Annotated in this window: 54 protein-coding genes (1 of these 54 only partly in view); 16 read left to right on the top strand and 38 right to left on the bottom strand. The window is 71.1% G+C overall.

Annotation, left to right across the window (positions count from 1 at the left end):
- The 3 genes in view from ACYQ1K_RS06270 to dnaE are tightly spaced (at most 60 nt apart) and all read right to left on the bottom strand, a layout consistent with a single transcriptional unit that may run on beyond the window.
- Window positions 1-1,346: the 5' portion of a DUF3352 domain-containing protein gene (locus ACYQ1K_RS06270; RefSeq protein WP_459981969.1), read on the bottom strand. It extends 301 nt beyond the left edge of the window; only the first 1,346 of its 1,647 coding nucleotides appear in the window; its start codon is at window positions 1,344-1,346; the stop codon falls past the left edge of the window.
- A gap of 60 nt (window positions 1,347-1,406) precedes the next feature.
- A complete protein-coding gene (locus tag ACYQ1K_RS06265; protein ID WP_459981968.1) occupies window positions 1,407-1,946 on the bottom strand; it encodes a hypothetical protein in 540 nt (179 codons plus the stop codon).
- Window positions 1,931-5,494, bottom strand: coding sequence for a DNA polymerase III subunit alpha (gene dnaE, locus ACYQ1K_RS06260; RefSeq protein WP_459981967.1), 3,564 nt, complete (start codon window positions 5,492-5,494; stop codon window positions 1,931-1,933). Before dnaE ends, ACYQ1K_RS06265 begins: the two co-directional genes overlap by 16 nt.
- 187 nt (window positions 5,495-5,681) lie before the next feature.
- Between dnaE and mmuM the strand changes: the two genes are divergently transcribed.
- Window positions 5,682-6,590, top strand: a complete 909-nt coding sequence (gene mmuM / locus ACYQ1K_RS06255) for a homocysteine S-methyltransferase (protein ID WP_459981966.1) — start codon at window positions 5,682-5,684, stop codon at window positions 6,588-6,590.
- 109 nt (window positions 6,591-6,699) lie between these two features.
- Here mmuM and ACYQ1K_RS06250 read toward each other — a convergent pair whose 3' ends face one another.
- The 21 genes from ACYQ1K_RS06250 to mraZ all read right to left on the bottom strand — a co-directional run bounded on the left by ACYQ1K_RS06250 (window position 6,700) and on the right by mraZ (window position 27,315).
- On the bottom strand, window positions 6,700-7,173 hold the full coding sequence (locus ACYQ1K_RS06250) for a GNAT family N-acetyltransferase (protein ID WP_459981965.1): 474 nt from the start codon (window positions 7,171-7,173) through the stop codon (window positions 6,700-6,702).
- Window positions 7,151-8,083 (bottom strand): RluA family pseudouridine synthase, encoded by a 933-nt coding sequence (locus tag ACYQ1K_RS06245; protein ID WP_459981964.1) that lies wholly within the window; start codon window positions 8,081-8,083, stop codon window positions 7,151-7,153. Before ACYQ1K_RS06245 ends, ACYQ1K_RS06250 begins: the two co-directional genes overlap by 23 nt.
- Window positions 8,080-8,631, bottom strand: coding sequence for a signal peptidase II (lspA, locus tag ACYQ1K_RS06240; protein ID WP_459981963.1), 552 nt, complete (start codon window positions 8,629-8,631; stop codon window positions 8,080-8,082). The genes ACYQ1K_RS06245 and lspA overlap by 4 nt, the downstream gene beginning before the upstream one ends.
- Window positions 8,604-9,209: a TraR/DksA family transcriptional regulator gene (locus tag ACYQ1K_RS06235; protein WP_459981962.1), complete on the bottom strand. Its 606-nt coding sequence runs from the start codon at window positions 9,207-9,209 to the stop codon at window positions 8,604-8,606. Before ACYQ1K_RS06235 ends, lspA begins: the two co-directional genes overlap by 28 nt.
- 215 nt (window positions 9,210-9,424) lie before the next feature.
- Window positions 9,425-10,183, bottom strand: a complete 759-nt coding sequence (locus ACYQ1K_RS06230) for a DivIVA domain-containing protein (RefSeq protein ID WP_459981961.1) — start codon at window positions 10,181-10,183, stop codon at window positions 9,425-9,427.
- Between the two features lie 144 nt (window positions 10,184-10,327).
- Window positions 10,328-10,618: a YggT family protein gene (locus ACYQ1K_RS06225; protein ID WP_459981960.1), complete on the bottom strand. Its 291-nt coding sequence runs from the start codon at window positions 10,616-10,618 to the stop codon at window positions 10,328-10,330.
- Window positions 10,619-10,642: 24 nt separating this feature from the next.
- Complete coding sequence (locus tag ACYQ1K_RS06220; protein WP_459981959.1) at window positions 10,643-11,173, bottom strand: cell division protein SepF; 531 nt, start codon at window positions 11,171-11,173, stop codon at window positions 10,643-10,645.
- 59 nt (window positions 11,174-11,232) lie between these two features.
- Window positions 11,233-11,940, bottom strand: coding sequence for a YggS family pyridoxal phosphate-dependent enzyme (locus ACYQ1K_RS06215; RefSeq protein ID WP_459981958.1), 708 nt, complete (start codon window positions 11,938-11,940; stop codon window positions 11,233-11,235).
- On the bottom strand, window positions 11,937-12,656 hold the full coding sequence (pgeF, locus tag ACYQ1K_RS06210; RefSeq protein WP_459981957.1) for a peptidoglycan editing factor PgeF: 720 nt from the start codon (window positions 12,654-12,656) through the stop codon (window positions 11,937-11,939). The genes ACYQ1K_RS06215 and pgeF overlap by 4 nt, the downstream gene beginning before the upstream one ends.
- Before the next feature lie 15 nt (window positions 12,657-12,671).
- The gene (gene ftsZ / locus ACYQ1K_RS06205) at window positions 12,672-13,847 is read right to left on the bottom strand and encodes a cell division protein FtsZ (RefSeq protein ID WP_459981955.1); all 1,176 of its coding nucleotides are present in this window, start codon (window positions 13,845-13,847) and stop codon (window positions 12,672-12,674) included.
- 602 nt (window positions 13,848-14,449) lie between these two features.
- On the bottom strand, window positions 14,450-15,235 hold the full coding sequence (locus ACYQ1K_RS06200; protein ID WP_459981953.1) for a cell division protein FtsQ/DivIB: 786 nt from the start codon (window positions 15,233-15,235) through the stop codon (window positions 14,450-14,452).
- Window positions 15,228-16,637, bottom strand: coding sequence for a UDP-N-acetylmuramate--L-alanine ligase (murC, locus tag ACYQ1K_RS06195; protein ID WP_459981952.1), 1,410 nt, complete (start codon window positions 16,635-16,637; stop codon window positions 15,228-15,230). The genes ACYQ1K_RS06200 and murC overlap by 8 nt, the downstream gene beginning before the upstream one ends.
- Complete coding sequence (gene murG / locus ACYQ1K_RS06190) at window positions 16,634-17,698, bottom strand: undecaprenyldiphospho-muramoylpentapeptide beta-N-acetylglucosaminyltransferase (RefSeq protein ID WP_459981950.1); 1,065 nt, start codon at window positions 17,696-17,698, stop codon at window positions 16,634-16,636. The genes murC and murG overlap by 4 nt, the downstream gene beginning before the upstream one ends.
- A gap of 12 nt (window positions 17,699-17,710) precedes the next feature.
- Window positions 17,711-18,964, bottom strand: coding sequence for a putative lipid II flippase FtsW (gene ftsW / locus ACYQ1K_RS06185; RefSeq protein WP_459981948.1), 1,254 nt, complete (start codon window positions 18,962-18,964; stop codon window positions 17,711-17,713).
- Between the two features lie 18 nt (window positions 18,965-18,982).
- The gene (gene murD / locus ACYQ1K_RS06180; protein WP_459981947.1) at window positions 18,983-20,488 is read right to left on the bottom strand and encodes a UDP-N-acetylmuramoyl-L-alanine--D-glutamate ligase; all 1,506 of its coding nucleotides are present in this window, start codon (window positions 20,486-20,488) and stop codon (window positions 18,983-18,985) included.
- A complete protein-coding gene (gene mraY, locus ACYQ1K_RS06175) occupies window positions 20,488-21,555 on the bottom strand; it encodes a phospho-N-acetylmuramoyl-pentapeptide-transferase (RefSeq protein ID WP_459981946.1) in 1,068 nt (355 codons plus the stop codon). Before mraY ends, murD begins: the two co-directional genes overlap by 1 nt.
- A gap of 105 nt (window positions 21,556-21,660) precedes the next feature.
- Window positions 21,661-23,235, bottom strand: coding sequence for a UDP-N-acetylmuramoyl-L-alanyl-D-glutamate--2,6-diaminopimelate ligase (locus ACYQ1K_RS06170; protein ID WP_459981945.1), 1,575 nt, complete (start codon window positions 23,233-23,235; stop codon window positions 21,661-21,663).
- A gap of 49 nt (window positions 23,236-23,284) precedes the next feature.
- Complete coding sequence (locus tag ACYQ1K_RS06165; RefSeq protein ID WP_459981944.1) at window positions 23,285-25,054, bottom strand: peptidoglycan D,D-transpeptidase FtsI family protein; 1,770 nt, start codon at window positions 25,052-25,054, stop codon at window positions 23,285-23,287.
- A gap of 129 nt (window positions 25,055-25,183) precedes the next feature.
- Window positions 25,184-25,639, bottom strand: a complete 456-nt coding sequence (gene ftsL, locus ACYQ1K_RS06160) for a cell division protein FtsL (RefSeq protein WP_459981943.1) — start codon at window positions 25,637-25,639, stop codon at window positions 25,184-25,186.
- The gene (gene rsmH, locus ACYQ1K_RS06155) at window positions 25,636-26,643 is read right to left on the bottom strand and encodes a 16S rRNA (cytosine(1402)-N(4))-methyltransferase RsmH (RefSeq protein ID WP_459981942.1); all 1,008 of its coding nucleotides are present in this window, start codon (window positions 26,641-26,643) and stop codon (window positions 25,636-25,638) included. Before rsmH ends, ftsL begins: the two co-directional genes overlap by 4 nt.
- Before the next feature lie 240 nt (window positions 26,644-26,883).
- Complete coding sequence (mraZ, locus tag ACYQ1K_RS06150; protein ID WP_459982184.1) at window positions 26,884-27,315, bottom strand: division/cell wall cluster transcriptional repressor MraZ; 432 nt, start codon at window positions 27,313-27,315, stop codon at window positions 26,884-26,886.
- Window positions 27,316-27,640: 325 nt separating this feature from the next.
- On the opposite strand from mraZ, the gene ACYQ1K_RS06145 reads away from it, so the two are divergent.
- From ACYQ1K_RS06145 to ACYQ1K_RS06135, 3 genes are read left to right on the top strand one after another with little or no spacing between them, the layout of a single operon-like run.
- A complete protein-coding gene (locus ACYQ1K_RS06145; protein ID WP_459981941.1) occupies window positions 27,641-28,639 on the top strand; it encodes an AAA family ATPase in 999 nt (332 codons plus the stop codon).
- A 23-nt stretch (window positions 28,640-28,662) separates the two neighbouring features.
- Entirely contained in the window at window positions 28,663-29,922 is a 1,260-nt protein-coding gene (locus ACYQ1K_RS06140; RefSeq protein ID WP_459981940.1) for a DUF58 domain-containing protein, read from the top strand.
- Window positions 29,909-32,173 carry a transglutaminase TgpA family protein gene (locus ACYQ1K_RS06135; RefSeq protein ID WP_459981939.1) on the top strand — a complete coding sequence of 755 codons (2,265 nt, stop codon included), beginning with the start codon at window positions 29,909-29,911 and terminating at the stop codon, window positions 32,171-32,173. Before ACYQ1K_RS06140 ends, ACYQ1K_RS06135 begins: the two co-directional genes overlap by 14 nt.
- 10 nt (window positions 32,174-32,183) lie before the next feature.
- On the opposite strand, the gene ACYQ1K_RS06130 is transcribed toward ACYQ1K_RS06135, so the two are convergent.
- The 4 genes from ACYQ1K_RS06130 to ACYQ1K_RS06115 form a co-directional block, all read right to left on the bottom strand.
- Window positions 32,184-32,603: a DUF3040 domain-containing protein gene (locus tag ACYQ1K_RS06130; RefSeq protein ID WP_459981938.1), complete on the bottom strand. Its 420-nt coding sequence runs from the start codon at window positions 32,601-32,603 to the stop codon at window positions 32,184-32,186.
- A 156-nt stretch (window positions 32,604-32,759) separates the two neighbouring features.
- Complete coding sequence (locus ACYQ1K_RS06125) at window positions 32,760-33,467, bottom strand: class I SAM-dependent methyltransferase (protein ID WP_459981937.1); 708 nt, start codon at window positions 33,465-33,467, stop codon at window positions 32,760-32,762.
- Window positions 33,468-33,500: 33 nt separating this feature from the next.
- Window positions 33,501-33,974, bottom strand: coding sequence for an SAV_6107 family HEPN domain-containing protein (locus ACYQ1K_RS06120; protein WP_459981936.1), 474 nt, complete (start codon window positions 33,972-33,974; stop codon window positions 33,501-33,503).
- Window positions 33,975-34,187: 213 nt separating this feature from the next.
- Window positions 34,188-34,685, bottom strand: a complete 498-nt coding sequence (locus tag ACYQ1K_RS06115) for a hypothetical protein (RefSeq protein WP_459981935.1) — start codon at window positions 34,683-34,685, stop codon at window positions 34,188-34,190.
- 57 nt (window positions 34,686-34,742) lie between these two features.
- Between ACYQ1K_RS06115 and ACYQ1K_RS06110 the strand changes: the two genes are divergently transcribed.
- Window positions 34,743-35,225 (top strand): YbaK/EbsC family protein, encoded by a 483-nt coding sequence (locus ACYQ1K_RS06110; RefSeq protein ID WP_459981934.1) that lies wholly within the window; start codon window positions 34,743-34,745, stop codon window positions 35,223-35,225.
- Window positions 35,226-35,268: 43 nt separating this feature from the next.
- Window positions 35,269-36,591, top strand: a complete 1,323-nt coding sequence (locus ACYQ1K_RS06105; RefSeq protein ID WP_459981933.1) for a phytoene desaturase family protein — start codon at window positions 35,269-35,271, stop codon at window positions 36,589-36,591.
- Here the strand turns inward: ACYQ1K_RS06105 and metF are convergent.
- A complete protein-coding gene (metF, locus tag ACYQ1K_RS06100; RefSeq protein ID WP_459981932.1) occupies window positions 36,581-37,480 on the bottom strand; it encodes a methylenetetrahydrofolate reductase [NAD(P)H] in 900 nt (299 codons plus the stop codon). The two genes, ACYQ1K_RS06105 and metF, sit on opposite strands and share 11 nt — an antisense overlap.
- Window positions 37,481-37,560: 80 nt before the next feature.
- On the opposite strand from metF, the gene ACYQ1K_RS06095 reads away from it, so the two are divergent.
- Window positions 37,561-38,646 (top strand): polyprenyl synthetase family protein, encoded by a 1,086-nt coding sequence (locus ACYQ1K_RS06095; protein WP_459981931.1) that lies wholly within the window; start codon window positions 37,561-37,563, stop codon window positions 38,644-38,646.
- A 55-nt stretch (window positions 38,647-38,701) separates the two neighbouring features.
- Here the strand turns inward: ACYQ1K_RS06095 and ACYQ1K_RS06090 are convergent, their stop codons facing one another.
- Both ACYQ1K_RS06090 and ACYQ1K_RS06085 read right to left on the bottom strand, forming a co-directional pair.
- Window positions 38,702-39,112, bottom strand: a complete 411-nt coding sequence (locus ACYQ1K_RS06090; RefSeq protein ID WP_459981930.1) for a barstar family protein — start codon at window positions 39,110-39,112, stop codon at window positions 38,702-38,704.
- 130 nt (window positions 39,113-39,242) lie between these two features.
- A complete protein-coding gene (locus ACYQ1K_RS06085; protein ID WP_459981929.1) occupies window positions 39,243-39,626 on the bottom strand; it encodes an Rv2175c family DNA-binding protein in 384 nt (127 codons plus the stop codon).
- Between the two features lie 112 nt (window positions 39,627-39,738).
- On the opposite strand from ACYQ1K_RS06085, the gene pknB reads away from it, so the two are divergent.
- From pknB to ACYQ1K_RS06055, 6 genes are all read left to right on the top strand, one after another.
- A complete protein-coding gene (gene pknB, locus ACYQ1K_RS06080; RefSeq protein WP_459981928.1) occupies window positions 39,739-41,724 on the top strand; it encodes a Stk1 family PASTA domain-containing Ser/Thr kinase in 1,986 nt (661 codons plus the stop codon).
- A gap of 86 nt (window positions 41,725-41,810) precedes the next feature.
- Entirely contained in the window at window positions 41,811-42,716 is a 906-nt protein-coding gene (locus ACYQ1K_RS06075; RefSeq protein WP_459981927.1) for a deoxyribonuclease IV, read from the top strand.
- A 203-nt stretch (window positions 42,717-42,919) separates the two neighbouring features.
- On the top strand, window positions 42,920-43,960 hold the full coding sequence (gene aroF / locus ACYQ1K_RS06070; RefSeq protein WP_459981926.1) for a 3-deoxy-7-phosphoheptulonate synthase: 1,041 nt from the start codon (window positions 42,920-42,922) through the stop codon (window positions 43,958-43,960).
- 11 nt (window positions 43,961-43,971) lie between these two features.
- Window positions 43,972-44,862 carry an NADase-type glycan-binding domain-containing protein gene (locus ACYQ1K_RS06065; protein ID WP_459981925.1) on the top strand — a complete coding sequence of 297 codons (891 nt, stop codon included), beginning with the start codon at window positions 43,972-43,974 and terminating at the stop codon, window positions 44,860-44,862.
- A gap of 25 nt (window positions 44,863-44,887) precedes the next feature.
- Complete coding sequence (locus tag ACYQ1K_RS06060) at window positions 44,888-45,343, top strand: GNAT family N-acetyltransferase (RefSeq protein ID WP_459981924.1); 456 nt, start codon at window positions 44,888-44,890, stop codon at window positions 45,341-45,343.
- A gap of 218 nt (window positions 45,344-45,561) precedes the next feature.
- Window positions 45,562-46,485, top strand: coding sequence for a type IV toxin-antitoxin system AbiEi family antitoxin (locus ACYQ1K_RS06055; RefSeq protein ID WP_459981923.1), 924 nt, complete (start codon window positions 45,562-45,564; stop codon window positions 46,483-46,485).
- A 154-nt stretch (window positions 46,486-46,639) separates the two neighbouring features.
- Here the strand turns inward: ACYQ1K_RS06055 and ACYQ1K_RS06050 are convergent, their stop codons facing one another.
- Entirely contained in the window at window positions 46,640-47,983 is a 1,344-nt protein-coding gene (locus ACYQ1K_RS06050; RefSeq protein WP_459981922.1) for a class II 3-deoxy-7-phosphoheptulonate synthase, read from the bottom strand.
- 55 nt (window positions 47,984-48,038) lie between these two features.
- Window positions 48,039-48,626, bottom strand: a complete 588-nt coding sequence (locus ACYQ1K_RS06045; RefSeq protein ID WP_459981921.1) for a nucleotidyltransferase domain-containing protein — start codon at window positions 48,624-48,626, stop codon at window positions 48,039-48,041.
- 30 nt (window positions 48,627-48,656) lie between these two features.
- Between ACYQ1K_RS06045 and ACYQ1K_RS06040 the strand changes: the two genes are divergently transcribed.
- The gene (locus ACYQ1K_RS06040) at window positions 48,657-49,427 is read left to right on the top strand and encodes an endonuclease/exonuclease/phosphatase family protein (RefSeq protein ID WP_459981920.1); all 771 of its coding nucleotides are present in this window, start codon (window positions 48,657-48,659) and stop codon (window positions 49,425-49,427) included.
- A gap of 9 nt (window positions 49,428-49,436) precedes the next feature.
- Here the strand turns inward: ACYQ1K_RS06040 and ACYQ1K_RS06035 are convergent, their stop codons facing one another.
- Window positions 49,437-50,465: a 6-phosphofructokinase gene (locus ACYQ1K_RS06035; RefSeq protein ID WP_459981919.1), complete on the bottom strand. Its 1,029-nt coding sequence runs from the start codon at window positions 50,463-50,465 to the stop codon at window positions 49,437-49,439.
- 111 nt (window positions 50,466-50,576) lie between these two features.
- Between ACYQ1K_RS06035 and ACYQ1K_RS06030 the strand changes: the two genes are divergently transcribed.
- Window positions 50,577-51,392 (top strand): DUF1028 domain-containing protein, encoded by an 816-nt coding sequence (locus ACYQ1K_RS06030; protein WP_459981918.1) that lies wholly within the window; start codon window positions 50,577-50,579, stop codon window positions 51,390-51,392.
- Window positions 51,389-52,858, top strand: coding sequence for an FGGY family carbohydrate kinase (locus ACYQ1K_RS06025; RefSeq protein ID WP_459981917.1), 1,470 nt, complete (start codon window positions 51,389-51,391; stop codon window positions 52,856-52,858). The genes ACYQ1K_RS06030 and ACYQ1K_RS06025 overlap by 4 nt, the downstream gene beginning before the upstream one ends.
- 70 nt (window positions 52,859-52,928) lie before the next feature.
- On the opposite strand, the gene ACYQ1K_RS06020 is transcribed toward ACYQ1K_RS06025, so the two are convergent.
- The 4 genes from ACYQ1K_RS06020 to ACYQ1K_RS06005 are packed head-to-tail and all read right to left on the bottom strand — an operon-like array spanning window position 52,929 to window position 55,844.
- Window positions 52,929-53,786 carry a hypothetical protein gene (locus ACYQ1K_RS06020; protein ID WP_459981916.1) on the bottom strand — a complete coding sequence of 286 codons (858 nt, stop codon included), beginning with the start codon at window positions 53,784-53,786 and terminating at the stop codon, window positions 52,929-52,931.
- Window positions 53,783-54,628: an arylamine N-acetyltransferase family protein gene (locus tag ACYQ1K_RS06015; protein ID WP_459981915.1), complete on the bottom strand. Its 846-nt coding sequence runs from the start codon at window positions 54,626-54,628 to the stop codon at window positions 53,783-53,785. The genes ACYQ1K_RS06020 and ACYQ1K_RS06015 overlap by 4 nt, the downstream gene beginning before the upstream one ends.
- Window positions 54,625-55,122 carry a flavin reductase family protein gene (locus tag ACYQ1K_RS06010; protein ID WP_459981914.1) on the bottom strand — a complete coding sequence of 166 codons (498 nt, stop codon included), beginning with the start codon at window positions 55,120-55,122 and terminating at the stop codon, window positions 54,625-54,627. The genes ACYQ1K_RS06015 and ACYQ1K_RS06010 overlap by 4 nt, the downstream gene beginning before the upstream one ends.
- Window positions 55,119-55,844, bottom strand: a complete 726-nt coding sequence (locus ACYQ1K_RS06005; RefSeq protein WP_459981913.1) for a lysophospholipid acyltransferase family protein — start codon at window positions 55,842-55,844, stop codon at window positions 55,119-55,121. The genes ACYQ1K_RS06010 and ACYQ1K_RS06005 overlap by 4 nt, the downstream gene beginning before the upstream one ends.
- Window positions 55,845-55,875: the final 31 nt, after the last annotated feature.

The following is a 55,875-nucleotide window of genomic DNA, read 5'->3' as shown; positions in this document are numbered from 1 at the left end:
ACGCCGTCGGGTGCTCCCAGGGTCTTGCGCAGCTTGGTGACCACGCCCCTGATCGTGTCCTCGTCGCCGCGGACCTTGAGCGCAATCGGCAGGTCGGAGGGGCTGCCTCCGTTGACGAGTGACTCGACGTCGATGTTCGATCCGAGCGAGAACGCGACGGAGTCACCGAAGAGCTTCTCCAAGTCTCCCGGCAGCTGAAGACCGGTGGCCTGGGAGAACGGCGCGAAGAGCGTGCTCGGGTCGGCGCCGTCACCGCACGCACGCGCGAGGTTGTCACTCAGCTTGTCGGTCCAGCCGTCAGGCAGCGACAAGCCCAGGGCGACGGCCGTGTCCGCCGGAAGGGTCGAGACGACCGGTGCGCCCTTCGCCGGGCCGGTCGAGGAGGAGCCGCCGAACGCCTTGGTGTCACCGACCATCTCCAGCTCGAGGGCGTCGCCGCCGACGCGGAGCGTCGCCGCAGCGCCGGCGAAATCGGCCAGCTGCGCCTGAGCCCGCTGCCCAGAGCCTGACCCGCTGGTCAGGCCGGGGCAGGCGTCGAGCATCCCGAACGGATCGACGGACGAGGCGAGACCGCCTCCAGAGGTGCCCGCGCCCCCGCCGCTGGCCTTCCCGATCTCGCGTGCGAGCACCTGGCCGGCCGCCGGTGCGGCATAGGCGGTCATGATGCCGCTGTCGCCCGCCTTGTCCGTCCACTTCTTGAAGTCGGGGTCGTCCGCCAAGCTGCCCTTGTCGGCCTCGGCGACCACCTGCCGGGCCTGGTCGGTGGTCTCGGCGAAGACGATCCAGTCGCCGTCGAGCGCCCAGCCGATGTGGTCGCTGCCGGCAGCCTTCTGGCCGCAGCCCTCGAGCTTCGCCACGCCGTCCTTGACCTTGTCGGCGTCGTTGGCCTGGGCCACCACGACGGGGAACGGCTTGTCGGTGCCCACTGCGGCCACGGCTGCCCGCGAGCCCAGCCACGGTGCGACATCCTTGTCGAAGTCGAGCTTGCAGCCGCTGCCGCCGGCGATCTCGTCGAAGATCGTCTTGCGGATGTCGTCGTCGGCGTTCAAGCCGACCTTGTCCTTCAATGCCGGGAACTTGCGGGCGAGCTTGAGCGCCGCGATCTTCTGGGCGCCGCTCGGGTCGAGGTCGATGCTGACGTACCCGATCGTGGTGTCGGGCAGCGCCTCGGCCGGCTGCGAGCCCTGACTGAAGAACGAGCTCGCCGCCCAGGCGGCCGCACCGCCTCCGATGGCGAGCACGGCCAGCGCTCCGCCGCCGATCCACCATCCCTTGCGACTCTTGCCTGCGTCGTCGCCGACGACGAGCTGGTCAGGCACGACGTGGTCGTTGAAGTCCTCGGACACGGTGTTTCCCCCATGGAAGCGTTCGATCGGTCGACGGAGCCTATCGAGACGCGCCGACACTCATGTGTCGTTTTCCTGCAATCGTTGCCAGTGCATGGGGATCAGCAGGAAGAACGCACCCACCGCGGCCACCGCCAGCAGGGGCCATGTGACGAACGCCGCACGCCCGGGGCGGCTCAGCGTGCCGGAGATCCGAGTGCCGTCCGCGGCGTGTGCGGCAGCGGTCTGCGGGTCCGGCGGGGCGCCGTGCAGCCCGACGACCAGCATCAGCCATCCGGCGAGCAGCGAGCCGACCAGCACCGCCCCGAGGGTGAGGACCTCGGGGGCGCGAGAGAGCCACGCAGCCAGGAGGCCGAGCACCACCGCGGCCACGACCGCGATCACGACATACCACCCCGTGGCGGCGAAGGACGCCCTCTCACCGGAGTCGAAGGACGCGGGATACCACTGGTGCCCGACGACGACGCCACGAGGCACGTGGAGCAGCGACCGCCAGATGAGGCCGCACACCGCGCCCACGAGCGCGAAGCCGAGGAGGATCCCCGCGGTCCAGACGACGGCCGTCCGGCTGACTCGCTGCGCCGTCAGCCCGTCAGACATCCCGGCCCGAGAAGCTGCTTGAGGTCGGCGAAGAGCGCGGGCGTGGGGGTCACGCGGAGATTGTCGCCCAGCCGCATGACGCGCGTGGACTCGCGGGTCAGGAGCCGCAGCCGCACTTCCGTGACGCCGGGGTGCGTGCCGAGCACGTCCCGCAGCTGCGACACCACCGGCGGGGTGCATCGGGTCGACGGCAGGCTGATGACGACCGGACCGCTCGGGCCTTCGCTCAGATCGGGAACCGTCACCTCCTGACCGCGCAGCTGTGCCTGCTCCCGCTCCTTGTCGAGCACGCCCTTGACCCGGATGATGGCGTCCTCGATGAGGTACGGCGCGGCCAGCTGGTAGGCGCTGGGGAAGAGCAGCACCTCCACGGCACCGTCGAGATCCTCGAGGGTGACCGTCGCCCAGGGGTCGCCCTTCTTCGTGATCTTGCGCTGCACCGAGGTGACCAGGCCCGCGACGGTGACGACCGCTCCGTGCGGGCGCTCCCCGTCCAGGATCAGCTGGCCGACCGTCGCGTCGGTGCCGTTGGAGAGCACGTGCTCGAGCCCTAACAGCGGGTGGTCGGAGACGTAGAGGCCGAGCATCTCCCGCTCGTGGCCGAGCAGGGTCATCTTGTCCCACTCGTCGAGGTCCGGGATCGTGACCGAGACCCCGAACGAGCCGCCGTCGTCGTCCAGTCCACCGAAGAGCGAGTCCTGGCCGATGGCCTCGTTGCGCTTGATGTCGACGTACTGGTCCACCGCGGTCTCGTGGATCGCGACCAGAGCGCGGCGCCGGTGCGACATGTCGTCGAAGGCGCCGGCCTTGACGAGCGACTCGATGACCCGCTTGTTGCAGACCTGCGCGGGGACCTTGCCGAGGAAGTCGTTGAAGTCGGCGTAGCGCCCCTTCTCCTCGCGCGCGGTGACGATGCCGTCGACCACGTTGGCGCCCACGTTGCGCACCGCGGTCAGGCCGAAGCGGATGTCGTTGCCGACCGCAGTGAAGTCGTGGGAGGACTCGTTGACGTCGGGCGGCAGGACGGCGATCTTCATGCGGCGACACTCGTTGAGGTAGATCGCCATCTTGTCCTTGTCGTTCTTGACCGAGGTCAGGAGCGCGGCCATGTACTCCGTGGGGTAGTTGGCCTTGAGGTAGGCGGTCCAGTAGGTGACGACCCCGTAGGCCGCCGAGTGCGACTTGTTGAAGGCGTAGTCGGCGAACGGGACCAGGATGTCCCAGAGCGTCTTGACCGCGTCCTTGGGATAGCCGCGTTCGAGCATGCCGGCCTCGAAGCCGGCGTACTGCTTGTCGAGCTCCTCCTTCTTCTTCTTGCCCATCGCGCGGCGCATGTTGTCTGCGGCGCCCAGGGAGAAGCCGGCGAGCACCTGAGCGATCGCCATGACCTGCTCCTGGTAGACGATCAGGCCGTAGGTCTCACCCAGGACCGGCTCGAGCGCGTCGGAGAGGGCCGGGTGGATGTAGTCGATCGCCTGGCGACCGTTCTTGCGCAGCGCGTAGTTGGTGTGCGAGTCCGCGCCCATGGGGCCGGGGCGGTAGAGCGCCGAGACGGCGGTGATGTCGGCGAACTTGTCGGGCTGCATCAACCGCAGCAGGGAGCGCATGCCGCCGCCGTCGAGCTGGAAGACGCCGAGCGTGTCGCCGCGGCCCATCAGCTCATACGTCGGCCGGTCGTCGAAGGGCAGGTCCTCCAGGACGAGGTCGACGTCCTTGTTGGCCTTGATGTTGGCGACCGCGTCCTCGAGCGTGTGGAGGTTGGAGAGCCCGAGGAAGTCCATCTTGACGAGACCGAGCGCCTCGCACATGGGGTATTCGAACTGCGTGATGACCGCCCCGTCCTGCTTGGGGTCCATCAGCGGGACGATGTCGAGCAGCGGCTCGCTCGCCATGATCACGCCGGCAGCGTGCACGCCGGTCTGCCGGATCTGCCCCTCGAGCCCGGTCGCGACCTCGTAGATGCGGCGGACGTCCGGGTCCTGGTCGTAGAGGGCGCGGAACTCAGCCCCCTCGGCATAGCGCTTGCTCTCGGGGTCGAAGAGCTCCTTGAGCTTGACGCTCTTGCCCATCACGTCAGGCGGGAGCGCCTTGGTGATGCGGTCGCCGATCGCGAAGCCGTGGTCGAGGATGCGCGCCGCGTCCTTGATCGCGGCCTTGGCCTTGATCCGCCCGAAGGTGGCGATCTGCGCGACGCGCTCGGCTCCGTACTTCTCCGTGACGTAGGCGATCACCTCGCCGCGCCGGTGGTCGTCGAAGTCGATGTCGAAGTCGGGCATCGAGGGGCGCTCGGGGTTGAGGAAGCGCTCGAAGAAGAGCCCGTGCTCGAGCGGGCACAGGTCCGTGATCCTCAGCGCGTAGGCCGCGATGGAGCCCGCGCCCGAGCCACGGCCCGGGCCGACCCGGATGCCGTTGTCCTTCGACCACTGGATGAAGTCGGCGACCACGAGGAAGTAGCCGCAATAGCCCTTCTGCGTGATGACGTCGAGCTCGAACTCCGCGCGGTCCTTGATCTCCTCGGTGAGGCCGTCCGGGTAGCGCGTCTCGAGGCCCCGGAAGACCTCCTTGCGCAGCCACGACTCCTCGGTCTCACCCGCAGGGATGTCGGCACGCGCCATGTAGCCGCCCGTGGACTCGGTGAACTCGACCGAGCAGCGCTCGGCGATGAGCAGCGTGTTGTCGCAGGCCTCCATGAGGTCCTGCGAGCCCCACAGCTCGCGCATCTCGGCGGCCGACTTGATGTAGTAGCCGGAGCCCTCGAACGCGAACCGCTTGCCACCCTGCGCGTACGTCGGCTCCGAGAGCCGGCTGCCCGAGTTGACGCAGAGCAACGCCTCCTGCGCGGCGGCGTCCTCGGGGTTGTTGTAGTGGCTGTCGTTGGTGGCGAGCGGCGGGATCCCGAGCTGCTTGCCGAGTTGCAGCAGGTCGTCGCGGACACGCTTCTCGATGCTGATGCCGTGGTCCATCAGCTCGAGGAAGACGCTGTCGCGCCCGAAGAGGTCCTGCAGCTCGCCCGCCTCGCGGACCGCCTCGTCCCACTGCCCCAGCCGCAGCCGCGTCTGGATCGCGCCGCTCGGGCAGCCCGTGCTGACGATCAGGCCCTTGCTGTAGGTCTCGAGCAGCTCACGGTCCATCCGAGGCTTGTAGAAGTAGCCCTCCTGGCTGGCCCGGCTGGAGAGCCGGAAGAGGTTGTGCATGCCCTCGGTCGACTCGGCCCACATGGTCATGTGGGTGTAGGCGCCACCGCCGGAGACGTCGTCGCCCCCCTCCTCGGACTGATCGCCCTTGCCCCAGCGCACGCGCTTGCGCTCGCCACGTGGCGTGCCGGGGGTCAGGTAGGCCTCGACGCCGATGATCGGCTGAACCCCGTACTTCTTCGCCTTGGAGTAGAAGTCGTAGGCGCCGTGCATGTTGCCGTGGTCGGTCATCGCGATCGCCGGCATCTCGAGCTCCGAGGCCCGCTGGAACAGCCCGTCCAGAAGCGACGCGCCGTCGAGCATCGAGTACTCGGTGTGGACGTGCAGGTGGACGAAGGAGTCCTGCGAGGTCACGGTGGTAGGCCCTCCTCAGGGGTCGCGCGGGCGCAGTGATTCAGGGTGACGACGGCTCACACCGACGGGCCTGGGGGAAGGGCTTCAGCCTAATGGCTGTCCCCTCGGCCAGTGGCACTTGGGCCGTGTCGCTCGGAAGGCATTCCATCATCGAGCGCCGACAGTCCTGGCACGTACGCTCGTCATCGTGCCGGAACCGTCGCTCGACCACCCGCTCATCCTGGACGGCGGCCTCTCGAACGCCCTCGAGGATCGCGGACACGCCCTGGTCGCGCCGCTCTGGACGGCGCGTCTGCTGCGCGACGACCCCGACGAGATCGCTGCGGTGCACCGCTCCTACTTCGCCGCCGGCGCCCAGGTGGCGACGACGGCGAGCTACCAGGCGACCCTGCCTGGACTCGTCGGCGCCGGGCTCTCGCCGCGCGAGGCCGCCGGGCTCATCAGGCTGAGCGTCAGGCTGGCCCGCGACGTGGTCGACGATCTCGTCAGCGAGGCCGGCGAGAAGGTGCCGCGCTACGTCGCCGCGTCGGTCGGACCGTACGGCGCCTACCTGGCGGACGGCTCGGAGTACCGCGGCCGCTACGGCCTCGACAAGGCCGCGCTCCGTGACTTCCACGCACCCCGACTCGAGCTGCTGGCCTCCGAGGGCCCGGACGTGCTCGCGGTCGAGACGATCCCCGACATCGATGAGGCGGAGGTCCTGGTCGGCCTGATCGACGAGCTGGGCCTGCCGGCATGGGTCAGCCTGACGGTCGCCGACGGCCGCACGCGAGCCGGACAACCGCTGGACGAGGCGTTCGGGGTCGCAGCCTCCAGTCCGCATGTCATCGCGGTCGGCGTCAACTGCTGCGACCCGGCCGAGGCACTGCCCGCCGTGCGGGAGGCCGCGCTGACCGGTCGTCCCGTCGTCTGCTATCCCAACAGCGGCGAAGGGTGGCAGGCGGCGACGACCCGCGGCACCACCGGGCACTGGACCGGTGACTCGCGCTTCGACGTCTCAGCGGCCACGACGTGGGTCAGCGCGGGCGCACGGCTCGTCGGCGGCTGCTGCCGTGTCGGGCCGGACCACATCAGCGCGCTCGCAGTCGTCCTCTGAGCAACGTCATACGCTCGGGTGCCTCGGGCAGCCAGGGCGCATGACGTCGGAGCGGACGTCATACGCTCGGGTCGTCCAGGCAGCCGGGACGCATGACGTCCGGGGCCGGTCACCGACCCGGCCAGTCCATCCGGATGTCGGGAGCCCCCTCCTCGTTGGCGGAGCCGTCGGTGCGCTCGGTCTCGACGAACCGGTGCCGACGGTAGAGCTCGCGCGCAGGGGCGTTGGACTCGAAGACCCACAGCCCCAGACCACCGGGACGCAGCGCCTGCGCGAGCTGCAGCAGCGCCGTCCCCACTCCTTGTCGTTGCGCCCTCGGATGGATGTAGAGGCCGTCGAGCCACGTGCTGGTGAGCACCAGGAACCCGAGCAGCGATCCGCCGGACTCCGCGACCCATGCCTCGTGCTCGCCGTCGGCCAGCAGTCCGCTGAAGTGAGCGACGTCCTCCTCGGCGGTGTGGACCGCCGGCGGCATCACCGGGACCGCCGCTGCGCGGGCCGCCGTGTAGAGCGCGGCGATGCCCGGCCCGTCGTCGGCCGCAGCCGGGCGCAGGTGCAGGTCAGTGGGCGTAGCGGATGACATCGAGCGCGTGCTGCAGGTCATCGGGGTAGTCGGACTCGAACTCGACGTACTCCCCCGTCGCCGGGTGCTCGAAGCCGAGCCGCATCGCCTGCAGCCATTGCCGCTCGAGTCCGACGCGCTTGGCGAGCACAGGATCGGCGCCGTAGGTCAGGTCGCCGACGCAGGGGTGCTTGAGCGCGCTCATGTGGACGCGGATCTGGTGGGTCCGGCCGGTCTCCAGGTGGATCTCGAGCAGGCTCGCGAAGCGGTGGGCCTCGAGGGTCTCGTAGTGGGTGACGCTGTGCCGGCCGTCGGCCATCACGGCCATCTTGTAGTCGTGCTTGGGATGACGGCCGATCGGCGCATCCACGGTCCCCTCGAGCGGGTCCGGGTGCCCTTGGACGAGCGCGTGGTAGACCTTCGTGGGGGTGCGGTTGCGGAAGGCGTTCTTGAGCACGGAGTAGGCCCGCTCCGACTTGGCGATCACCATGAGCCCGGACGTGCCGACGTCGAGACGTTGCACGATGCCCTCGCGCTCCTTGGCGCCACTGGTCGAGATCCGGAAGCCGGCCGCCTTGAGGTGCCCGACGACCGTCGGCCCGCTCCAACCGGGGCTCGGGTGGACGGCGACGCCGACGGGCTTGTCGATCACGACGATCGACTCGTCGTCGTGGACGATCTTGATGCCCTCGACGATCTCCGGGACCACCTCGAGCGGGTCGGCCATCGACGGGATGCTCACCTCGAGAAGCGCGCCGGGAAGCACCCGGTCGCTCTTGCTCACCTGCTCGCCGTCCACCTGGACGTGGCCGTCGGCGGCCAGCTCGGCCGCCCGCGTCCGGGAGAGACCGAACAGACGCGCGATCGCGGTGTCGACGCGCTCTCCCGCGAGGCCCTCGGGGACGGTCAGGACGCGGTGGTCTCCGGTCACTGCCGTCCCTCGCGGCGGCCGTCGAGCCGGATGCCACGGTAGGCCTGGAGGACGATGAGGGCAGCGGCGAGCGTGATGCAGACGTCGGCCACGTTGAAGACCGGCCAGTGCGGCAGCATGAGGAAGTCGACGACGTGCCCGCGCAGCGGCCCGGGCGAGCGCACGAGCCGGTCGGTGAGGTTGCCGGTGATGCCCGCCAGGAGGAGACCGAGGGCGACCGACCACACCACGGTGCGGGCTCGCATCGCGACGACCACCACGACCACCGTGGCGACGGCCGCCAGACACGACAGGGCCACGGTGAACTGGGTGCCGGTGCTGAACGCGGCGCCGGCGTTGCGCGTCAGGTGCAGCTGCAGCAGGCTGCCGACCACCCGGACGTCGGCCGCGTCGGCGAGCCGGTGCGCCGCGAGCGCCTTCGTCACCTGGTCGATCACCAGACCTGCGAGCCAGGCCAGGGCCACGATGGCGTGATAGCGCACCGGAGGGGCCGGTGCGGTCTCGGGGGCTGCTACGTCGCTCAGCGACGCTCCTCGCGCTGCTTGCATGTCATGCAGAGTGTGGCACGGGGGAACGCCATCAGCCGCATCTTGCCGATGGGCTCCCCGCAGGACTCGCAGATGCCGTAGGTGCCCTCACTGATGGCCAGCAGGGCGCGCTCGATCTGCGCGAGCTTGTCGCGCTCGGAGTTGAGCACCGTGAGCTCGTGGTCGCGCTCGAAGCTCGTGGCGCCCATGTCGGCCTGATCCTGGCCGGCCCCGTCGCCCGAGTCCTTCATGAGGCCGGACAGCTCCGCCTCCTGCACGGTGAGGACCTTCAGGGAGTGCTCGCGCTGCTCGCGCAGCTCATCGAGGACCTCGTCCAGCTCGGCCTGGGTCCAGGCCTCCTCGCCCTCGCGGACCGCGAGGGCTGAGGCCGCCGCCTCCGTGGCCGCCGTCGCTGGTGCTGCCTTCTTCGTCGCCACGCTCGTCCCCTTCTGGGCAGTCGTCTTGTTGGCCGCCGACGTCTTCGCCGCGGGGTCCGTCGCCGTGCTGGTCGCGGCAGAAGTCTGCCCGGTGCCGTTGCCGGAGGACGACGAGGGGGTCGGGTTCGTCGCGGATGCCTTCGGAATGGTCGTGTGGCTCATCGTGGTGTGCCTCCTTCGCAGCGGTGTCGGGGACGGGCCACCTGAAGGCGAGCCGCACCACAGCGTGCGGGGAGAGTAGCCCCTGGCCGAGGGCCCTTCAAATGACCACGCTGGGTGGTTGCCGATGTCCGCCCAAGACGACAGGCCCCGCGAACACCGCGGGGCCTGTCGTCGTCGGCGGACATCTGCCTCCGCCCAGCGTCACCTCGGAGGGCTCAGCCCTCCTCCTCGCCCAGGATCGAGCGCAGCCGCTTGGGGGCGGCGGGCGTCTCGTCGGCGCCACCACCCTCGCCGCCCATCGTGTTGAGGGCCTCGAGCTGCTGGGTGAAGTAGTTCTTCAAGCGCGACCGGTACTCACGCTCGAAGGAGTGCAGCTTCTCGACCTCGGCGGTGAGCTTGTCCTTCTCGCGCTCGAGGTCTCCGAACAGCTGCTGACGACGCTCGGCGGTCTCGGAGTCGAGCATCTGCGCGCGTGTCCGAGCGTCGGACTCCATCCGGTCGGCCTTCGCCTTGGCCTCCGCCTCCAGGCGCTCGGCCTTCGTGCGGGCCTCCCCGACGATCTTGTCGGCGTCGTTCTTCGCACCGTCGACGAGCTCGTCGGCATTGCGGGTCGCGATCTCCAGCAGGCGGGCGGCGGCATTGGAGGCCTGCGGCACGGTCTCCACACGGATGGTCTCGACGCCGACCGCGGCCACGGGCGCCGCAGCGGGAGCAGGGGTGGGTGCAGCGACCGGAGCAGGTGGTGGGGTCGGCTCGGGCTCCTTGACCGGCTCGGGCGCCGCAGGAGCGACGGACTCACCGGCGCCTTGCGCGGCGGCGAGCTTCGTGCGGAGCTCTTCGTTCTCCTTGGTCAGGCGCGCCAGCTCCGCCTCGACCTCGTCGAGGAACTGGTCCACCTCGCCCATGTCGTACCCCTCGCGGAGCCGGACGGGAGTGAATCGCTTGTTGCTCACGTCCTCTGGCGTCAGTGGCATGACCTCACCCTTATCGTTGCTCGGTTGTTCGGAAGTCCGTGTGGTGCGGGTTTGCAGCGGTGTTGCCCCGGCTGGCCCGGGTTGCTCTGGGGAACTCTAGCGCCTACCTCACCGGGTCGCGTTCGCCGCTTGATGCATGTGCGGCTAGGCCGCGAGCGGCGACAGCACGCGGAGGAGGACATAGGCGCCCAGCAGCACGATCAGGAAGCTCAGGTCGAGCGCGATCGAGCCGATCCGCAGCGGCGGGATCAACCGACGCAGGGCCTTGATCGGCGGGTCGGTGATGCTGTAGACGATCTCGAGGGCGACCAGCAGCACTCCGTGGGGCTGCCAGGAGCGCGCGAAGATCTGCACCCAGTCAACGACGAACCGCACCCACAGCAGGCCGATGAACGTCCACAGCAGGACGACCACGACCTGCCAGAAGATCTGCATGATGGAGAACTGTAGAGAACGGACCTAGGACTGGTTGAAGAAGCCACCCTGGGCGATGCGGGCCTTGGCCTCCGCGGCGACCGAGACGTTGTGCGGCGAGAGCAGGAACACCTTGCTCGTGACACGCTCGATGTCGCCGTGGGTGGCGAAGATCAGCCCGGCGGCGAAGTCGACCAGACGCTTGGCGTCGGAGTCCTCCATCTCGGAGAGGTTCATGATGACCGGCGTGCCGTCACGGTAGTGCTCGCCCACGGCACGTGCGTCGTTGTAGGTCGTCGGCTGGAGCGTGACGATCCGGGACAGCTCCGCCACATCCGGCACGGCCTGGGGACGTCGGCGCTCGGCCAGGTCGGCGACCGTGGCTGCGGGAGCCGCGTCTCGCGGCGTGACGTCGCGTGGCGATGCGTCTCGGGGGGCACGCGTGGTCACGACCGGCGACTCACGGGTGTAGTCGGCGTCGTCGTAGGCGTCGTACTCGCCGGTGTGGTCGTCGTATCGGCCCGTGTCCTCGAGCAGGCCGAGGTACTCACCGATCCTGCGCATCGCGCCGCTCATGACACTTGCCTTCCTTTCGGACTCCGGTGAGTCACCGTCGTCTCCGATCGTCTCGAACACTAAAGGAGCACCGGCCTCGAACCGAGGACCGCTGAGCCGACACGCACATGTGTCGCACCGGCTGCGACGGCCTGCTCGAGGTCGCCGCTCATCCCCGCCGACAGCAGCGTCGCCTCGGGGTGGTCTGTGAGGAAGCCGGCACGGATCCGCGCCAGCCGGTCGAACGCCGCTGCCGGGTCCTCACCCAACGGAGCGACGGCCATCAGGCCGCGCAGAGCCAGGCCGTCGACCTGCGCCGCGGCCTCCGCGAGGCGGGCCAGGTCGTCGGGAGCCACACCGGCGCGAGCGCCGTGCTCGGGCGGGTCGAGGCTGACCTGCAGGAGCACGTCGACAGCGCGTCCGCGCTGCGACGCACCACGGGCAAGCGGGCCGAGCAGCTTCATCCGGTCGACCGACTCCACGACATCGGCGTACGCCGCCACCGCGGCCGCCTTGTTGCTCTGCAGGCCGCCGATGAAGTGCCAGCGCAGCACGAGGTCGGCGCACTCGCCGACCTTCGCCTCGGCCTCCTGGTGGCGGTTCTCGCCGACGTCGGTCACGCCGAGACCCGCCAGCAGCCGGACGTCGGAGGCCGGGAAGAACTTCGTGACGACGACCAGTCCGACTTCGTCGGCGGCGCGTCCCGCAGCCCCGGCAGCAGCCGCGATCCGCTCCCGGACCCTGGCCAGGTTGACGGCCAGCTCCTCGGCGCGCGTCGTGCCCTTCATGCCTCCGACCTCCGCAATCGGATGACGCCGGCCTGACGACCGGCCGCGGCGCCGTCGCGCCGGAAGGAGTAGAGGTCGGCACGCTCGCGGGTGCACGCACCGAGGTCCTCCACGGCCACGTCGGCCCGCTCGAGCTGCGCGCGGACTCCGGCCGCGACATCGAGCGCCGGCGTGCCCCAGCGGGTGGTCGACGCACTGGCCGGCTCGACCGCGGCCACCTCGTCGCGCAGCGCCTCCGGCACCTCGTAGCAGCTGCCGCAGATCGACGGTCCGATCCAGGCGGCGATGTGCGTCGCGCCCAGGTCGCGCATCGCCTGCACCGTTGCCGGCACGACGCCGAGCGCCATCCCCTGGCGACCCGCATGGGCCGCGCCGATCACCCCGGCCTCGGCGTCAGCCAGGAGCACGGGGACGCAGTCGGCGGCGCGGACCATGAGCACCACGTCGTAGGCCGTCGTGACGATGCCGTCCGCGTGCGGGCGCTCTCCGGGCGAGGCCACCACGACCTCGCGGCCGTGGACCTGGTAGAGGTCGGCGAGCCGGGCCCGGGGGGCGAAGTCATCCAGCAGGAGTCGGTGGTTCTCCGCCTTCGCCTTCGCGTCGTCGTCACCGGCGACCGAGAGGTTGAGCTCGTCGAACGGCGCACCACTGACCCCGCCGAGCCTGTCCGTGAAGGCCAGGTCGACGGGGTCGCGAGCGCTGCGAAAGAGGTACACCTGAGTCGGGCAGTCCTACTTCAGGAAGTCCGGGACGTCGAGGTCGTCGTCGCCGAACGTGCTCGGGTCCGGGGTAGAGGGGCGAGCGACCGGCGGAGGCGTGGTCGGACGGCTGGCCGGCGCTGGGGCCGGCGCCTCCGACCGTGCCGCGACCGCCGCGGCCACCGCAGACCGGGTCTCCTCCTGGGACTGCTGAGCCTGCGGGCTGCGCCGCATGAGGTTGCTCTCGTCGCGGCGCTTGGGAGCGCCACCGTCGAACCCTGCGGCGATGACCGTCACCCGCACCTCGTCACCGAGGGCGTCGTCGATGGTCGCGCCGAAGATGATGTTCGCCTCCGGGTGGACCGCCTCGGCGACGAGTGCCGCCGCCTCGTTGATCTCGAAGAGGCCGAGGTCGGAGCCGCCGGCGATGGAGAGCAGCACGCCGTGCGCGCCGTCGATGCTCGCCTCGAGGAGGGGGCTCGAGACCGCGGTCTGCGCGGCCTGCACGGTCCGATCGTCACCGCGGGCGGATCCGATGCCCATGATGGCCGAGCCCGCGTTGGACATGACCGACTTGACGTCGGCGAAGTCGAGGTTGATGAGGCCGGGGGTGGTGATGAGGTCGGTGATGCCGGCGACACCTTGGAGCAGCACCTGGTCGGCCTGGCGGAAGGCGTCCATCACACTCACGCTGCGATCCGAGATGGAGAGGAGGCGGTCGTTCGGGATGACGATGAGGGTGTCGACCTCTTCGCGCAGCGCGGAGATCCCGTCCTCGGCCGACTTGGCCCGCCGCTTGCCCTCGAAGGCGAAGGGCCGGGTGACGACACCGATGGTGAGCGCACCGAGGCTGCGGGCCATCTTGGCGACGACCGGCGCGCCGCCGGTGCCGGTGCCGCCGCCCTCGCCCGCGGTCACGAAGACCATGTCGGCGCCCTTGAGCACCTCCTCGATCTCCTCGGCGTGGTCCTCGGCGGCCTGTTTGCCGACGTCGGGGTTGGCGCCCGCGCCGAGACCGCGGGTCAGCTCGCGACCGATGTCGAGCTTGACGTCCGCGTCGCTCATCAGCAACGCCTGGGCGTCTGTGTTGATCGCGATGAACTCGACCCCCTTGAGGCCGACCTCGATCATGCGGTTGACGGCGTTGACACCGCCTCCACCGATGCCGACGACCTTGATGATCGCCAGGTAGTTCTGTGCAGCTCCCACGGTGCTCGCCCCTCGTGTGTCTTCCGCTTGTCTGGAGTGGTCTGTCTGGAGATGTCTGTCCGCGTGTCGGTCAACTCTGACCCTCAGGCTGAGGGTTATAGTTATGTCAACCTCGTCGTGGTGAAGACACTAGGCAGCGAGACGCTCCGATCGCCGACGACACGCGGGCACACCGCCGACCAGACGCAGATGTTCCGGCTCCGCGGGGTGGGCGGACGCAGATGACCGCGCTGCCGTCGTCGAGCGGACGCAGATGACCGCGCTGCCGTCGTCGAGCGGACGCAGATGACCGTGATGCGCAGAGACGGGGCTGTTTGCGCGGACACCTCGGATCGCACCCCCGCGTCGACCGGCATCCCGCAGATGACTGAAGAGGCGCTGCCAGTTCGTGAAGAGCTTCACAAGGTGGCAGCGTCTCTTCAATGCCAGCGGGCTGTGCGCGCCGTGCCGAGCGGCGGTCCGAGAACGTGCGCCCCGAGAACGTGCGCAGAGTGTCCGCTGCGCGATTTGCCGGAGCATCTGCGTCCGCTTGGCGCCACACCCCCGGACATCTGCGTCCGCTCGGCGCCACACCCCCGGACATCTGCGTCCGCTCGGCGGGGTCAGCCGGACGTGGTGGGCTGGCCGGGGACCGAGACGTCGTAGGACTTCGCCCGGTGCTGCAGCAGCGCTTGGAGGACCTCGGCCTTCTGAGCCGACTCGGCGGCACTCCCCCAGACGACCCTGCGCCCGTCGTTGAGGACCAGGGCGATCTCGTCGACCGTGCGCACCTCGACGTGGTCCACGATCGTGGTCAGGCTCGCCGGGAGTGCAGCGACGACCTTCGCGGCCTCCCGCAGCGCCTCGGCGCTCGTGCCGAGGGGGGTGACCACCTTCGGGAGGTCCTGGGGCGCGGACCTGTAGTCGTGGAAGACGACCCCCGACTTGTCCAGGCCGCGGAGCTGGCCGCCCAGATCGATGACGGCGATCGGCGTGCGCTCGGTGATGTCGATGAGCACCTCGTCGGGCCACTTGCGCGAGACCTCGACGTGCTCGACGGCGGCGATCGCCGCGATCCGGGCACGGACGGAGGCAAGGTCGACGGAGACGAGGGGCTTGCCGAGCTCGACGCCCGAGGCTCGTCGGATCTGGCCCGGCCGGAGCGTCGAGGTGCCCTCGACCTCGACGGCGTGCACCGACAGCAGCGTGGAGAACCACAGCGCCCAGACCACGCCACCTGCCAGGGCGAGGACCAGCACGATGGCGAGCAGCGGACGCCAGGCGAGCCAGCGTCGCCGCCACTGGCGGCGGGCGAAGCGACGGCGCGTGCGCCGCACCGTCCGGTCGTCGGCCGACACCGGCGGACTGGCCTCGGTCTCGGAGGGCTCGCCCTCGAGGGACCTAGGCACGCAGCAGCTCCAGGACCTTCGGGCCCACCTCGGTGATGCTGCCCGCCCCGAGGGTGACGATGAGATCGCCGGGCCGCGCGCGCCGGACGAGCTCGGCCGCAGCCGCGTCGAGGTCGGCGGCCGTGGTGACGTGCTCGGGCGGCAACGGGACGTGCTGCGCCACGAGCGCGGCGGTCACCTCGGGGTCGGGGTCCTCCCGGGCGAGGTAGACCTCGAGCACGACCACCTCGTCGGCGGCGCCGAGGGCACGACCCATGTCCGGACCGAAGATGCGCGTGCGGGAGACGAGGTGCGGCTGGAACGCCACGACGACACGACGTCCGGCGGCCACCGCTCGGGCCGCCTCGAGATCGCCGGCGATCTCCGCGGGATGGTGGGCGTAGGAGTCGTAGACCTCCACGCCGCCCGCGTCGCCCTTGCGCTCCATCCGGCGACGCGTCCCACCGAAGCCTTCGACCCCGCGCTTGAGCGCCTCGAAGTCGTGACCGAGCCGCAAGCCGAGCGTGATCGCCGCGAGAGCATCGAGCACATAGTGACGACCGGGGATCCGCAAGGTCACGCGACCCAGCTCGCGCCCACGGTCGACGACGGTGAAGCCTGAAGTGGTGCCCTCGAGCACGACGTCCACAGCACGCACGTCGGCCAGGTCCGTGGTGCCGACGCCCACGAACGAGCGACCCAGGCTCGACGCGACGGCGCGCAGTGCCGCCGCGCCCGGGTCGTCGACGCAGGCTACGAGGAGCCCCGCGGGGTCGATCCGCTCGACGAACTCGTTGAACGCCTCGCGGTAGGCGGCCTCGCTCCCCCAGGCGTCCAGATGGTCGGCCTCGACGTTGGTGACGATCGCCGCGAAGGGCCGGTAGACCAGGAACGCACCGTCGCTCTCGTCCGCCTCGGCGATGAACAGCTCCCCCGAGCCGAGCTCGGCGTTGGTGCCGGACTGGGACAGGTCGCCCCCGATGGCGTACGTCGGCTCCGCTCCCGCCTCTCGCAGGGCCGCCGTCAGCAACGAGGTCGTGGTGGTCTTGCCGTGCGTGCCGGCGACGGCGAGGACCTTGCGCCCCGCCATGACCGAGGCGAGCCCGGCGGAGCGTGGGAGGAGCCGGAGGCCGAGTCGCTGCGCCTCGACGACCTCCGGGTTGTCCTCCCGCACCGCCGTGGAGACCACGACGGTGTCCGCACCGTGCACCTGCTCGGCGGCGTGCCCGACGAACACGGTCGCGCCCCGGTCGCGCAGCTTCTCCAAGGTCGCCGAGGCGACCCCGTCGCTGCCGGAGACGGTGATGCCACGGGCCAGCATGATCCGCGCGATCGCCGAGAGCCCGGCCCCGCCGATCCCGACGAAGTGGACCCGCCCCAGCCGCTCGGCCGGCAGGATCACCTCGGGCACGGGGACTCTCACGGGGCCGCCACCTCGAGCACGATGCGGGCCAGCCTCTCGTCGGCGTCGCGCGGCACGAGAGCCGCCGCGCGGCTGCCCATCTGGGTGAGCCGAGCCGGGTCGTTGATCAGCGAGGGCACGGTCGAGACCAGCCACTGGGCGGTGAACGCGGCGTCCGAGACGAGCAGCGCTCCCCCGGCGTCGACCACAGGACGCGCGTTGCGCTCCTGCTCGCCGTTGCCGTGCGGAAGCGGGACGAAGACGGCGGGGACGCCGACCGCCGCCGCCTCGACCACCGACGAGGCCCCGGCGCGGCACACCATGAGGTCCGCGGCGGCCAGCGCGTAGTCCATCCGGTCGACGTAGCCCCGCGGCACGTAGCCGGGAGCGGCCGGCGGCAGCTCGTTCTTGGGCCCGACCACGTGGAGGATCTGGACGCCCGCGGCGGACAGGTCCGCAGCGGCGGCCGACACGGCGTCGTTGAGGCTGCGCGCGCCCTGCGAGCCCCCGGTCACGACGAGGGTGGGGCGCTCGTCGAGGCCGAAGAACGCCTTCGCCTCGGCACGCACAGCGGCCCGGTCGAGGGTGGAGATCATCCGCCGGATCGGGAGGCCGACGTACTCCGCATGCGGAAGCGGCGTGTCGGGGAAGCTGACCCCAACCCGTCGGGCGAGGCGGGCGCCCGCCTTGTTGGCGAGGCCCGGCAGTGCGTTCTGCTCGTGGACGACGAACGGCACCTTGCGGCGCCGGGCCGCTATGTAGGCGGGCATGGAGACGTAGCCGCCATAGCCGACCAGCACGTCCGGACGGACCTGGTCGAGCACGGCGTACGTCGCCTTGACCGCCCTCCGCAGGCGCGCGGGGACGCGGAAGAGGTCCGGGTTGAGCGAGCGGGGCAGCGGCACCGGTGGGATGAGCTCGAGGGGGTAGCCCGCCTCGGGGACCACCCGGGTCTCCAGGCCCCGGGGCGTGCCCAGACAGGTCACCTCGATCGCGGGGTCGAGCCGGCGCAGTGCGTCGGCCGTGGCGAGCAGGGGCGAGGTGTGGCCGGCAGTGCCGCCACCGGCGAGGAGAACACGCATGGCGACGAGAGCCTACCGAGAGGCCGAGAGGCCGGCCGAGCGTGCCTTGCGGCGAGCCGCGAGCGCCCGGGCGGCCTCCGGCTCGCGTCGGGCGAAGCCGATGACCAGCCCCAGGGCCGCCAGGGTCGGCAGCAGCGCCGAGCCGCCGTAGGAGACGACCGGCAGCGGGATCCCGATGACGGGGAGGAGTGCCAGGACCATGCCGACGTTGATGACCATCTGGCCGATCAGCCAGACGACGATGCCGAAGGTGACGTAGCGGACGAACGCCTCGTTGGTCCGGACCGCGACCCGCAGGGCGGCGTAGGCGAGGGTGAGGAAGAGGCCGACGACCAGCAGCGTGCCGACCAGCCCGAGCTCCTCGCCGAGCACCGCGAAGATGAAGTCGGTGTGCGCCTCGGGCAGGTTGCCCCACTTCTGCTGGGAGGCACCGATCCCCTCGCCGAAGATGCCGCCGCTCGACAGGGCGTAGAGCCCGTGTCCGGCCTGCCAGCCGGCGCCCTGGAAGTCGTTGAACGGGTTGAAGGCGTTGGTGAGGCGCGAGACCCGCTCCTTGTCGACGGTCGCCAGTCCGAAGGCGGCCACCGAGACGATCGTCAGCGCGAGGCCGAACATCTTGGCCGGGGCGCCCGCCACCCACAGCATGCCGAGCATGATGGCGAAGAAGACGAGCCCGGTGCCGAGGTCGTGGCCCAGGATGACCATGCCGGTGGCCAGCAGCATGCCCGGCACCACGGGGACCAGCAGCTGCTGGAGGCTCCCGAGCCGACGCTCCTTGTTGGCGTAGACGTTCGCCGCCCACAGGATGAGAGCCAGCTTCGCGATCTCCGACGGCTGCAGCTGCACCGGGCCGAGGGAGAGCCAGTTCTTGTTGCCGGCCACGGAGACGCCCATCTTCGCGACCAGCAGCAGGAGCACCAAGGAGATGACGTACGCCGGCCAGGTGAAGCGACGGATCCAGCGGGTCGGCATCCAGGTGGCGACCCAGGCGACCGGAAGTCCGAGCAGCACCCACAGCGCCTGCCGCTTCACGATGGCGTAGGAGTCGCCGTACTGCTCGTAGGAGAAGACGCTCGACGCGCTCAGCACCATGATGAGGCCGATCGTGAGCAGGAGCGCGGAGGCACCCACGAGCAGGTAGTAGGACGTGAGCGGGCGGTCGAGTGCCTCCCGGAGGGCGGCGAGCCAGGGGTTGTCGCGGAGCGCTCCGCGAGCCCGCCGCAGGGCGGGGACGACGGAGGCGTCCTCAGGGTCGGCCGTCGTCATCGGTTGGTCCCCCGCCTGTCAGTCTCCGGTGTGCTCCCTCACCGCGTCGGCGAAGGCATCGCCTCGCGCGGCATAGTCACGGAACTGGTCCATGGAGGCGCAGCCGGGTGCCAACAGCACGGTGTCTCCGGGCTGGGCGAGGCCGGCGGCGGCGGCCACGACCTGTCTCATGACGTCCACACCAGTCTCACTGGTCCCAGCCGTCACCACGGGGACATCGGGGGCGTGTCGCGCCAGAGCCTGTGCGATCACGTCGCGGTCGCGTCCGGTGAGGACCACGGCGCGCAGCCGCTGTCGCACCGTGTGCACCAGGTCGTCGAACGTCGCGCCCTTCGCCAGACCGCCCGCCACCCAGACGACGGGGTCGTAGGCGAGCAGGCTGGACTGGGCGGCATGGGGGTTGGTCGCCTTGGAGTCGTCGACCCACGTCACGCCGTCCTTCACGGCGACTGCGGTGATCCGGTGGCCTCCGGGGCGGAAGGAGCGGAGCCCGTCGCGAACCGCCGCCTGGCTGACGCCGTGCGCGCGGGCGAGGGCCGCCGCGGCGAGCGCGTTGGCGACGAAGTGGGGTGCGGGGCTGGCCAGGTCACTGATCTGGCAGAGCTCGGCGGCGCTGGTCGCCCGCTCGGCGATGAAGGCGCGATCGACCAGGATGCCGTCGACGAGGCCGAGCATGCCGACAGCGGGCATGCCGAGCGTGAAGCCGATCGCCCGGGCGCCCTCGACGACGTCCGCCTCCTCGACGAGGCGCCGGGTGGTCTCGTCGGCCACGTTGTAGACGCAGGCCTTGGACACGCGCTCGTAGATGCGCCCCTTGTCGGCGGCGTAGCCGGACATGCCGCCCAGGTCGTCGTACCAGTCGAGATGGTCCTCGGCGACGTTGAGCACCGCGGCGGACTCCGCCGCCATCGAGTCGGTGTAGTGCAGCTGGAAGCTGGAGAGCTCGACGGCGAAGACGTCGTGCGGCGTCGGGTCCATGACCGCCTCGACGATCGGCAGGCCGACGTTGCCGACCGCCGCGCTGCGCAGACCGGCCGTCCTCAGGATCGTGTCGAGCATCTCGGTCGTGGTCGTCTTGCCGTTGGTGCCCGTCACCGCCAGCCACGGCGCCGGGTGGTCGGGGTCGCGCAGCCGCCAGGCGAGCTCGACCTCGCCCCAGATGGGGACTCCTCGGGCGCGAGCCTGGGCGAGCAGCGGCGCCGACGGCCGCCAGCCGGGGCTCGCGACGAGCAGGTCGACGTCCTCGGGAAGGGTCGTGGTCGCTCCCTCCCCCAGACGCAGGGTCGCTCCCAGGACCTCGAGGAGCTCGGCCTTCTCCGCCCTCTCGCCGTCAGCGATCCTCTCGTCGAGCGCCGTGACACTGGCGCCGAGGTGCAGGAGGTTGTCGGCCGCGGCGAAGCCCGAGACGCCCAAGCCTGCGACCACCGCGCGCACGCCCTCCCAGGAGTCGTGCCGGCCCAGTCTGGTCGGGTCGGGCGTGGTCGGATCGGGCGTGGTCGGATCGGGCGTGGTCTGATCGGCCATCAGTTGCCGGTCACCCACTCGGCGTAGAAGATCCCGACGCCGGCGGCGACGCAGAGCCCGGTGATGACCCAGAAGCGGATCACGACGGTCACCTGCTCCCAGCCGAGCATCTCGAAGTGATGGTGGATCGGCGCCATCTTGAAGATCCGCCTGCCCCGGGTGACCTTGAAGAACCCGACCTGCAGCATGACCGAGAGCGTCTCGACGACGAACAGGCCGCCGAGGACCACGACCAGCAGCTCGGTGCGGGACAGGATGGCGATCCCGGCGAGTGCGGCACCCAGCGCGAGCGAGCCGGTGTCGCCCATGAAGATCTGTGCGGGGGAGGCGTTCCACCACAGGAACCCGATGCAGGCGCCGGCGATCGAGGCAGCCACGACGGCCAGGTCGAGCGGGTCGCGCACGTCGTAGCACTTGCTGTTGAGGGTGACGCCGCAGGTCTGGTTCGCCTGCCAGATCCCCACGACGACGTACGCCGAGAAGACCAGTGCGCTCGCACCGGTGGCGAGGCCGTCGAGCCCGTCGGTCAGGTTGACGGCGTTGCTGAACCCGGTGACGAAGAACCAGATGAGCACCAGCACCACCACGGTGGGCAACGCCCACCCCCAGTCGCGCAGGAACGAGAGATGGTTCGAGGCGGGGTCGCGCCCTGACTCGTCGGCCAGCCGGTCCCAGAGCGCCAGGATTCCGAAGACGACCGCGATGACGGTCTGCCCGATCATCTTGGCCCGGCTGCGCAGGCCCAGGTTGCGCTGCCGGGAGATCTTGATGAAGTCGTCGAGGAAGCCCACCAGGCCCGTGCCGACGAAGAGGAAGAGGAGGAGGAGGGCCGACTTCGACGGCGCGTCGCCGGTGGCCAGCTTGGCGGCGAAGTAGCCGACCACGGCGGCCACGATGATCGCCACGCCGCCCATCGTGGGCGTCCCACGCTTGGTGTGGTGGGTGGTCGGGCCGTCCTCGCGGATCTCCTGGCCGTAGCCCAGCCGCGTGAACTGCCTGATCGCGATCCGGGTGCCGAGCAGCGAGATGAGCAGCGCCAGACCGCCGCTCAACAGGATCGCTCTCATGACTCCCTCACCACGCTTCGCCTATTCCCTTGCTGCTCGTTCGCGGTCCGCTCCCACGCGGGCGGCGAGCCCGGACCATCCTGCCCCACGCCTTGCTCCGCGGGTTCACGCCCCGCCGGTCGAGGCCCGGCGCCGTGTGACCAATGCCTCTCTCGCCACCACACGGTCATCGAAGGGGTGGACCACGCCGCCCACCTCCTGACCGGTCTCATGGCCCTTGCCCGCGACGAGGACGATGTCCCCCGTCCGGGCCTGCTCGATCGCCTCCTGGATCGCGGCTCGCCGGTCGCCGATCTCGACCACTTCCGCGCGGCCGCCGCGGGCACCCTCGAGCATCGCCGCTCGGATGGCCACGGCGTCCTCGCTGCGCGGGTTGTCGTCGGTGACCACGACGACGTCGGCCAGCCGCGCGGCGATCGCACCCATCACGGGACGCTTGCCGCTGTCACGGTCACCGCCCGCGCCGATCACGACCAGGATCCGCCCGTCGGTGAGGGGCCGCAGGGTCCGGATCGCGGCCTCGACGGCGTCGGGCTTGTGGGCATAGTCGACGACGACGGTGAAGTCCTGGCCCGCTTCGATCCGCTCCAGCCGCCCCGGCACGCCGCCGGCCTCGGCGATGCCGTGCGCGACCCTCTCCGCATCCAGACCCGCCTCTGCGGCCGCGGCAATGGCCGCGAGCGTGTTGGTCACGTTGAAGTCGCCCGGCAAGGGCGAGCGCGCCATGACCTCCACTCCGGGGCCGACCACCGTGAAGGTCGAGCCCTGCGGACCGAGCTGGACGTCGACCGCTCGCCAGTCCGCGTCGCCGGTGGTCGAGAAGGTCCGGAGGGGGATGACCGCCTCGGCGGCGAGCCGGCGACCGTGCTCGTCGTCGACGTTCACCAGCCCGCGCGCCGCGCGCTCCGGGGTGAACAGGGACGCCTTGGCTGCGTAGTAGTCGGCCATGTCGCGGTGGAAGTCGAGGTGGTCGCGACCGAGGTTGAGGAAGACGGCGACGTCGAACACCACACCGTCCACCCGACCGAGCACGAGCGCATGACTGGAGACCTCCATGGCGCAGGCGGTCACCTCCTCCTCACGCATCCGCGCGAACAGGGCGTGCAGGTCGGGCGCCTCCGGCGTGGTGAGGGAGGTCTTGACGTCCTCGCCGGCGATCCGGGTGCCGACGGTGCCGATGACGCCTGCCCGCACGCCTGCCCGCTGCAGGCCGCCCTCGAGCAGCCGCGTCGTGGTCGTCTTGCCCTGGGTCCCTGTCACGCCGACCATGTGCAGCGCGGTCGCGGGATCGCCGTACACCCGGGCGGCCAGACGGCCGAGCGAGCGACGTGGGTCCGCGGTGATCATGAGCGGTACGTCGGCGAGGAGCGGCGACCCCGTGCGGACCCGATGAGCGCCGACCTCGTCGGTCAGCACGGCGACCGCGCCCGCCTCGAGTGCGTCGGCGACGAAGTCGATGCCGTGCACGCGCGATCCCGGGAGCGCGGCGTAGAGGTCACCGGGGAGGATCCGCTGGGTGCTCAGCGACAGCCCCGTGACCTCGGTCGCGGACTCACCCACGATGTCAGTGCCCTCGGGCAGCAGCGAGGCGAGGTCGCGCAGGGCCGTGCGCAGCGGGCGCTGCGGCCGGGTCGCGGCGACTCCGGCCCGCTCGCCGGCGGGGTCGGTCGGGTGGGGCATCGGACGATCATCCCAGGGGGCGTGCGTGGTCGGTGAAATCGAGGCGCCGTCAGTACCTGAGGCGGCCCGGCCCCCACTGCACAGCCAGGTGAGAGGGCTTCGTGCCGGTCGGCGGCACGCCGTAGCGGGCGAGGAGGCGGGTCATGATCTTGGAGAAGACCGGACCGGCGAGCGAGCCACCGCCCTTGTTGCGCTGCGGGTTCTGGATGGCGACGTACACCGTGAAGCGGGGCTTGTCGGCGGGGGCGAAGCCGGCGAAGGAGACCGTGAGGGACCCGTCGTAGCGACCGTGCACGGCCCGCTGGGCGGTGCCTGTCTTGCCGGCGACGCGGTAGCCGGCCACCTGGGCGCCGGGCGCCGTGCCCGTCGCCGGGTCGACGACCCGCTCCATCATCTGCATCATCTGGGTCGCGGCCTCCGCACTGACGACGCGCTGTTGCGTCGTGCGGTCGGTGCCGACCACCTGGCCGGAGTCGGTCGTCGCCTGGCCCTCGACGATGCTCGGCGAGACACGGACGCCGCCGTTGGCCACCGTGTTGACGGCGGTGATCATCTGCAGCGCGTTGACCGAGAGCGACTGGCCGAAGTCGACGCGGTCCTGGATCTGGTGGTTCCACTGCGAGGCGCTCGGCAGGATGCCCGGCGACTCGCCGGAGAGCCCGGTGCCCGTGCGCTGTCCCAGCCCGAACTTCACGAGGTAGTCGCGCAGCTGCCCGTCGCCGAACTTGTCGGCGGCGAGCACGGTGCCGATGTTGGAGGACTGCGCGACCACGCCGGCCAGCGTCCAGCGCATGGTCGGGTGGTCGAACCAGTCGTGGATGACGCGGTCCTGCCGGTGCAGGGAGTTCGGCACGGTGAGTCGGGTCCGATTGGTCACCTTGCCGGCGTCGATGAGAGCCGACAGCGTCAGCACCTTCTCGACCGACCCCGGCTCGTAGACATCGGAGAGGGCGCGGCTGCCGCGGTCGGACTTCGGTGAGATGGCGGGGTCGTTGGCGTCGAACGTCGGGTAGTCCGAGAGCGCCAGCACCTCTCCGGTCCGGGTGTCCATGGCGATCGCGACACCCGACTCCGCACCCGAGGTCGTCACGGCGTCGGCCAGCGCCCGGTTGGAGTAGTACTGAAGGTCGGCGTCGATGGTGGTCTTGATGTCGTGACCGTCGACGGGGGTCACCGTCGTGCTCTGCCCCAGTGGGATGCGGCTGCCGCCGCCCACCTCGTAGGTCGCCTTGCCGTCCTTGCCGGCGAGCTCGGTGTCGAAGGTGCGCTCGATGCCGCCGAGGGACTCGTCGGTGCCGACGAAGCCGACGATGTTGGCGGCGAGGTCTCCGCCGGGATACTCGCGGATCGGGTCGCGCTGGGTGGTCAACCCCTTGAAGCCCAGGTCAGTGGCCTCCTGGACGGCTTCGGTCGCGAGGGTCGCCGGGATGCGCCGGGCGACGTAGGAGAACCGGCTCCCGCTGGTGCCGCGCAGCTGCTTGAGGGTGGTGAAGTAGTCGATGTCGAGCCTGTTGGCGAGCAGCTTGGCCAGCTCCGGCGCTCTGGTGGACGTCATCGTGGGGTCGGCGACGATCATGAGCCCGTCGACCGAGTCCGCCAGCGGCTGCCCGTTGCGGTCGAGGATGTCCCCTCGGGTGGCGGGGAGCACGACCTGGACCATGTTGGCCTTGCGGGCCGCGGCGGCGTAGGAGTAGGGGTCGAAGCCCTGGAGCTGGACGAGACGCCCCGCGAAGAGCGAGAGCACCATGGCGATGAGCAGGAAGCCCACGCGGAGCCGGAGGTGCGGAGAGCCACGCCCGACATCACGCTTCGTCGCCACTCGCTCTCCCCCTTGGTTGGTCCTGCTCGGCTGTCACCGCTGTGACAGGTGTGACTGGTGATGAATGAAGTGTCGTCGCTCGGCGGTGGATCGCCGGTGTCATCCGGCCCCGCGTGTCGGCAGCCTGGCTCAGTGGAAGGTGGGCTTGGGGACGGGCGGCCACAGCGGCGGGGTGGCGTCGCCGTTGGCAGGAGCCGCCGCGCCACTCACCCTCCCGGTCGCCACGTTGATCATCGCGACGCTCGGGGGGATGACCATGCCCTGCTTCTGGGCCATCTGGGCGACGTGCTGCGGCGCGCGCAGTGTCTGCAGATCGGACTCGAGCGACTCCTGCTGTGCCGCGAGCGTGGTGGCCTGCTTCTCCAGGCGGGCCTCGGTGAAGGCGGCCTGCTGCATCGAGGTGTTGAAGCACAGCAGGCTGATCACGCCGCCGAGGAGGATGAGGCTGACCAGAGTGACGAACGGGAACCGCGACGCTTCGACACGCCGGCGCGGCACGACCGTGAGCCGGGCGCGCTGGAGAGCCGCCGGCTCGAGCCATGCCAGTCGGCGTGAGGTGACCTTCTGTGCTGCGCTGCTGCTCATGACGCTCCCCGGGGCGTTGTCGGGCTCTTCGACGTGGTGGACGGGCGGACTCGTTCGAGGGCGCGCAGCCGGACGGAGGCGGCGCGGGGGTTGAGGGCGATCTCGGCCTCGTCGGCCCGCTCGGCGCCGCGGGTGAGCAGCCGGTGGGTCGGCTCCATCCCCTCCGGCACGAAGGGAAGATCGGGAGGGACGTCGAGCCGGGTGGCGGCCGTGAACGCCTGCTTGGCCAACCGGTCCTCCAGCGAGTGGTAGGACTCCACGACCACGCGCCCGCCCACGCCGACCGCCTCGACAGCGGCGGGGATCGCGCGGCGCAGCACCGCCAGCTCGTCGTTGACCTCCATGCGCAGCGCCTGGAACGTGCGCTTGGCCGGATGGCCTCCGGTCCTGCGGGCCGGGGCCGGGATCACGTCGTAGAGAAGCTCGACCAGCGGTCCGCTGGTGGTCCACGGCGTGGTCTCGCGCCGACGGACGATCGCCGCGGCGATCCTGGAGGCGAACCTCTCCTCGCCGTACTCACGCAGCACGCGCGTGAGGTCGGCGGCGCTGTAGGTGTTGAGCACGTCGGCCGCCGTCGGACCGGTGCTGTCGTCCATCCGCATGTCGAGGGGGGCGTCCTCGGCGTAGGCGAAGCCGCGGTCCCTGACATCGAGCTGCATCGAGGAGACGCCGAGGTCGAAGAGGACGGCGTCGACGCTGCCCAGGCCCAGGTCGGCCATCACCTCGGGAAGCTCGTCGTAGACGGCGTGCACGCCGGTGAAGCGGTCGCCGTACGGCGTCAGCCGCTCTCCCGCCATCGCGAGGGCGTGCTGGTCGCGGTCGATCCCGACGAGCCGGCAGGTGGGGATCCGCGCGAGGACGGCCTCGCTGTGGCCGCCGAGCCCCAGCGTGCAGTCGACCATGACGGCACCGTCATGGTCGAGCGCCGGGGTCAGCAGCTCGACGATGCGGTCGAGGAGGACAGGAACGTGACGCGGTGCGCCGGCGCCTCCCGTGCTGCTCATCTCGACCCCACCTGTGCTTCTCGACCCTGGAAATGCGGTGCGGCTCCGTAGGACCAGGTCTCATGCCCGCTCCGGAGAGCGCGCCGTCTGGAACCGGGGAAGTGCCCCAGAGTGGCGACGATCGTCTGGAACCGGGGAAGGTGCCCCAGATGACCGCGAGCGGGACTGAGACCTCGTCCTGCGGAGCCGCTGTTTGAGTTGTGTCCGGTGCTGCGCGGCCGAGTCCGCGGCTGGTGTGCGTCAGCTCAGTGCGGCCGGGTCCTCATCGAGCTCGGCGAACTTCGCCTGGGCCACGGCCGAGTAGTCACGCCAGCGCTCGGGGTCCCAGATCTCGATCCGGTCCATGACCCCGATGACGACGACGTCCTTGGTGAGGCCGGCATAGGCCCGCAGGATCGGCGAGATGCTGATCCGGCCCTGCTTGTCGGGCACGCCCGGCTCGGCGCCACCGAAGAGGACACGGGCATAGTCGCGCGCGCCTCGTGAGGTCATGGGGGTCTGCTGCGCGCGCTGCGCCTCCGCCATGAAGACGTCCTCGGGCCACACGACCAGGCAGTTCTCCTGACCCTGCGTCACGACGACCCCCTCCGACAACCGATCCCTGAACTTCGCGGGGAGGAAGAGGCGGCCCTTCTCGTCGAGCTTCGGTGTGTAGGTGCCCATGAAGAACACGGGCACCACCCCCTCGGTCCGACCAGGCCGCTCCACATTCGTGGCCTCGTCCTCCACTTTCCACCACCGTACACCACTTTCCCCCACCATCCACCACAGAACGCGGGTTCGCGCGTCGATTTCCCCCTCGACAGCGCGCCGACCCCCTCCACGCGGGCGGCAGAGGGTCGCCGTCGCTCCCCGAGGCGCGACGGTGGAGCGGGAGGTGGGGCGTGGTGGAGCAACGAGGGTCAAAGAAGGTGAGGCGAAGTCCTTGCCGTCCGCCGTACGGTTGGCTCAAGCGCCCCGCGACGTTGCGGACGGCCTGCCGCCGGGAGGACCACACGTGAGTACGCCGACCGCTGACAGCTCAGCGACCCATCGCTCCGTCCCGGGCGCGGACCTTGAGACGGTGATCCGGGTCGCCGGTCGGATCCGTGCGAACATCGAGCGCGTCATCGAGGGCAAGCCCGACGTCGTCTTCTCGACCCTGGTGGTCCTCCTCGCGGAGGGCCACCTGCTGATCGAGGACGTCCCGGGCGTCGGCAAGACCCAGCTGTCCAAGGCGCTCGCCCGCTCCATCGACTGCACGGTGCGCCGCATCCAGTTCACGCCGGACCTGCTGCCGTCAGATGTCACCGGCGTCTCGGTGTTCAACCAGAACACGCGGGAGTTCGAGTTCAGGCCGGGCGGCGTCTTCGCCAACATCGTGGTCGGCGACGAGATCAACCGCGCGTCGCCGAAGACGCAGTCCGCGCTCCTGGAGTGCATGGAGGAGCGGCAGGTGACGGTGGACAACACCACCTACCAGCTCGACTCGCCGTTCATGGTGATCGCGACCCAGAACCCGGTCGAGATGGAGGGCACCTACGCCCTGCCCGAGGCTCAGCGCGACCGCTTCATGGCCCGGGTCTCGATCGGCTATCCGGTGCCGGCGGCCGAGATCGCCATGCTCGCCTCCCACACCCGGGTCAACCCGCTCGACGATCTCGAGGCGGTCACCGACGCCAGTGAGATCCGCAAGCTGATCGGCATCGTCGGCCAGGTCCACGTCTCCGACGCCGTCCAGCGCTACGCCGTCGCCCTGACCTCGGCGACACGGTCCAACGACGAGCTGAGCCTCGGCGCCTCGCCGCGTGCGACGCTCCACCTCGTGCGGGCTGCGAAGGCGAGCGCCGCGCTGCACGGCCGCGACTACGTGCTTCCCGACGACGTCTCGTCGCTGGCGACGCCGGTCCTGGCTCACCGGCTGCTGCCGACCGTCGAGGCGACGATGACCGGCCGGTCGCCGGCCTCGCTGCTCGACGCCGTCGTGGCGAGTGTTCCCGTCCCGGCCGGGACCTGAGGGGTGAGACGAGGTGTGGCACCGTGCGTGAGGCGCTGTCTGGGCTGACGTTGCGCGGCCGGGCCTTCCTGGCCGCGGGCATCAGCGCCGTCGTCTGCGCGGTTCTGCTCGGGCAGTCCACGCTGGTCCGGGTCGGGGTGCTGCTCGTCGCGCTCCCCCTCGTCACGGCGTACGCCGTCGGCCGGGCGCGCTACAAGCTCTCGCTCGTCCGGACCCTGAGCCCTCAGGTCGTGCCCGCGGGGCAACCCGCTCGGGTGCGCCTGGCGCTGCGCAACGACGGTCGCATGCCGACGGGTGCGCTGCGCATCGAGGAGCAGGTGCCGTATGCCCTCGGGAGCCGTCCTCGCTTCGTCCTCGAGGGCATCGAGCACGGCTGGCGCGGCAGCGTCGAGTATCCGGTCCGCGCGGAGACCCGGGGCCGCTACGAGCTCGGGCCCATGACGGTCCGCGTCGGCGACCCGTTCGGGCTCGTGGAGCTCGCCCGCGCGTTCCGCACGACGACTCCCCTCGTCGTCACTCCCCGCACGGTGCCGCTCCCCGCGATCCCCCTGACCGGCTCGATCACCGGATCGGGCGACCAGCGCCCGCGGGCCTTCGCGGGCGGCAGCGCCGAGGACGTCACCGTCCGGGAGTATCGCCGCGGTGACGACCTGCGGCGGGTCCACTGGCGCAGCTCGGCGCGGATCGGCGAGCTCATGGTGCGGCGCGAGGAGCAGCCGTGGCAGACCCGCGCCACCGTGTTCCTGGACAACCGCGCGGGCGCGCACCGGGGCGAGGGGCTGAACTCCTCCCTGGAGACCGCCGTGAGCGTCGCCGCCTCGATCGCCCTCCATCTGGGTGCCCGCGGCTACACGGTCCGTCTGGTGACCGCCACCGGTGAGGATCCGGCCACCTCCTGGCAGCACGACGACACCGAGATCACGGCCGGCCGACTGCTCGAGGCGCTCGCGATGGTCGAGGCGCACCCGAACACCACGATCGACACGAGCTGGTTGCGCGAGCAGGGCGACGGGGCGCTCACCGTCGCGGTGCTCGGTGCGCTGACCGGTCCGGATCTCGCCGTCATGCGACGGATCCAGCACCACGCCGGCGTCTCGCTGGCGGTCGCGCTCGACGTCGACGCCTGGGGAGCCACCCGACTGCCGACCGGCGGTGCGACGATGTGGCTGCTGCAGCAGGGGTGGCGCGCGATCGGCCTGACGCCGGATGAGCGGATCGACCGCGCCTGGCAGGAGCTGGGCGCGGTGCGCGGCGCACGGGGGGTGGCGCGTGCGCATCCGTGACACGGCCTGGGCGCCGTTCCTGCAGGCGATCGTCGCCGCCGCCACCGTCTGGGCGACGACGCTCTCGTGGAGCGTCTTCTCTCAGGACCCGCCGTCCTACCTGCGCCCGCTGCTGATGCTCGGTGCCGTCGTCGCCGTGACCGGGTCGGTGGCGCGCTGGGCGCGCCTGCCGTGGTGGCTGGTGCTGCTGGCCGAGCTGATGGTGGGCGGCGCGGTGGTCAGCCTCTACATCACCGGGTCGCCGGTGCCCATCCACGGCGCCTGGGACAACCTGCAGGCCGAGCTCGCCCGAGCGGGCGACGTCGTCAGGTCCCAGCGCCCACCGGTGGTGGTCGCCGGCGGCATCGCCCCGCTCCTCGTCGGCGGCGGACTCCTCTGCTTCGTCATCGTCGACATGCTCGCCTGCACCTTCCACCGCGCCGCGCTGGCCGGGCTTCCGCTGCTGGCGATCTATGCCGTGCCGTTCTCGGTCGTGGAGGGCGGGCTCCCGTGGTGGGGCTTCGCCCTCAGTGCCGCCGGCTTCCTCGCGATGCTGCTGCTCAGCCAGAGCGAGATCGTGGGCCGATGGGGCCGGCGGCTCGACTCCAGCAGAGCGGCCGGGCCGCAGGAGAGCGCTGCCGCCGTCTACGTCGGCAGCCTGGCCACGGTGCTCGCCCTCATCCTGCCGAGCCTGGTGCCGACGCTCGACCTGCACCTGTTCGGCCTGGGCCCGGGCGCCGGCGACGGGGGTCACATCACGGTGACGAACCCGCTCGTCGACCTGCGCCGTGACCTGGTCCGCGGGCCGGACGTGCCGGTCATCGAGGTCTCGACGGACGACCCGGCGCCCTCCTATCTGCGGATCGCGGTCCTCAACCGCTTCGGCGACAACGAGTGGACGGCCGGGAACCGGACGGTGCCGGCCAACAACGACGCCGAGGGCCCGCTGCCGAGCCTTCTCGGCGTGGCGACCTGGGTGAAGCGGAGGACATACGACTACCGGGTGCAGATCGGCGATCAGTTCGACTCCCGCTGGCTGCCGACGCAGGCGCCGATCTCGGAGATCCACGCCGCGGGCGACTGGCGCTTCGACACCCGCACGATGGACTTCCTCGCCGGCCCTCACCAGAGCTCGGCCGCCGGCATGAACTACCGGATGACCGCCGTCAGCCTCGACCTCAGCACCGCGGACCTGGTCGACGCGCAGGCCTCCCCCGGCACCGTCGGCACCTCCTACCTCGATCTGCCGAAGGACTTCCCCCAGAGTGCACGGACACTGGCGAAGGAGGTCACCGCGTCGGCCGACGGGGACTTCGCGAAGGCGGTGGCGCTGCAGAACTGGTTCCGCCGGGACGGCGGCTTCATCTACGACGACAGTGTCGCCATCGGCAGCAGCCCGGGTGACCTCGAGAGCTTCCTGTCCACCAGCAACGACGGCCGGCGCGGCTACTGCCAGCAGTTCGCAGCCGCGATGGCGGCGATGGCGCGCGCCCTCAACATCCCGGCACGCGTCGCGATCGGCTTCCTGACCCCGGAGAAGATCGGGCCGACGCGGTACGAGTACAGCACCCATGACATGCACGCCTGGCCTGAGCTGTTCTTCAGCGGCGCCGGCTGGGTGCGCTTCGAGCCGACCCCGGCGATCCGCGTGCCGGACGTCCCGTCCTACACCCGCAACCTCGACACCCAGCGCCCGGATCAGGCGCCGGACCTGACCCCGAGCTCGTCCCAACCGAGCAGGACCGCGTCCAACGCCCAGCGCCCCACTCAGGACCAGCAGTCCGCGTCCGGCTCGACCGTGGGCGCCTCCACCACGTTGTGGCGGTGGGCCGCCGGCCTGGGCGTGGTGGCCGTCGTCGGCGGCCTGCTCGCGCTCCTTCCCTCCCGGATCCGTCGGCGCCGCCGTGCCGAGCGCCTGCAGGCGGCGACTGCTGAGGCGGCCTGGGCAGAGCTCAGGGACACCGTCGTGGATCTCGGGCTGCCGTGGCCCTCCGGTGTGTCCCCGCGCGCCGTCGGCGCGTCCTTGGAGCGCTACGTCCGGGGCGACGACGCCGCGTCGCTCTGGCGGATCGTGGAGGCCGTCGAGGTGGCACGCTACTCACTGCGCTCGCCGCAGTCCGTGGCTCATGACGACCTGCTGGGGGTCACGGCCGCGCTCCGCGCAGCCACGACGGACCGGGCCGTACGCCGGGCCGCGTGGTGGCCGCGCTCGGTGTTCCAGCGGATGCCGTCGGAGTCCGGCTCGCCCGAGCTCGTCGACCAGGTCGGGTAGGGCTGGGTCGCTACCAGCCGGCGTTGCCGTCGCGCCGACGCTGCCAGCGCTGCTCCATGCGGTCCATGAAGGACGCGTGCTGCCGGCGGCTGCGTCCTCGGCGGCCGCCCTCGAAGACGGTGAAGCCGTGGCTCGGGTGGCTCGCGGACGGATGCGCGACCGGCTTGGAGCGCATGGCGGCGACGCCGATGGTCGCCGATCCGAGCATGATGACGAAGCCGACGATGCCGACCACGGGGAGCTGAGTGATGACGCCGGTCATCAGCAAGGCGATCCCGATCACGAAGACCACGCCGGCGAGAATCGCGCGGCGTCGCGCTGCTCGGCGGAACGACGTCCCACGCAGGGTGGACGCGAACTTCGGGTCCTCCTGGAGGAGGGCGCGCTCCATCTGTTCCAGCAGCCGCAGCTCCTCTTCCGAGAGTGGCACCGGTCCTCCCGCTGGTCCGACGGCGGTTGAGCCGCCGCGTTGATCTCCTGCCACCAGTCTAGGCAGGGTGTAGTCCTCACGGTACCCAGGAGGCGAAAAAACGCATCCCCCGAAACGTGCGGTGTGTGGTCGTCTCCGGATGTCCGGGAGGTGAGGCTAGGGCCGGATCGCGAGCAGGTGGAGCTGAGCGGCCAGCGGCAGGAAGTCGGGTCGCTGTGCCACGGCCGCCTCCAGCTCGGCGAGCGCCGCCGGAGCACCGGGCTCGAGATCGAGCAGCGAGCCCGGGACGAGGTCGGCGAAGACGCGCACGCCGTGCACCGACTCGACCGTGAACCCGGCTCGGGCCACCAGCTCCGCAGCCTCGGACGCTGTGAACCGCCTGCCCGCGCGACCGGACGGCAGCGTGTCGTCCAGGAGGGCCAGGGCCTGGGCGAAGTGGCCCGCCATAGCGCGCGCCACGACGGTCGCGTTGCGCTGTGCGACGAGCAGGCTGAGCCGCCCACCCGGGCGCAGCACGTCGACGAGCGTCGCGAGGGCCGCAGCAGGGTCGTCGACGACCTCGAGCACTCCATGGCAGAGCACGACGTCGACCGACCCCGGCTCGACTCCGAGGGTGGCGAGGTCGCCTTGGCGACCCTCGACCTCGACGCCGACCTCGCGCGCGCGTCGGGCCAATGATGCGAGGGCGTCGGGACTGGGGTCGACGACCGTGACTCGATGTCCCATCTCGGCGACGCGGACCGCGAACCCGCCCGTGCCGCCGCCGATGTCGAGAACGTCGAGCGGCGCCGTGTCGAGGACCGGCTCGAGCGTGTCCCACACGACGGCCGTCCGGGCACTTCCCCGGCGTTCGCTGACGGTCATGACACCAGCCTAATGGCCGGTCCCGTGGGCGGATCAGCTCACGCGCCGACCCTGCTGCTCGCCGAGATGCGGCACCAGCTCGGCATGGGGAACCAGCCCGAGCGCCTGCTCGACGACCGCGAGGAACCGGTCGACGTCGGCGACGAGCTGGTCCGCCTCGGCGCGCGTGACCGCCCGGGCCGAGCCGGCCTCGGCCGCGGCACGCTTCGCTGCACCCGCGGAGAAGAAGGCCGCCCAGTGGGCGAGCTCAGGAGCGACCTCGCTCAAGAGGATCCACGCGTTGCGCTGCGGCCTCCGCCTGCCGGCCAGGACCGGAACCGTGCGGGCGGCCAGCAGCGCGGCCGCTGCTTGCAGCGCGGCGACGTGAGCGGTGGCGTAGCGAGTCGTGACGTCGTCCGCCTCGATCGCCTCGGCCAGCGACGACGCCGAGCGCATGAGGTAGGCGTGCGTCGTCGCGGGCAGGAACGCCGGCACCGTCCCTGCCGCCTCGGTCCTCACCTGGGTCATCGCCTTCTCCTCTCGTGGTCCGGCGGAGGCGAGGGTCGAGGTCGCCTCCGCCGGACCTGATCGAACATGTGTTCGATATCCCTGACGGTAGCGCCCGGCGGCGACCCGGTCAAGGCCGTCGGTCAGGCACGCAGGGAGTCAAGCAGGGACCACCGACAACGAGGAGCGACGCCTGACCCGAGGGTCCTCCGGGCGCCATGCGTCCACAGGGTCTCAGCGCGCGTGCGAGAGGGGCTCTGCCTCAGGGTCGGCGTGGATGTAGGCAGTCGTGTCCGGATGCCACAGCGGCACCATGACCGCCGCCGAGAGCGCGAGACCGAGCACGGTGCACACGTCGAAGGTGACCGGCTGGCCGACCCTCAGGCCGGCGATCCCGGCCACGCCCGAGAAGAAGAGCAGCACGGTGATCCCGAGACGAGCCCACTCGAACCCGTTGCTGAGGAACACACCCAGCACCGCGACGAGACCGGCGAGGACGACGTACAGCGTGATGGCGACGGGGATGACGTGCGGCGGCTGAACCGACCCCTCCTTCACCGCATCGAGGCCCCGCTTCTCGAGGATCTCGCGCACGGCCGGGTTGCCCTGGGCCCAGGAGCGGATGAGGTCGTCTCGCAGGACGACGATCAGCACCACGGTCACCGCCCCCAGCAGCACGAGTGCCGCCAGCAGCTGCAGGGCCAGGGTCAGCGACGCCGGTCGCTCGTCCACTCATCCACTCCGTATCGCTCGTCGTCCGCACCTCGGTCTGGTCGCTAGGGTCGGCGCATGACGTCCGACGTGACCGAGCACCCGTCCGTGGTCCGCTTCCGCGAGGAGCATGCGAAGCGCGGCGGCGCGGGTGACATCGTCATTCTGCCCGACTCGGTGCACACGGCCGCACTGGCCGCCGCCACGCTCGGCTGCGAGGTCGGTGCGATCGCCAACAGCCTGCTCTTCGACGCCGCCGGCGCCCCGGTCCTGGTCCTCACCTCCGGCGCCCATCGCGTGGACACGTCTGCGACCGCAACCAGGATCGGCGTCGAGCGGCTCAAGCGCGCGTCGCCCGAGTTCGTCCGCGAGCACACCGGTCAGGTCATCGGCGGGGTCTCCCCGATCGGCCACCCAGCGCCGATCCCGACCTACGTCGACACCTGGCTCCAACGCCACCCGGTGGTCTGGGCGGCGGCCGGCCACCCCGCGACCGTGTTCTCGTCGACGTACGACGAGCTGCTCGCCCTCACCGACGGCACCGCGATCGAGGTGGACTGAGGGGCGACAGGACGCCGCGCGACATGCCCTAAGGTTGCCGCCCGTGGCACGGGTCGTGGTGATCGGCGGCGGGTTCGGCGGCCTGGCCTCGGCCGCCCGGCTCGCCAAGCTCGGCCATGAGGTGACCCTGCTCGAGGCGCAGCCGGCGCTCGGCGGAGCGCTGCAGCCGGTCGAGCAGGACGGCTACTCCTGGGACGCCAGTGCGACGACGACGCTGCTGCCCGCCGTCGTGCGAGACCTGTTCCGCAAGTCGGGGCGTCCGCTCGAGCGGGAGCTCGAGCTGGAGCCGGTCGGGGTGATCCGCGAGCACCGGTTCGCCGACCGGACCGCGGTGCAGGTCCCCGGCGGCTCGCGAGCCGCACAGCTCGCGGCGTTCGACCGGCTCCGCGGCAGGCGTGGCACCCCGCTCGGCCAGGCGTGGGTCGACCACGTCGCCGTCTATGGCGACGTCTGGGAGCTGATGCGCCGCCATGTCTTCGAGGCACGCACCTCCGCTCCTCCACCGTCGGTCACCACCTTGCTCCGCAGCCGCGAGTCCCTCCACCGCCGGCTGCGGCGCGCCCTGCCCGACGAACGGGTTCGGCTGGTCGCCGCGCACCCCTTCCTGGCTGCCGGGCACGACCCGCGCGACGTGCCGGCGTGGGCGGGGCTGACCAGCTACCTCGAGCAGCGGTTCGGCGCCTGGCGGCCGGTGGGCGGCATGGGGGCCCTGGCCAGCGCCCTCGCCGGGCGCTTGGCGACGCGTCGCGTCGACGTGCGCACGTCCACCACCGTCACGGACCTGGTCGTGCGAGCAGACCGAGTGGTCGCCGTGCGGACGCCCACGGCGGAGATCGACGCCGACGCGGTGGTCGTGGCGATCGACCCTCGACGTCTCCCCGCCCTCGCGAGGCACGTCGCGCGCTGCATGCCCGCCCTCCCACCGTCGGTCGTCCACCTCGGCCTGACCGGACCCGTGCCCGAGCTCCCCGTCGAGCTGGTCCTGCACGGCGACCCGACCCTCACGGTGCGGACGGGCGGTCGAGCACCGGAGGGCTCCCATGCCTGGACGGTGCACGTGCGTGGTCGTCTTCAGGAGGATGTCCTGCTCGCCTTGGCGCGGCACGGGATCGACGTGCGGAGCCAGGTCGAGACGCGTCTCGACCTCTCACCGCGACAGTTGGTGGAACGCTGGCACGGCTCACCTCTCGGCACGGCGTGGCGCGGCCGTTCCACCCCACGGCTCGGCCCGACCACGCCGATCGCGGGCGTCTATGCCGCGGGCGCACACGCGGTCGCCGGGGACGGCCTGCCGTTCGTCGGGCTGTCGGCCACCCTGGTCGCCCAGGAGCTCGCGCCTCCGGGCGACACGTCGGTCAGACGGTGAGGTTGAGCCGGGCGAAGATCTCCAGCGTCGCCTTCGACCGGTTCAGGGTGTAGAAGTGCAGGCCGGGGGCGCCTCCATCGAGCAACGCCTCGCAGAGCTCGGCAGCGATCGCGATGCCCTCGGCGCGCACGGCCGCAGCGTCGCCGGCTCGCGCCTCGATGCGTCGCACGACCTCGTCGGGGACCGACGTGCCGATCAGCTCGCCCTGTCGCTGGATCGCGGAGAGGTTGAGGATGGGCATGATGCCGGGGAGGATCGGCAGGTCCACCCCGCGGGCGCGCACCCGGTCGACGAGACCGAAGTAGTCCTCGGCGCGGAAGAACATCTGGGTGACCGCGAAGGAGGCACCTGCCCGGGCCTTGGCGACCAGCACGTCAGCGTCCGCGTCCAGGGAGGCCGCCGACGGATGACCCTCGGGGAACGCCGCGACGCCGATGTCGAAGCTGCCGCGACCGCGGACCAGCTCGACCAGCTGGCTCGCGTAGGTGAAGCCTCCCTCGGTGGGCACCCAGTCAGCGCGAGGACCCTCGCTCGGGTCGCCGCGCAGGGCCATCACGTTGCGGACCCCTGCTGCGGCGTACAGGTCCAGGATCGCCTCGATCTCCGCCACGGTGTGCCCGACACAGGTCAGGTGTGCCATCGGCACGAGCGAGGTCTCACGCGCGATGCGGGCGGTGATCCTCGCCGTCTTGTCGCGGGTGGTCCCGCCCGCGCCGTAGGTGACGGAGACGAACGTCGGCCGATACGGCTCCAGCGCCTCGATCGCCGCCCACAGCTGGTCCTCGCCGGCCTCGTCCTTGGGCGGGAAGAACTCGAACGAGAACGAGCGGCCGCCCTCACGGATCAGCCGTCCGATGTGCTGCGGGTCGCCCTCGATCATGGGCGTCATCTTAAAGAGCCGAACCCAGGGAGCCCGGCATCGTCCACCCCTCAGATCATCTGAACCGGTGATCTATAGGGTCGACCTCCGTGACGCAGACCTGGGACGGCGACCGCTTCCGAACGCGTGTGCAGGAGGCCATCGACGCCTTCCTGGCGCGGCAGGGGGCGCTGCTCGAGCCGCTCGGCAGTGACGCGGCACGGCTGCTCGATCAGGCGCGGGTCACCGTCGCCGGCGGCAAGCGTCTCCGCGCGGCGTTCTGCTACTGGGGCCATCGCGCGTTCGCCCCTGCCGAGGCCGGCGCCGTCGAGGGACCCGAGGAGGACGCCCTCGTCCGCGCCTGCGCCTCCCTGGAGCTCCTGCACGCCTCCGCGCTCGTCCACGACGACTACATGGACGCCTCGGACACGCGCCGGGGCCGGCCGGCGACGCACCGTGCCCTCGAGGCCGAGCACCGCACGGAGGGCTGGCGAGGCGCTCCGGAGCAGTACGGCGCCGCCGCCGCGATCCTGCTCGGCGACCTGCTCCTGGCCTGGGCCGACGAGATGCTGCGACGCTCGGGGTTCGGCCTCGAGCGCGTCGTGCCGGCGCTCGAGGTCTTCGACCTGTGCCGCACCGAGGTGATCGCCGGCCAGTTCCTCGACGTCTCGGTGCAGGCCCGAGGTCGAGCCGACGTCGACACCGCCATGACGGTGCTGCGCTACAAGTCGGCGAAGTACTCCATCGAGCGGCCCCTCCACATCGGCGCCGCCCTGGCGGGCGCGGCGGCACCGGACCTGGCCGCGCTGAGCTCGTTCGGGCTGCCGCTCGGCGAGGCGTTCCAGCTCCGCGACGACCTCCTGGGCGTGTTCGGCGATCCCGACGAGACGGGCAAGCCGGCCGGCGACGACCTGGTCGAGGGCAAGCGGACCGTGCTCGTTGCGCTCGCCCTCGATGCGGCCTCCCCCGCGGATGCGGCCGTCCTCGACGGCGCCCTCGGGCAGGCGCTGACCTCCACCCAGGTCGACGAGCTGCGCCGGATCATCGACGCCTCCGGCGCCCGCGAGCAGGTGGAGGCGGCGATCGCAGGCCTGACCCGGTCGGCCGTCGACGCGCTGGAGCGCGCCGACGTCGATGAGCGTGCGCGCGCGGTCCTGCTCGACTTGGCCCGCGCCGCGACCCAGCGGCGCGTGTGAGTCGCGACTGAGGCCGTGGCCGAGTCGCAGCAGCGGCGGCGCAGCTGGCGAGCGGTCAGTCGAGCGACGGCACGTCGATCTGCGGGCCCTCGCCGCGCAGGAGGACGGCGAGCTGCGCCTGGGCGGCGCGATCGGCGAAGAGACCTGTCACCTCGTCGAAGGTGTCCCGGTCCGCGCGCGCGAGCGGGCCCCACTCGTCCCACAGCAGCAGGAAGGGGCCGTCGACGTCGCGCAGGACGTCGCGCATGGCGTCGATGCTCGGCTCGGCCTGGTCAGGTGCACCCACCGCCGGACCGAGCCTGCTCATGAGCGTCACCTTGTCCTCGACCCCGACGCCGTCCACGCGAGCGAAGCGCCAGCCCGCATGCTCCACGGTGTGGCGGACGTCGGCGGCGCCGAACGCCGCGTGCCAGCGGTAGACGCCCGGAGCGTGGTGACCGGCCAGGATGCCTGCCAGCCCGCTCATCGGCTGCCGTTCCTTCGAACCATCTTCATCGCCTGACTCCTCTCGAAGTGCGCGTCGCGACCGGCGGCTCGGCCGTGCTCGACGCCCGTCACCTCCAGATGATCCGCCGTGAGCGGCGATCGCGCGACCCTCAGAAGGCCATCGCCTGCGCGCGGCGCTTGGCCTCGGCGCCGCGGTTCTCCCGAAGGGCGTCGATCGGACGGCCCGGGAGGCCGGCGTCGAGGTAGAGCCACGCGATGCACTCGCGGTCGTCGTACCCGCCGTCGTGCAGCACCGTGAGCAGGCCCGGCAGGCCCTTGACCGGCTCGCCGTCGACGATGAAGTCAGCCGGGACGCGCTGACCGGCGCCCTTGGTCCCCGGGTTCGGGACCGCGGCGGCGAGCTGGTGCTCGCGGATCATCGTGCGCACCTTGCCGACGGTCACCCCGAGCCGCTTCGCAGCCTCGGCCCAGTCGATCCAGTCCGTCACGAGCTGGGACAGGTCATGGTCGGCGAGTCGCAGCGGAGCGTCCATGGCGTCGATCCTAGGCGGCCCCTCCGGGCGAGTCGCACGTGAGGACCGAAGCGTTGGCTCCGTACGATGGCCCCATCCGGTCCCTTCCCCGACCGGTAGCAGGAGGGTCGACATGCAGTCTGACCGGCGTGGGCAGGGCCGTGCCGGCGCTGACGCGCGCGTCGACCACGACCCTCTGCTCGGGCGCGTCCTCGACGGGCGCTACCGGCTCGTCTCCCGCGTCGCGCGTGGCGGCATGGCGGGCGTCTACGAGGCCGTGGACCTCCGGCTCGACCGCACGGTCGCCGTGAAGGTCATGCACAGCGGCATGGGTGGCGGCCCGGCCGGGGATGCGGCGTACGCCGCCCGCTTCGTGCGCGAGGCTCGCGCGGCGGCCCGCCTGTCCCACCCGAATGTCGTGTCCGTCTACGACCAGGGCGAGGACGACGGCTCGCCCTACCTCGTCATGGAGATGGTGTCGGGTCACACCCTGCGCGACACCATCACGGCGCAGAGCCCGATGGCGCCGCAACGCGCCGTGGCGGTCCTCGAGCCCGTGCTCGCCGCCCTGTCGGCGGCTCACCGCGCCGGTCTGGTGCACCGCGACGTCAAGCCGGAGAACGTCCTCATCTCCGACGAGGGCGCGATCAAGGTCGCTGACTTCGGCCTGGCCAGAGCGGTCACCGCCGACACCCAGCACACCTCGACGGGTGTGCTGATCGGCACGGTGTCCTACGTCGCGCCCGAGATCGTCACCGAAGGGCAGGCCGACGCGCGGGCTGACGTCTATGCGGCCGGCATCCTGCTCTACGAGCTCCTCACCGGGCGCAAGCCGCACGAGGGCGAGACGCCCATCCAGGTCGCCTACAAGCACGTCCACGAGGACGTCGCCCCGCCCTCGCGGCTGGTGCCAGGCCTCCCGGCATACGTCGACGCGCTGGTCGCCCGCGCCACGGCCCGCGATCCGGGACTGCGGCCCGCCGACGCCAGCGTGATGCTGCGTCAGCTCCAGCGGGTCCGAGCGGCTCTGGCCGCCGGCACCATGGAGGACGGCGAGCTGACGGCTGACCTCTCCCTGCCCACGCGGGTGAGCCCGGACACCACGCCCCAGCGGTGGGACGAGCCCGACCACACGCGGACCGTCTCCCGCGCCGTCCCGGCTGCCGGCCTGGCGGGCTCCGGGGCCTCGGCCGCCTCGCGCCTCCCGGTTCGCGTCGACGAGCCGCGGCCTCGCCGACGCCGCGGCCCGCTCGTCGTGCTGCTCGCCGTGCTCCTCGTCGCCGCGCTGGGTGCCGGCGCCTGGTGGTTCGGCTTCGCTCGCTACACCGCGACGCCCGGCGTGTTGGGCCTCACCCAGCAGGCAGCAACGGCGCGCCTGGAGAGCGCCGGGCTGGACGTCAGGGTCACCGCGCCGGCCTACTCCGACACCGTCAAGGCCGGCCTCGTCATGAAGACCGATCCCGCGGCGGGCAGCCGCGTCCTCGACGGCGGCACGGTGACGATCACGGTGTCGAAGGGCATCGAGCAATATCAGCTGCCCAACCTGGCCGGCAAGACGCTCGACCAGGCCCAGGACGCCCTGCTGGCGATCAAGATGAGCTACGGCAAGGCTGTCGAGCGGTGGTCCGACACCGTGCCGGACGGTCAGGTGATCCGCACGGACCCCGCCGCGGGCGCCACCCTGCGGCCGGGCACCCCCGTCGACGTGTGGGTCAGCAAGGGCCGCCAGCCGATCAAGATCGCCGACTGGACCGGGAAGCCGGCCAACGCCGCCACGCGGGCGCTCGAGCAGACCGGGCTGAAGGTCGAGACCGAGTCCACCTACAGCAACGACGTCGCCAAGGGCGTCGTCATCAGCCAGAGCCCCGACACGGGCACGCTCTACAAGGACGACACCGTCAGCCTCGTCGTGTCGAGGGGTCCGCACCTGATCGAGATCCCCGGCGGGCTCCGCGGGATGGGCGTCGGGGCGGCGACCGACAGGCTGCAGGCGCTGGGGTTCAAGGTGAGGACGGCGAAGACCGACCACTACCTCGGCCTCGGCTTCGTCTGGTCGTCGAACCCCGACAGTCACAACTTGGTGCCCGAGGGCTCGACGATCACGCTCTACCTGGTCTGAGCCGCTCGGCGCCCGGCACCCGGCGCGGCGAGGTGAGGCGATCGGAGGATTCTGGCCGAGCCGGGTGCGACGCCTAGCCTGACGCCGTGCCGACGCCGGGAGAGATCGACTACCACCAGCGCAACCCGATCGGGACCCATGTCCAGGTCGGCAAGGGCCTCGTCGCGGGCGCTCTGGCGCAGGCCGACCTGCTCGGCTGCGAGACGCTCCAGATCTTCGTCGGCAATCCGCGAGGCTGGGCGCTGTCGGCCGGGAAGCCGGACGAGGACAAGGAGTTCAGGCGCCAACTGGAGAGCCGCGGCATGCGGGCGTTCATCCATGCGCCGTACCTCGTCAACCTCGGCTCCCCCACCCCAGCGACGTTCGAGAGGTCGGCGGCCGTTGTCGCGCACAACCTGCGCCGCGCCGCCGAGATCGGAGCGGAGGGCGTCGTCGTCCACACCGGCTCCTTCGTCTCCACCGACGGGGAGCGGGTTGAGCAGCTGGCAACGGCGATGAGCCAGGTGCGCGAGGCGCTGCTGCCGGTCCTCGAGGCGATCGAGGGTGACGACGCGCCATGGCTGCTGCTCGAGCCGACCGCCGGGCAGGGACGCTCCCTGTGCGCGGAGGTGGAGGACCTGACGGCCTACCTGGGCGCCCTGGACTTCCACCCGAAGGCGGGCGTCTGTCTCGACACCTGCCACGTGTTCGCGGCCGGGGCGCCTCTCGACGAGCCGGGCGGCACGACGGCGAGCGTCGACCGGCTCGTGGAGATCGGCGGTCCGGGGCGGCTGCGCCTGATCCATGCCAACGACTCGATGGACGTGCGCGGAGCGTTCAAGGACCGGCACCAGAAGATCGGTCAGGGGCACATCGGCACCGGCGCGTTCAAGGAGCTGTTCGCCCATCCTGCCACCGCCGGCGTGCCGTTCATCCTGGAGACGCCCGACTCGCGCGATGTCGACAACGTGGACATCCCGCTGCTCAAGGAGCTTCGCGCCGCATCCCAGTAGATGGACAGACGGTCCCGGATGGCGGACACCTCCTCTACTCTCGACGGCGTGACGCCTACGTCGTATTTCTTTGGATGCCTGCCGGGAGCTCCCGTGCGGGCCGTCCTGTCGTAGGACCGCTCACACCCGACGAAGACGCCCCGGCCTGTGCCCGGGGCGTTCCTCATGTCCGGGGCAGGCCGGCCAACCGAGAGGAACACATCATGGTCGTGGTCATGGCTCCCGACGCCACCGACGAGGACATCGCGCGCGTCGTCGAGCGGGTGGAGGGGGTGGGCGGCGAGGCCTTCGTCAGCAAGGGCCTCACCCGCACCATCATCGGGCTCGTCGGCGACATCGACTCCTTCCACCACCTCAACCTCCGCACGCTGGCCGGGGTGGCCGACGTCCACCGCATCTCGGATCCCTACAAGCTCGTGAGCCGACAACACCATCCCGACCGCTCGACGGTCTGGGTGCGCGGCGTGCCGATCGGTCCCGACACCTTCACCTTCATGGCCGGCCCGTGTGCGGTCGAGTCCGCCGAGCAGACGCTCGAGGCGGCTCTCATGGCCAAGGCTGCAGGCGCGACGATCCTGCGGGGCGGAGCGTTCAAGCCGCGGACGTCGCCGTACGCCTTCCAGGGGCTCGGCGTGCGCGGCCTGGAGATCCTGGCGGATGTCCGGCAGGCCACCGGCCTGCCGGTGGTCACCGAGGTCGTCGACGCCCGCGACGTGCCCGTCGTGGCGGAGTTCGCCGACATGCTGCAGATCGGCACCCGCAACGCCCAGAACTTCGGACTCCTCCAGGCTGCCGGCCAGGCGGGGCTGCCCGTGCTGCTCAAGCGTGGCTTCAGCTCGACGATCGAGGAGTGGCTGATGGCGGCGGAGTACGTCGCCCAGCGCGGCAACCTCGACATCGTCCTGTGCGAGCGCGGGATCCGGACGTTCGAGCCGTCGACGCGCAACACCCTGGACATCTCCGCCATCCCGGTGGTGCAGGCCTCCTCGCACCTCCCGATCATCATCGACCCGTCGCACGCGTCGGGTCGCCGCGAGCTCGTCGTGCCGCTCTCCCGGGCGGCCATCGGCGTGGGCGCCGACGGCCTCATCGTCGACATCCACCCCCATCCCGAGGACGCGCTCTGCGACGGGCCGCAGGCCCTCGTCGGGGCCGAGCTGCGGGAGCTGGCGGCGGCGGTGCGGACGATGCCGCCGCTCGTGGGACGCGTCGACGCTTCGGAGCGGGCCACGATCGTGGCGTAGCCTGCCGTGCGATGAAGTTCTGCATGCAGTGCGGCCACGAGCTCGGGGCCAGCCGCACCTGTCCTGGCTGTGGCACGACCGTCCCGGTCGAGCCGCCGCCCGCTCCGCAGCAGCCGCGACCCGGCATCCGCTATCCGCTGTTCGCCGACGAGGTGGACACGGTGAACGTCACGACGTCGGGTCACGTCCTCACCACCCCCGTGCGCGATCCCCTCGCGGCTCCGCCGGAGGCGCCCACGCAGATGCGGCTGCCTCCGGTGTCGGTCATGCCCCGTCGACGGGCGACACCGGCGGTGTGGGTGACGCTGACGGCCTTCGTCCTCGGCGTCCTCGCGGTGGGCGCCTGGATGCTGCTGCACGGCGGGTCATCCTCCGACGGCCAACGCGCCGACGCCTCGCACTCGGCCGGATCGGCCGGCGCGAGCGACGTCGCGTCCAACGCGGCCGCATCGGCACCGGTCACGCGAGCGCCGGGCGTCGACACGGCGGGCAACACGACGTCGTACGCCGCCTCGAACATGATCGACGGCGACCCGCACACCGCCTGGGAGATGGAGGGCGACGGCACCGGCAAGGTCCTGACCTTCACCCTCGCGAAGCGGACGCAGCTCTCCCAGGTCGGCCTCGTGAACGGCTATGCCAAGACCGGCACGGAGGGTGGGACGAGCCTGGACTGGTACGCCGGCAACCGGCGCGTCCTGCGCGTCGAGTGGCTCTTCGACGACGGCAGCACGGTCACCCAGGACCTGCGCGAGACGACCGCCATGCAGACCACGGCGGTGCGGGTGACGACGAAGACCGTCCGGCTCCGGCTCATCGAGGTGAGCGCTCAGGGCACCGGCCCGGCCGGCAGGAACATGACGCCCATCAGCGAGGTGCTGCTCTCCGGCCAGCCCGGCTGATCGCGACCTGCGTATCCTCACCGGCGTGCCCCGCATCACCGTCGCTCCGGCCTCGCCCGCGGACCTGGACGTCGTGATGGCGATCTGGGCCGCGGCGAATGCGACGCGGCGGCGGCCCCCGGGCGCCGTGCGGACGGAGCGGGTCCGGGAGAAGCTGGCCACCGGCGAGGTCGTGCTCCTCGCCCACTACGGCGATCGTCCCGCCGGGATGGCGCTGGCCGAGACCTTCGTCGACGGCGACTCCCCCAACCCGTCGACGGGCCACATCTCGATGGTCTTCGTCGATCCCGCCGTCTGGGGCTCCGGCGTCGGCACCAAGCTGCTCCGCGACCTCCAGACCCGCTGGTCCCGGCTCTCGGTCTGGACGCGGACCGACAACCGGCGCGCGCAGCGGCTCTACCTCGGCGCCGGCTTCACCGACTCGGGCAACCGCTCCGCGCTCCAGGACGGCGAGGAGATCATGCAGCTCGTCTGGGGCTGACCCGCCGAGCCCCGGGTTGTCGTCCGCCGAACCCCGGGTTGTTGTCCGCCGAGCCCCGGGTTGTCGTCCGCCGAACCCCGGGTTGTTGTCCGCCGAGCCCCGGGTTGCGCCGGCGGACGGACCGGTTTCCACGCACAGCAGCGGTTCCGGCGTACGTCGTCCACACGGGTGCGCCATGGACAGCCGATCAGGCAGCTCATCACTGGATGGTCGTCGGCATGGACACCATCACCGTGCCGGATGCCCCTTTCCGGCTATCAGACCTGCCGAGCCACGGACTCTCCCGGGGGCAACTGCGCAGGCTCGTCGAGGAGGGCGACGTGCGCCGGATGATCCGCGGCGTCTATGTCCACGCCGACGTGGAGCAGACGATCGCGTTACGAGCACGAGCCCTCGCCCTCGTGCTCGATGACGGCCACGTCGCCTGCGACCGGACAGCGGCGTGGGTGCATGGCATCGACGTTCTGACCGCGGAGGAGCTTGAGATCCCACCGCCGATCGAGACCTGCACCTTGAGTGGTCATCACCCGACGGAGCGTGTTGACGCGGACGGGCACGAGCGTGATCTCGAGCCGGGCGACATCATGACGATCGACGGCTTGCGAGTCACGACGGCGCTCCGCACCGCGCTGGACCTCGGCTGCCTGCTCCGCCGTCGCGAGGCGTATGCCGCGCTGAACGGGTTCGCGCGACGGCACGGCATCACCCAGGAGCAGCTCGCCGCGGAGACGCAGCGTCGCTATGGCGGAAGGCGCGGTGTCCGGCAGTTGAGAGCACTCACCCCGCTGGTCGATCCGCGCCCCGAGTCCCCACGCGAGTCGTGGACGCTGCTGGCGATCCACGACGCCGGCCTGCCGCTTCCCGAGCCGCAGGTCTGGGTAGACGTCGACGGCGTTCCGACGTACCGCCTCGACCTCGCCTACCGCCGCCATCGCGTCACCATCGAGTACGACGGCCACGACGCGCATGACCTGACTGATGAGCAGCGCGCGTACGACGCAGAACGACGAGCCTGGTTGCGCGACAACGGCTGGACGGTGATCGTCCTGAAGGTCGGCGCCTTCACCAACCCGGCACTCGACCGATGGCTGAGCCAGCTGTCAGCGGCGCTCCGGCCGAGGTACTCGAACCGTCGCTGGTGAAACGCCAACCGCCCGTCGACGAGCAACAACCCGCGGCTCGACCAACAACAACCCGCGGCTCGACCAACAACAACCCGCGGCTCGACCAACAACAACCCGCGGGTCGACCAACAACAACCCGAGGGTCGGCGAGCAACAACCCGAGGCTCGGCGGTCAGGCCTTGCGGAGCATGTCGGCGACGAGGAAAGCCATCTCGAGTGACTGGACGCGGTTGAGGCGAGGGTCGCAGACGGACTCGTAGCGGTGCGCCAGGTCGGCGTCGGTCAGCATCTCCCCGCCGCCGACGCACTCGGTGACGTTGTCGCCGGTCAGCTCGACGTGGAGGCCGCCGGGCCACGTGCCGAGTGCCCGGTGCACGTCGAAGAAGCCTTGGACCTCGTCGAGGACGTCGTCGAAGTTGCGGGTCTTGTAGCCCGAGGACGCCTCGAAGGTGTTCCCGTGCATCGGGTCGGTGATCCAGGCGACCTGCAGGCCTTCGGCGGTCACCTTCTCGATGATCGGCGGGAGTCCCTCGCGGATCTTTCCGGCGCCGAAGCGTGTGATGAAGGTCAGCCGACCGGGCTGGTTGGCGGGGTTGAGCTTCGCGGCCAGCGAGATCGCGTCGTCGGGCGACGTCGTCGGGCCGAGCTTCACGCCGATCGGGTTCTTGATGCGCGACAGGAGCTCGACGTGAGCGCCGTCGAGCTGGCGGGTGCGCTCGCCGATCCAGACGAAGTGCCCCGAGACGTCGTACGGCTGCTCGGTTCGCGAGTCGATGCGGGTGAGCGCGTGCTCGTACTCGAGGATCAGCGCCTCGTGTGAGGAGTGGAAGTCGACGGTGTGGAACTCGTCGGGGTCGGCGACGCCGATGGCGTGCATGAACGCCATGGCGCGGTCGATCTCACCGGCCAGCGCCTCATACTTCGTTGCGAAAGGCGAGCCCTTGACGAAGTCCTGGTTCCAGGTGTGCACCTGACGCAGGTCGGCGTAGCCGCCGGTGACGAACGCGCGGACGAGGTTGAGGGTGGCGGCCGACGCGTTGTAGACGTCGACCAGCCGCTGCGGGTCGGGCACACGGGCCTCAGGCGTGAAGTCGTAGCCGTTGACGGCGTCGCCGCGGTAGGCCGGCAGCGTCACGCCCTCACGGGTCTCGGTGTCCTTGGAGCGCGGCTTGGCATACTGCCCCGCCAGGCGACCGATCTTCACGACCGGCACGGAGGCGGCGTAGGTCAGCACGACCGCCATCTGCAGCAGCACCCGCAGCTTCGCGCGCACGTTGTCGGCCGTGAGTCCCGCCAGCGTCTCGGCGCAGTCGCCACCCTGGAGGATGAACGCCTCGCCGCGGCTCACCGCGGCGATTCGCTCGGTCAGGTCGTCGCACTCGCCGGCGAAGACGAGCGGCGGCATGGTGCGCAGCTTGTCGACCGCGGCCTGCACCGCCGCGCTGTCGGGGTAGGTCGGTTGCTGCGCAGCTCCCAGCGCGTGCAGGTCGGCCAGGCTGGGGATCTCAAGACTCACTGCATCAGGGTACGGCGGCGACCACCCCAGCGACGAACGCCCGCCAACAGGCGGATCAGCCCGGCTCGATGATGTGGAGGCGCTCGAGGAGCACGAGGAACGCGAAGGCGAAGTCGTTGGCCTTCGTCTGAGCACGGACGACATCCCAGTCGACCTGCTCGCGGACCGCCCGAGCAGCCGGGAGCACCTTGCCGAAGTCGCAGGCGTGCTCCTCCATCGCGTTGAGCTTGTCCGACATCAGCGTCGTCGCCGGCAGCACCGGCATCGCGACGGACTCCACCTCCAGCTCGTCCACCCCTTCGAAGTGCGCCCGCTCGACCGGGACGCCGGCGCTGCGGAAGAGGATGTCGACCATGCTGGGCGAGGGCCCCTCGCCCACGAAGACCTTGAAGAGCCAGTCCTCCGGTGGCTGCACGACCTGCAGTCCCTGCTCGGCCAGCCGAGACATCACCTGCGGCGCGTCGGCCTCAGCGACCATGAAGTCGACGTCGTGCTCCGGCTCGGGGCCGCCTCGAGCCCACAACGCATAGCCGCCCGTCAGCGCGAACGGGGCGTCGGCGCCCTTCAACGTGACGGCAACCAGCTTGAGCGCCTCGCGCAGATCGCGCTGCGCTTCGCGGAGGTGTTGGCCCGCCTGCGGCATTCCCCGCCATTACCCGGGTACCAGCGGCGCATGCGTGTCGTCACCTTCAACATCCTGAACGGACGCTCGCCGGACCGGCACGAAGTCGACATTCCGACGTTCGCAGCGGCGATCAAGAGCCTCGACGCCGACGTGCTCGCCCTGCAGGAGGTCGACCGGTGCCAGCCGCGGTCCGGCCAGAGCGACCTGACCGCCGTGGCCTGCGAAGCCACGGGGGCCGAGCATCACCAGTTCGTGGCCGCTCTGGCCGGCACCCCGGGCGCGACCTGGACCGCGGCGACGGGCGAGGAGCAGCCCGACAGCGCGGCGTACGGCATCGCGCTCCTCTCCCGCTACCCCGTCTCCGCATGGGAGACCATCCGGCTTCAGCCCGTGCCCGTGCCGGCGCCGGTCCGCCATCCAGGCAGCCGGCTGCCGTCACTGGTGCGAGACGAGCCCCGTGTGGCGGTCGCTGCCGTGGTGGAGACGCCGCTGGGGACGATGACGATCGCGAACACCCATCTGTCCTTCGTGCGGTGGTGGAACGGCCGCCAGCTGCGGCTGCTGATGCGCTCCCTCGCCCATCTCCCCCGCCCGCTGCTGCTGACCGGCGACCTCAACATGGGGCCCGACCGCGCGGCGATGCTGACGGGGCTGACCGGAGTGGCCGACCATCTGACGTTCCCGTGGGACGAGCCACGCGTGCAACTCGACCACATCATGGCCGACCCTCCCCTGAGGGCTCGCACGTCCGTACGCCGGCTGCCGGTGTCCGACCACGTCGCCCTCATCGCCGACCTGGAGGTCCGAAGCGCCTCCTGAGCGAACTGCTCAGCCGAAGAACACCTGGGCCTCGGCATACTCCTTCGGGCTGACGAGCTTGAGCTCGCCGGTCGCCTCGGCGAGCGGCACGCGGACGATCGAGGCGCCTCGCAGCGCCGTCATCACGCCGAAGTCGCCCTCCGCGACCGCGTCGACGGCATGCAGCCCGAGTCGGGTCGCGAGCCACCGGTCGAAGGCGGTGGGCGTGCCTCCGCGCTGGACGTGGCCGAGCACGACCGCGCGCGCCTCACAGCCGACGCGCTGCTCGATCTCGTGCGCAAGCCGGTCACCGATGCCACCGAGGCGGACGTGCCCGAACGCATCCAGCTCGCCGTCCTGCAGCGTCATGCCGGACCCGTCGCGCGGGACGGCCCCTTCCGCGACGACCAGGATCGGGGCGTAACGAGACTCGAAGCGGCTCTTGACGAGCGCACACACCTCGTCGATGTCGAAGGGCTGCTCGGGGATGAGCACGATGTTCGCGCCGCCGGCGATGCCGCTGTGCAGCGCGATCCAGCCGGCGTGGCGCCCCATGACCTCGACCACCAGCACCCGGTGGTGCGACTCGGCGGTCGTGTGCAGCCGGTCGATGGCCTCGGTGGCGATGTTGACGGCGGTGTCGAAGCCGAAGGTGAAGTCCGTGCCGGAGAGGTCGTTGTCGATGGTCTTGGGCACGCCGACCACCTGCACGCCGTCCTCAGCCAGTCGGGTCGCCACGCCGAGCGTGTCCTCGCCTCCGATCGCGACCAGCGCGTCGACCCCGTCGGCCCCGAGCTGCGCGCGGATCCGCTCGATGCCGTCGGGCAGCTTGAGCGGGTTGGTCCGGCTCGATCCCAGGATTGTGCCGCCGCGGGGCAGGATGCCGCGACACTGCTCGACGCCGAGCTCCATCGTCAGTCCCTCGAGCGGCCCCTTCCAGCCGTCGCGGTAGCCGACGAACTCGAAGCCGTGCTCCCGCACGCCCTTGCGCACGACGGCCCGGATGACGGCGTTGAGCCCCGGACAGTCACCGCCACCGGTCAGCACTCCTACGCGCATGAAGACCTCCTCTTGGATCGTTCACGAGACGTTGGTCACACCCTGTCATGACGCCCAAGCGGCTGGCGAGGGCCACGCCGGGTGTCGCCGGATCCCACTACTCTGCGGAACATGACGTTCTCGATCGTGGCCCGATCCGCCGATGGTGAGTCATGGGGCGTCGCCGTCGCCTCCAAGTTCCTGGCCGTCGGCTCGGCTGTCCCCGCCGCGGTGGCCGGTGTCGGCGCCATCGCCACGCAAGCGAGCGCCAACGTCGCCTACAAGGGCCTGGCGCTCTCCCACCTCGACGACGGCGCCACCGCCGCCGTGGCTCTGCAGCGGCTGCTTGAGGAGGACGAGGGGCGCGACCACCGCCAGGTCGGCATCGTCGACGTCGACGGCAACGCCGCCTCGCACACCGGACCGGCCTGCCTCGACTGGGCCGGCTCGCTGACCGGGGACGGCTACGCGATCCAGGGCAACATCCTCGCCGGCTCCGAGGTCATCGAGGCCATGGAGGCCGCGTGGCTCGCGTCCGACCCGGGGGCACCGCTCGCGCGTCGACTGCTGGCCGCCCTGAGCGCCGGCGACGAGGCCGGCGGGGACAGACGCGGCCGACAGAGCGCGGCGATCCTCGTCGTGCGCGAGGGCGCGGGCTACGACGGCGGCGACGACATCGCGGTCGACCTGCGCGTCGACGATCACGAGACGCCGATCCCCGAGCTCCTGCGGTTGCTCGACCTCAACGACCTCTACCTGACGGCCTCCACCGAGGAGGAGAAGGTGCCCGTCACCGCCGAGCTCGACGAGGAGCTGCAGGCCTTCGCCCGGGCCCAGGGGGCTCCCGACTTCCACGCGTGGGTAGGCGCTGAGAACTACGAGATGCGGGTCGCCGACGACCTCTCCTGGATCGACGAGCGGATCCTGGCGATCGTCCGGGGCTCATGAGCGTCCTCGCGATCGACGCCGGCACCACCGGCGTCACCGCCCTGGTCGTGACACCTGAGGGGAGGGTCGTCGCCCGCGGCTACCAGGAGTTCCCGCAGCACTTCCCGCGTCCCGGCTGGGTCGAGCACTCGCCCGAGGAGATCTGGGCGGCCACCCTGTCGGCGACGCAACAGGCGGTGGCGGCGTACGACGGCTCGCTCACCGCGCTCGGCATCACCAACCAGCGCGAGACCGTGCTCCTGTGGGACCGCGAGACACTCGGCTCACCCCGTCGCGCGATCGTCTGGCAGGACCGGCGCACGGCGCCGATCTGCGACCGGCTCCGGGAGGCGGGTCACGAGGAGCGGGTCACCGATGTGACGGGGCTCCGCCTGGACCCCTACTTCTCCGCGACGAAGCTCGCCTGGATCGCCGAGCACGAGCCCCACACGTGGTCGCTGGTGGAGACCGGGCGCTATGCGGTCGGCACCGTCGAGTCCTATCTCGTCGCTCGGATGACCCGCGGCATCTGGCACGTCAGCGACGTCTCCAACGCCTGCCGCACGCTTCTCTTCGACCTCGCCGCCGGGGACTGGTCCGATGAGATGTGCGAGCTGTTCGGCGTGCCGCGCGATGCCCTCCCCGAGCTGGTGCCCAACTGGGGTGCCCCCATGGTCACCGACCCACGCACCTTCCTGGGTCTGGAGCTGCCGATCGCCGGTCTCGCCGGCGACCAGCAGTCGGCGCTCTTCGGCCAGACCTGCTTCGACGTGGGCGACGCGAAGTGCACCTACGGCACCGGGTCGTTCGTCCTCACCAACACCGGCTCGACCATCGAGCGCTCCGACGCCGGCCTGCTCTCCACCGCGGCCTGGCGCTCCCCGGACGGCGAGCTGACCTACGCCCTCGAGGGCGCGATCTTCGTGACCGGAGCCGCCGTGCAGTGGCTGCGGGACGGGCTTCAGATCGTCGGATCCGCGGCAGAGACCGACGCGATCGCCAGCACGGTGCCTGACAGCGGCGACGTCGTCTTCGTGCCCGCGCTGACCGGCCTCGGCGCGCCCTACTGGGACCCACACGCCCGCGGCACGATCGTCGGCATCACCCGCGGCACGACGCGCGGCCACCTCGTGCGCGCCACGCTCGAGGCGATCACGTTCGAGGTGCGCGACGTGCTGGAGACGATGCCGGAGCTGGCCTGTCTCCGCGTGGACGGAGGGGCCTCGGCCAACGACCTGCTCTGCCAGCTGCAGGCAGACCAGCTCGGGGTCACGGTGACCCGGCCGGCTCAGGTCGAGACGACCGGCCTCGGGGCGGCGTTCCTGGCCGGTCTGGGCACCGGCGTCTGGTCGTCCACCGACGACCTCCGCGAGACCTGGTCGATCGACCGCGAGTTCAGCCCGGTCGCCTCACGAGAGACCGCCGACGCGTCGTATGCCCGATGGAAGGACGCCGTCGAGCGGTCGAAGGGGTGGGCCCGCGGGTAGTTGCATCGGCGGGGTAATTCGGGACGCTTCCGACCATGACCGACGAGTAGACCGTGGGAAACGTCCCGAACTAGCCCGTCGACCCACCCTCCAGGCGGGCGACCCGGGCCTGGGCGTCGGCGAGCCGGGCGGCCGCAGCGTCGCGGTTCTCCTCGGCGTCGGTGAGCTCGTCGTCGACCTCCTCGGCACGCTCCTCGAGGTCGGCGACGCGACGCCGGGCCTCCTCCAGCTCGGCCTCCACCTGCAACGCGCGTGCTTCCAGCGCCTTGACCTGCTTCTGGGCCTCGTCGTGCTCGCGCCGCGCGTCGGCCAGGGTCTCGCGCGCCTCCTCGAGCTCCTCCTCGCGGCGCCGCCGGTCCTCCTCGTCGGGGTCCGGACCGGGCACGACCCGCAGCTCGCGTGAGACCGGCGCCGCCTCGAACCCCAGCGCCTCCGGCACCGCAACCGCTGCCGCAGCGTCGACGGCGTCGACCCCCGTGGCAGCAAGCGGCACGACGAGCAAGCCACTTCGGACGGCGGCCGCCGCCCCCGCATCGAGCATGGCAGCGGTCAGGGTGGCCTCGACCTGGTCGGCGACGGCGTCGGTGACCTTGACCCCACGCTCGCGCGCGACCGCTCGCGCGCGAGTGGTCACCGCGGCCGTGAGCTGGCGACGCTGCTTCGTGAGCTCGCGCAGCTGCGCGGCATCCATGCCCGCGGCGGCGTTGCGAAGCGCCTCGCCCACCGCGAGCACCTGCTCGACCTGTTCGGTCTCGTGTCGCACCAGCAGGTTCACCACCCATGCGGACAGGACGGGCTTGCGCAGTGCCTTCACGCTCGCCTTCTCCCCGGCGTCCTTCAGCTCCTTGGCCCGCGCATCTCTGGCCGGCGTGAACGCCGCCAGCGGCAGGGCATAGAGCTCGTCAGCCAGCGCGAGGAGGTCGGTCATCGGACCAGCCACTCCTCGTGGGCGGCGAGCATGCGTCGGTGCAGTTCCTCGAGGGCCTCGTCCTCGACACCGACCAGCGAGACCCCGAGGCCGACGATCGCCGCTCGCCAGTCGGCATACGCCCGAAGGTCTCGAGCGAAGGAAGCGTGGCCCGTGCGGAAGTGCCGGATGCCGCGGATGGTGTCGGCTCCGCGGTCGTCTCGCCGTTGCACGACGAGGAGCCGGGTGAATGCGCCCTGCGGCGGCGTCGAGAGCCGCGCGTGGTTGTCGTCGACGACGGCCTGGGTGACGCCGGCCGGGCCGACGACGCTGCCGATGAAGCTGCTGGCCGGGTCGTGGTGGAACGTCCAGCCCCGCTCGGAGAGGCGGGCGATGCGATAGACGTAGCGCCCTTGCCGGTGCACGCCCTCGACCAACGGCAGGGGGTCACGGAAGGCGTCGCCGTACCCGAGGTCGGGCCACCAACGGCCGCCCGGGTTCTCCGCCGTGGGCAGGCCGCTGACGACGAGCACCAGATGGTCGACCTCGCCCGACGAGCCGAGCTCCTCGAGCATCGCGGCCGGGTGCCGCTCCACAGTGAAGCCGAGCTCGCTCAGCACCAGCTCGACGGCACCGTTGTGGTGGAAGCAGTAGCCGGCGTTGCCGCCTCGTCCGATCCGTTCGAGCGTCTCGGCGGGATCTGCCGACGGTGGTGCGACGCCCGTGATGGGACTGAGCATGATGGCGAGGTTCTCGTAGGGCACCGCGTCCAGATGGCGATGATGGAGCTCGACCAGCGTCTCCAGCGTCGGAGCCGGGCGGTCTCGAAACCCGACGCGAGCCAGGTAGCTGTCAACGCTCATCGCACATACCGCCCACGCCGGTGGAACAGCGGCTCCTCGTCGTCACCGACGACGAGCTCTTCGATGACGCCGGTGACCTCGAGGGACCACCCGACCGGCCGAGCCGACTCGATCCGCACACCCGTCCACGTGGCGGCATCCGAGAGCCGCGGACCCCACGGCGTCTCCTCGAACGCGGCCATCCGGAACGGACCGCCTGGAGCGGGCGCCGTCCCCGCGAACGCCTCGGCGAGGTCACGATGCGGCCACGTGAGGAGCTGGACGACGCAGGTCTGGGTCTCCTCGAGCGCCTCCGCCAGGTCGCTGTCCGGGTCGATCAGCGCGACCAGACGAGCGGGCTCACCGGGGGCGACCAGGAACGAGGAGACAGTCAACCCGGCCCGGTCACCCTCAGCACCCGCCGTCCACAGCGACACCGTCCCCCCGAGCCGTCCGCGCAGCCGCCGGACCGGATCGTCCGGCGTGGGGAACGGATGGGTGTCGTGGATGGTCAAGCCGCGGGCTTGTCGTGCGCCTCGACGGCCTGCTGCTTGGCGAGCTCCTTGGCGCGGTTGGCGTACATGTCGACGTACTCCTGGCCGGAGAGCTTCATGATCTCGTACATGATCTCGTCGGTGATCGACCGCAGGATGTAGCGGTCGTTCTCCAGGCCCTCGTAGCGCGAGAAGTCGAGCGGCTTGCCGAAGCGGACCGTCGGCTGCGCGAAGCGGCCGAAGGCCTTGCCCGGCGGCGCCACCTCGTCGGTCTTGATCACCGCGACGGGGATGACAGGCGCCTTGGTGATGAGGGCGAGACGGGCGACGCCCGTCTTGCCGCGGTAGAGGCGACCGTCGTGGGAGCGAGTGCCCTCGGGGTAGATCCCGAACAGCTCGCCCTCCGCCAGCACCTTCTGCGCCGCCAGCAGTGCACCCTCGGCCGCATCGGCGCCGGAGCGGTCGATCGGGACGTTGCCGGTGCCGGAGAAGAACGTCTTCTTGAACCAACCCTTCAGGCCGGGCTCGGTGAAGTACTCCGCCTTCGCCACGAAGCGCACCATGCGCGGCAGGCCGAGCGGCATGAACAGCCAGTCGGCGTAGGAGAGGTGGTTGCCGGCGAGGATCGCCGGACCCTCGGCAGGGACGTTCTCGGCGCCCTCCACGCGGGGCCGGAAGACCAGTTTCAGCCATGGGCCGATGGCCACCCACTTGAGCACCGAGTAGAACAGCCGCACGAACACCCTCGAATCCTTGCAGAATGCACCTGTGACC

The organism is Nocardioides sp. AN3 (genome assembly GCF_054653495.1).
The sequence above is the reverse complement of the archived record's forward strand: the minus strand, read 5'-3'. Positions and strand labels throughout refer to the sequence as shown.

What these genes read in the sequence shown, in the direction of transcription:
- ACYQ1K_RS06265 (WP_459981968.1), bottom strand. Translation starts at nt 1,946, where the DNA reads ATGTCTGACGGGCTGACGGCGCAGCGAGTCAGCCGGACGGCCGTCGTC.
- ACYQ1K_RS06250 (WP_459981965.1), bottom strand. Translation starts at nt 7,173, where the DNA reads ATGTCATCCGCTACGCCCACTGACCTGCACCTGCGCCCGGCTGCGGCC.
- lspA (WP_459981963.1), bottom strand. Translation starts at nt 8,631, where the DNA reads ATGCAAGCAGCGCGAGGAGCGTCGCTGAGCGACGTAGCAGCCCCCGAG.
- ACYQ1K_RS06235 (WP_459981962.1), bottom strand. Translation starts at nt 9,209, where the DNA reads ATGAGCCACACGACCATTCCGAAGGCATCCGCGACGAACCCGACCCCC.
- ACYQ1K_RS06230 (WP_459981961.1), bottom strand. Translation starts at nt 10,183, where the DNA reads ATGCCACTGACGCCAGAGGACGTGAGCAACAAGCGATTCACTCCCGTC.
- ACYQ1K_RS06225 (WP_459981960.1), bottom strand. Translation starts at nt 10,618, where the DNA reads ATGCAGATCTTCTGGCAGGTCGTGGTCGTCCTGCTGTGGACGTTCATC.
- ACYQ1K_RS06220 (WP_459981959.1), bottom strand. Translation starts at nt 11,173, where the DNA reads ATGAGCGGCGCGATGCGCAGGATCGGTGAGTACCTCGGCCTGCTCGAG.
- ACYQ1K_RS06215 (WP_459981958.1), bottom strand. Translation starts at nt 11,940, where the DNA reads ATGAAGGGCACGACGCGCGCCGAGGAGCTGGCCGTCAACCTGGCCAGG.
- murG (WP_459981950.1), bottom strand. Translation starts at nt 17,698, where the DNA reads ATGCGTGTTCTCCTCGCCGGTGGCGGCACTGCCGGCCACACCTCGCCC.
- ftsW (WP_459981948.1), bottom strand. Translation starts at nt 18,964, where the DNA reads ATGACGACGGCCGACCCTGAGGACGCCTCCGTCGTCCCCGCCCTGCGG.
- murD (WP_459981947.1), bottom strand. Translation starts at nt 20,488, where the DNA reads ATGGCCGATCAGACCACGCCCGATCCGACCACGCCCGATCCGACCACG.
- mraY (WP_459981946.1), bottom strand. Translation starts at nt 21,555, where the DNA reads ATGAGAGCGATCCTGTTGAGCGGCGGTCTGGCGCTGCTCATCTCGCTG.
- ACYQ1K_RS06170 (WP_459981945.1), bottom strand. Translation starts at nt 23,235, where the DNA reads ATGCCCCACCCGACCGACCCCGCCGGCGAGCGGGCCGGAGTCGCCGCG.
- ftsL (WP_459981943.1), bottom strand. Translation starts at nt 25,639, where the DNA reads ATGAGCAGCAGCGCAGCACAGAAGGTCACCTCACGCCGACTGGCATGG.
- rsmH (WP_459981942.1), bottom strand. Translation starts at nt 26,643, where the DNA reads ATGAGCAGCACGGGAGGCGCCGGCGCACCGCGTCACGTTCCTGTCCTC.
- ACYQ1K_RS06125 (WP_459981937.1), bottom strand. Translation starts at nt 33,467, where the DNA reads ATGACCGTCAGCGAACGCCGGGGAAGTGCCCGGACGGCCGTCGTGTGG.
- ACYQ1K_RS06120 (WP_459981936.1), bottom strand. Translation starts at nt 33,974, where the DNA reads ATGACCCAGGTGAGGACCGAGGCGGCAGGGACGGTGCCGGCGTTCCTG.
- ACYQ1K_RS06110 (WP_459981934.1), top strand. Translation starts at nt 34,743, where the DNA reads ATGACGTCCGACGTGACCGAGCACCCGTCCGTGGTCCGCTTCCGCGAG.
- metF (WP_459981932.1), bottom strand. Translation starts at nt 37,480, where the DNA reads ATGACGCCCATGATCGAGGGCGACCCGCAGCACATCGGACGGCTGATC.
- ACYQ1K_RS06090 (WP_459981930.1), bottom strand. Translation starts at nt 39,112, where the DNA reads ATGAGCGGGCTGGCAGGCATCCTGGCCGGTCACCACGCTCCGGGCGTC.
- ACYQ1K_RS06085 (WP_459981929.1), bottom strand. Translation starts at nt 39,626, where the DNA reads ATGGACGCTCCGCTGCGACTCGCCGACCATGACCTGTCCCAGCTCGTG.
- pknB (WP_459981928.1), top strand. Translation starts at nt 39,739, where the DNA reads ATGCAGTCTGACCGGCGTGGGCAGGGCCGTGCCGGCGCTGACGCGCGC.
- aroF (WP_459981926.1), top strand. Translation starts at nt 42,920, where the DNA reads ATGGTCGTGGTCATGGCTCCCGACGCCACCGACGAGGACATCGCGCGC.
- ACYQ1K_RS06065 (WP_459981925.1), top strand. Translation starts at nt 43,972, where the DNA reads ATGAAGTTCTGCATGCAGTGCGGCCACGAGCTCGGGGCCAGCCGCACC.
- ACYQ1K_RS06055 (WP_459981923.1), top strand. Translation starts at nt 45,562, where the DNA reads ATGGACACCATCACCGTGCCGGATGCCCCTTTCCGGCTATCAGACCTG.
- ACYQ1K_RS06045 (WP_459981921.1), bottom strand. Translation starts at nt 48,626, where the DNA reads ATGCCGCAGGCGGGCCAACACCTCCGCGAAGCGCAGCGCGATCTGCGC.
- ACYQ1K_RS06040 (WP_459981920.1), top strand. Translation starts at nt 48,657, where the DNA reads ATGCGTGTCGTCACCTTCAACATCCTGAACGGACGCTCGCCGGACCGG.
- ACYQ1K_RS06035 (WP_459981919.1), bottom strand. Translation starts at nt 50,465, where the DNA reads ATGCGCGTAGGAGTGCTGACCGGTGGCGGTGACTGTCCGGGGCTCAAC.
- ACYQ1K_RS06030 (WP_459981918.1), top strand. Translation starts at nt 50,577, where the DNA reads ATGACGTTCTCGATCGTGGCCCGATCCGCCGATGGTGAGTCATGGGGC.
- ACYQ1K_RS06025 (WP_459981917.1), top strand. Translation starts at nt 51,389, where the DNA reads ATGAGCGTCCTCGCGATCGACGCCGGCACCACCGGCGTCACCGCCCTG.
- ACYQ1K_RS06020 (WP_459981916.1), bottom strand. Translation starts at nt 53,786, where the DNA reads ATGACCGACCTCCTCGCGCTGGCTGACGAGCTCTATGCCCTGCCGCTG.
- ACYQ1K_RS06015 (WP_459981915.1), bottom strand. Translation starts at nt 54,628, where the DNA reads ATGAGCGTTGACAGCTACCTGGCTCGCGTCGGGTTTCGAGACCGCCCG.